General features: G+C 61.0%; 55 protein-coding genes and 2 pseudogenes (1 of these 57 cut by a window edge). 24 read left to right on the top strand and 33 right to left on the bottom strand.

From position 1 onward, the window contains the following. The first annotated feature begins 164 nt into the window (after window positions 1-164). From HX805_RS24755 to HX805_RS24775, 5 genes are all read left to right on the top strand, one after another. A complete protein-coding gene (locus HX805_RS24755) occupies window positions 165-401 on the top strand; it encodes a DUF6124 family protein (protein WP_087693164.1) in 237 nt (78 codons plus the stop codon). A gap of 199 nt (window positions 402-600) precedes the next feature. Next, on the top strand, window positions 601-1,233 hold the full coding sequence (locus tag HX805_RS24760; protein ID WP_177081075.1) for a glutathione S-transferase family protein: 633 nt from the start codon (window positions 601-603) through the stop codon (window positions 1,231-1,233). A 16-nt stretch (window positions 1,234-1,249) separates the two neighbouring features. Then, window positions 1,250-1,987: an NAD(P)-dependent oxidoreductase gene (locus tag HX805_RS24765; RefSeq protein WP_177054573.1), complete on the top strand. Its 738-nt coding sequence runs from the start codon at window positions 1,250-1,252 to the stop codon at window positions 1,985-1,987. 11 nt (window positions 1,988-1,998) lie between these two features. Further along, the gene (locus tag HX805_RS24770; RefSeq protein ID WP_177081076.1) at window positions 1,999-3,408 is read left to right on the top strand and encodes an MFS transporter; all 1,410 of its coding nucleotides are present in this window, start codon (window positions 1,999-2,001) and stop codon (window positions 3,406-3,408) included. A gap of 135 nt (window positions 3,409-3,543) precedes the next feature. Next, the gene (locus tag HX805_RS24775; RefSeq protein ID WP_008431614.1) at window positions 3,544-4,053 is read left to right on the top strand and encodes a hypothetical protein; all 510 of its coding nucleotides are present in this window, start codon (window positions 3,544-3,546) and stop codon (window positions 4,051-4,053) included. Between the two features lie 155 nt (window positions 4,054-4,208). On the opposite strand, the gene HX805_RS32680 is transcribed toward HX805_RS24775, so the two are convergent. The 3 genes and pseudogenes from HX805_RS32680 to HX805_RS24785 form a co-directional block, all read right to left on the bottom strand. Then, the gene (locus HX805_RS32680) at window positions 4,209-4,781 is read right to left on the bottom strand and encodes a methyl-accepting chemotaxis protein (protein WP_371132976.1); all 573 of its coding nucleotides are present in this window, start codon (window positions 4,779-4,781) and stop codon (window positions 4,209-4,211) included. A gap of 18 nt (window positions 4,782-4,799) precedes the next feature. After that, window positions 4,800-5,528 (bottom strand): annotated as a pseudogene (locus HX805_RS32685) (PAS domain-containing protein); the annotation flags it as partial. A gap of 167 nt (window positions 5,529-5,695) precedes the next feature. Beyond that, entirely contained in the window at window positions 5,696-6,565 is an 870-nt protein-coding gene (locus HX805_RS24785; RefSeq protein ID WP_008431612.1) for a LysR family transcriptional regulator, read from the bottom strand. A 98-nt stretch (window positions 6,566-6,663) separates the two neighbouring features. Between HX805_RS24785 and gstA the strand changes: the two genes are divergently transcribed. Further along, window positions 6,664-7,266: a glutathione transferase GstA gene (gene gstA / locus HX805_RS24790; protein WP_177067305.1), complete on the top strand. Its 603-nt coding sequence runs from the start codon at window positions 6,664-6,666 to the stop codon at window positions 7,264-7,266. A 106-nt stretch (window positions 7,267-7,372) separates the two neighbouring features. On the opposite strand, the gene HX805_RS24795 is transcribed toward gstA, so the two are convergent. The 9 genes from HX805_RS24795 to HX805_RS24835 all read right to left on the bottom strand — a co-directional run bounded on the left by HX805_RS24795 (window position 7,373) and on the right by HX805_RS24835 (window position 18,361). Further along, the gene (locus tag HX805_RS24795; protein WP_177117367.1) at window positions 7,373-8,767 is read right to left on the bottom strand and encodes an aromatic amino acid lyase; all 1,395 of its coding nucleotides are present in this window, start codon (window positions 8,765-8,767) and stop codon (window positions 7,373-7,375) included. Next, window positions 8,764-9,768 carry an ornithine cyclodeaminase family protein gene (locus HX805_RS24800; protein ID WP_177081078.1) on the bottom strand — a complete coding sequence of 335 codons (1,005 nt, stop codon included), beginning with the start codon at window positions 9,766-9,768 and terminating at the stop codon, window positions 8,764-8,766. The genes HX805_RS24795 and HX805_RS24800 overlap by 4 nt, the downstream gene beginning before the upstream one ends. Window positions 9,769-9,991: 223 nt before the next feature. After that, window positions 9,992-10,918 carry an aliphatic sulfonate ABC transporter substrate-binding protein gene (locus HX805_RS24805; protein WP_177081079.1) on the bottom strand — a complete coding sequence of 309 codons (927 nt, stop codon included), beginning with the start codon at window positions 10,916-10,918 and terminating at the stop codon, window positions 9,992-9,994. Then, window positions 10,918-11,931 (bottom strand): ABC transporter substrate-binding protein, encoded by a 1,014-nt coding sequence (locus HX805_RS24810; protein WP_177081080.1) that lies wholly within the window; start codon window positions 11,929-11,931, stop codon window positions 10,918-10,920. Before HX805_RS24810 ends, HX805_RS24805 begins: the two co-directional genes overlap by 1 nt. A gap of 146 nt (window positions 11,932-12,077) precedes the next feature. After that, complete coding sequence (locus tag HX805_RS24815; RefSeq protein ID WP_177081081.1) at window positions 12,078-14,717, bottom strand: TonB-dependent receptor; 2,640 nt, start codon at window positions 14,715-14,717, stop codon at window positions 12,078-12,080. A 253-nt stretch (window positions 14,718-14,970) separates the two neighbouring features. Further along, complete coding sequence (locus HX805_RS24820) at window positions 14,971-15,906, bottom strand: FecR domain-containing protein (protein WP_177081082.1); 936 nt, start codon at window positions 15,904-15,906, stop codon at window positions 14,971-14,973. Beyond that, the gene (locus tag HX805_RS24825) at window positions 15,903-16,412 is read right to left on the bottom strand and encodes a sigma-70 family RNA polymerase sigma factor (protein WP_003213062.1); all 510 of its coding nucleotides are present in this window, start codon (window positions 16,410-16,412) and stop codon (window positions 15,903-15,905) included. Before HX805_RS24825 ends, HX805_RS24820 begins: the two co-directional genes overlap by 4 nt. A 218-nt stretch (window positions 16,413-16,630) precedes the next feature. Continuing rightward, on the bottom strand, window positions 16,631-17,410 hold the full coding sequence (locus HX805_RS24830) for a phosphate/phosphite/phosphonate ABC transporter substrate-binding protein (RefSeq protein WP_177081083.1): 780 nt from the start codon (window positions 17,408-17,410) through the stop codon (window positions 16,631-16,633). A 9-nt stretch (window positions 17,411-17,419) separates the two neighbouring features. Continuing rightward, window positions 17,420-18,361: a fatty acid desaturase gene (locus HX805_RS24835; protein ID WP_008431594.1), complete on the bottom strand. Its 942-nt coding sequence runs from the start codon at window positions 18,359-18,361 to the stop codon at window positions 17,420-17,422. 334 nt (window positions 18,362-18,695) lie between these two features. Here HX805_RS24835 and HX805_RS24840 point away from each other — a divergent pair, with 334 nt between their 5' ends. Then, window positions 18,696-19,133: a GNAT family N-acetyltransferase gene (locus HX805_RS24840; protein ID WP_177081099.1), complete on the top strand. Its 438-nt coding sequence runs from the start codon at window positions 18,696-18,698 to the stop codon at window positions 19,131-19,133. Between the two features lie 60 nt (window positions 19,134-19,193). Further along, entirely contained in the window at window positions 19,194-20,012 is an 819-nt protein-coding gene (locus HX805_RS24845; protein ID WP_177117368.1) for a class I SAM-dependent methyltransferase, read from the top strand. A gap of 136 nt (window positions 20,013-20,148) precedes the next feature. Here HX805_RS24845 and def read toward each other — a convergent pair whose 3' ends face one another. The 3 genes from def to HX805_RS24860 form a co-directional block, all read right to left on the bottom strand. Next, window positions 20,149-20,688, bottom strand: coding sequence for a peptide deformylase (gene def / locus HX805_RS24850; RefSeq protein ID WP_003213049.1), 540 nt, complete (start codon window positions 20,686-20,688; stop codon window positions 20,149-20,151). 3 nt (window positions 20,689-20,691) lie between these two features. Next, a complete protein-coding gene (locus HX805_RS24855; RefSeq protein ID WP_177008473.1) occupies window positions 20,692-21,636 on the bottom strand; it encodes a YihY/virulence factor BrkB family protein in 945 nt (314 codons plus the stop codon). A gap of 181 nt (window positions 21,637-21,817) precedes the next feature. Next, window positions 21,818-22,003, bottom strand: a complete 186-nt coding sequence (locus tag HX805_RS24860) for a CsbD family protein (protein ID WP_003213044.1) — start codon at window positions 22,001-22,003, stop codon at window positions 21,818-21,820. Between the two features lie 199 nt (window positions 22,004-22,202). On the opposite strand from HX805_RS24860, the gene HX805_RS24865 reads away from it, so the two are divergent. Then, the gene (locus tag HX805_RS24865; RefSeq protein WP_003213043.1) at window positions 22,203-22,580 is read left to right on the top strand and encodes a hypothetical protein; all 378 of its coding nucleotides are present in this window, start codon (window positions 22,203-22,205) and stop codon (window positions 22,578-22,580) included. A gap of 184 nt (window positions 22,581-22,764) precedes the next feature. Here HX805_RS24865 and fadD1 read toward each other — a convergent pair whose 3' ends face one another. Both fadD1 and fadD2 read right to left on the bottom strand, forming a co-directional pair. Further along, window positions 22,765-24,456, bottom strand: a complete 1,692-nt coding sequence (gene fadD1 / locus HX805_RS24870; RefSeq protein ID WP_003213041.1) for a long-chain-fatty-acid--CoA ligase FadD1 — start codon at window positions 24,454-24,456, stop codon at window positions 22,765-22,767. 394 nt (window positions 24,457-24,850) lie between these two features. Beyond that, window positions 24,851-26,539, bottom strand: coding sequence for a long-chain-fatty-acid--CoA ligase FadD2 (gene fadD2, locus HX805_RS24875; protein ID WP_003213039.1), 1,689 nt, complete (start codon window positions 26,537-26,539; stop codon window positions 24,851-24,853). A 209-nt stretch (window positions 26,540-26,748) separates the two neighbouring features. Here fadD2 and HX805_RS24880 point away from each other — a divergent pair, with 209 nt between their 5' ends. Both HX805_RS24880 and HX805_RS24885 read left to right on the top strand, forming a co-directional pair. After that, the gene (locus HX805_RS24880; protein WP_003213037.1) at window positions 26,749-27,693 is read left to right on the top strand and encodes an alpha/beta hydrolase; all 945 of its coding nucleotides are present in this window, start codon (window positions 26,749-26,751) and stop codon (window positions 27,691-27,693) included. Window positions 27,694-27,751: 58 nt separating this feature from the next. Beyond that, a complete protein-coding gene (locus HX805_RS24885; RefSeq protein ID WP_003213034.1) occupies window positions 27,752-28,222 on the top strand; it encodes a MaoC family dehydratase in 471 nt (156 codons plus the stop codon). 55 nt (window positions 28,223-28,277) lie between these two features. Here the strand turns inward: HX805_RS24885 and HX805_RS24890 are convergent, their stop codons facing one another. Then, complete coding sequence (locus HX805_RS24890) at window positions 28,278-28,745, bottom strand: PA2169 family four-helix-bundle protein (RefSeq protein ID WP_003213033.1); 468 nt, start codon at window positions 28,743-28,745, stop codon at window positions 28,278-28,280. Window positions 28,746-28,951: 206 nt separating this feature from the next. Between HX805_RS24890 and HX805_RS24895 the strand changes: the two genes are divergently transcribed. The 3 genes and pseudogenes from HX805_RS24895 to HX805_RS32465 all read left to right on the top strand — a co-directional run. Further along, on the top strand, window positions 28,952-29,188 hold the full coding sequence (locus tag HX805_RS24895; RefSeq protein WP_003213031.1) for a DUF3820 family protein: 237 nt from the start codon (window positions 28,952-28,954) through the stop codon (window positions 29,186-29,188). Between the two features lie 12 nt (window positions 29,189-29,200). After that, window positions 29,201-30,382, top strand: coding sequence for an aminotransferase class V-fold PLP-dependent enzyme (locus HX805_RS24900; protein ID WP_177117369.1), 1,182 nt, complete (start codon window positions 29,201-29,203; stop codon window positions 30,380-30,382). After that, a pseudogene (locus HX805_RS32465) lies at window positions 30,373-30,480 on the top strand (outer membrane lipoprotein carrier protein LolA); the annotation flags it as partial. The gene HX805_RS24900 and the pseudogene HX805_RS32465, both read left to right, overlap by 10 nt. A gap of 99 nt (window positions 30,481-30,579) precedes the next feature. Here HX805_RS32465 and HX805_RS24905 read toward each other — a convergent pair. The 3 genes from HX805_RS24905 to zwf are packed head-to-tail and all read right to left on the bottom strand — an operon-like array spanning window position 30,580 to window position 33,429. After that, complete coding sequence (locus tag HX805_RS24905) at window positions 30,580-31,245, bottom strand: bifunctional 4-hydroxy-2-oxoglutarate aldolase/2-dehydro-3-deoxy-phosphogluconate aldolase (RefSeq protein WP_003213027.1); 666 nt, start codon at window positions 31,243-31,245, stop codon at window positions 30,580-30,582. Window positions 31,246-31,262: 17 nt separating this feature from the next. Beyond that, entirely contained in the window at window positions 31,263-31,976 is a 714-nt protein-coding gene (gene pgl, locus HX805_RS24910; RefSeq protein ID WP_177081086.1) for a 6-phosphogluconolactonase, read from the bottom strand. Then, the gene (zwf, locus tag HX805_RS24915; protein ID WP_003213023.1) at window positions 31,963-33,429 is read right to left on the bottom strand and encodes a glucose-6-phosphate dehydrogenase; all 1,467 of its coding nucleotides are present in this window, start codon (window positions 33,427-33,429) and stop codon (window positions 31,963-31,965) included. Before zwf ends, pgl begins: the two co-directional genes overlap by 14 nt. 218 nt (window positions 33,430-33,647) lie before the next feature. Between zwf and HX805_RS24920 the strand changes: the two genes are divergently transcribed. Further along, window positions 33,648-34,508: a MurR/RpiR family transcriptional regulator gene (locus HX805_RS24920; protein WP_173406104.1), complete on the top strand. Its 861-nt coding sequence runs from the start codon at window positions 33,648-33,650 to the stop codon at window positions 34,506-34,508. Window positions 34,509-34,650: 142 nt separating this feature from the next. On the opposite strand, the gene HX805_RS24925 is transcribed toward HX805_RS24920, so the two are convergent. The 10 genes from HX805_RS24925 to HX805_RS24970 all read right to left on the bottom strand — a co-directional run bounded on the left by HX805_RS24925 (window position 34,651) and on the right by HX805_RS24970 (window position 45,824). Further along, complete coding sequence (locus HX805_RS24925; RefSeq protein WP_003213018.1) at window positions 34,651-35,496, bottom strand: D-hexose-6-phosphate mutarotase; 846 nt, start codon at window positions 35,494-35,496, stop codon at window positions 34,651-34,653. A 178-nt stretch (window positions 35,497-35,674) separates the two neighbouring features. Continuing rightward, the gene (locus HX805_RS24930; protein WP_177027645.1) at window positions 35,675-37,021 is read right to left on the bottom strand and encodes a carbohydrate porin; all 1,347 of its coding nucleotides are present in this window, start codon (window positions 37,019-37,021) and stop codon (window positions 35,675-35,677) included. Between the two features lie 105 nt (window positions 37,022-37,126). Further along, complete coding sequence (locus tag HX805_RS24935) at window positions 37,127-38,287, bottom strand: ABC transporter ATP-binding protein (protein ID WP_003213014.1); 1,161 nt, start codon at window positions 38,285-38,287, stop codon at window positions 37,127-37,129. A 2-nt stretch (window positions 38,288-38,289) separates the two neighbouring features. Then, entirely contained in the window at window positions 38,290-39,135 is an 846-nt protein-coding gene (locus tag HX805_RS24940; RefSeq protein WP_003213012.1) for a carbohydrate ABC transporter permease, read from the bottom strand. Further along, window positions 39,128-40,036 (bottom strand): carbohydrate ABC transporter permease, encoded by a 909-nt coding sequence (locus HX805_RS24945; RefSeq protein ID WP_003213011.1) that lies wholly within the window; start codon window positions 40,034-40,036, stop codon window positions 39,128-39,130. Before HX805_RS24945 ends, HX805_RS24940 begins: the two co-directional genes overlap by 8 nt. An 88-nt stretch (window positions 40,037-40,124) precedes the next feature. Further along, window positions 40,125-41,411, bottom strand: coding sequence for an ABC transporter substrate-binding protein (locus HX805_RS24950; protein ID WP_177019392.1), 1,287 nt, complete (start codon window positions 41,409-41,411; stop codon window positions 40,125-40,127). A 106-nt stretch (window positions 41,412-41,517) separates the two neighbouring features. Continuing rightward, a complete protein-coding gene (locus tag HX805_RS24955; protein WP_177117370.1) occupies window positions 41,518-42,777 on the bottom strand; it encodes an AGE family epimerase/isomerase in 1,260 nt (419 codons plus the stop codon). A 156-nt stretch (window positions 42,778-42,933) separates the two neighbouring features. Continuing rightward, window positions 42,934-43,761: a hypothetical protein gene (locus HX805_RS24960; protein WP_003213005.1), complete on the bottom strand. Its 828-nt coding sequence runs from the start codon at window positions 43,759-43,761 to the stop codon at window positions 42,934-42,936. A gap of 118 nt (window positions 43,762-43,879) precedes the next feature. Further along, complete coding sequence (locus HX805_RS24965; RefSeq protein WP_003213003.1) at window positions 43,880-44,878, bottom strand: NAD(P)-dependent oxidoreductase; 999 nt, start codon at window positions 44,876-44,878, stop codon at window positions 43,880-43,882. Window positions 44,879-44,930: 52 nt separating this feature from the next. Continuing rightward, the gene (locus tag HX805_RS24970) at window positions 44,931-45,824 is read right to left on the bottom strand and encodes a LysR family transcriptional regulator ArgP (RefSeq protein ID WP_003213001.1); all 894 of its coding nucleotides are present in this window, start codon (window positions 45,822-45,824) and stop codon (window positions 44,931-44,933) included. A gap of 98 nt (window positions 45,825-45,922) precedes the next feature. Between HX805_RS24970 and HX805_RS24975 the strand changes: the two genes are divergently transcribed. The 7 genes from HX805_RS24975 (at window position 45,923) to HX805_RS25005 (ending at window position 53,601) form a co-directional block, all read left to right on the top strand. Then, window positions 45,923-46,324, top strand: a complete 402-nt coding sequence (locus HX805_RS24975) for an ACT domain-containing protein (protein WP_177117371.1) — start codon at window positions 45,923-45,925, stop codon at window positions 46,322-46,324. 5 nt (window positions 46,325-46,329) lie between these two features. Then, window positions 46,330-46,932 carry a LysE/ArgO family amino acid transporter gene (locus HX805_RS24980; protein ID WP_003212999.1) on the top strand — a complete coding sequence of 201 codons (603 nt, stop codon included), beginning with the start codon at window positions 46,330-46,332 and terminating at the stop codon, window positions 46,930-46,932. A gap of 175 nt (window positions 46,933-47,107) precedes the next feature. After that, complete coding sequence (locus HX805_RS24985; RefSeq protein ID WP_003212997.1) at window positions 47,108-47,704, top strand: superoxide dismutase; 597 nt, start codon at window positions 47,108-47,110, stop codon at window positions 47,702-47,704. A 158-nt stretch (window positions 47,705-47,862) separates the two neighbouring features. After that, complete coding sequence (locus HX805_RS24990; protein ID WP_003212995.1) at window positions 47,863-48,060, top strand: hypothetical protein; 198 nt, start codon at window positions 47,863-47,865, stop codon at window positions 48,058-48,060. A gap of 270 nt (window positions 48,061-48,330) precedes the next feature. Next, window positions 48,331-50,382 (top strand): bifunctional diguanylate cyclase/phosphodiesterase, encoded by a 2,052-nt coding sequence (locus HX805_RS24995; RefSeq protein ID WP_003212994.1) that lies wholly within the window; start codon window positions 48,331-48,333, stop codon window positions 50,380-50,382. Window positions 50,383-50,544: 162 nt separating this feature from the next. Further along, window positions 50,545-51,882 (top strand): imelysin family protein, encoded by a 1,338-nt coding sequence (locus tag HX805_RS25000; RefSeq protein WP_003212990.1) that lies wholly within the window; start codon window positions 50,545-50,547, stop codon window positions 51,880-51,882. Between the two features lie 264 nt (window positions 51,883-52,146). Continuing rightward, entirely contained in the window at window positions 52,147-53,601 is a 1,455-nt protein-coding gene (locus HX805_RS25005; protein WP_003212988.1) for a TrkH family potassium uptake protein, read from the top strand. Here the strand turns inward: HX805_RS25005 and HX805_RS25010 are convergent. Continuing rightward, window positions 53,558-54,613, bottom strand: a complete 1,056-nt coding sequence (locus HX805_RS25010; RefSeq protein ID WP_003212986.1) for an AraC family transcriptional regulator — start codon at window positions 54,611-54,613, stop codon at window positions 53,558-53,560. The genes HX805_RS25005 and HX805_RS25010 overlap by 44 nt on opposite strands. A 161-nt stretch (window positions 54,614-54,774) precedes the next feature. Between HX805_RS25010 and HX805_RS25015 the strand changes: the two genes are divergently transcribed. Beyond that, window positions 54,775-55,086, top strand: coding sequence for a DUF962 domain-containing protein (locus tag HX805_RS25015; protein ID WP_003212984.1), 312 nt, complete (start codon window positions 54,775-54,777; stop codon window positions 55,084-55,086). Window positions 55,087-55,119: 33 nt separating this feature from the next. Continuing rightward, window positions 55,120-55,704: an HD domain-containing protein gene (locus tag HX805_RS25020; protein ID WP_003212982.1), complete on the top strand. Its 585-nt coding sequence runs from the start codon at window positions 55,120-55,122 to the stop codon at window positions 55,702-55,704. On the opposite strand, the gene HX805_RS25025 is transcribed toward HX805_RS25020, so the two are convergent. Continuing rightward, window positions 55,701-56,296, bottom strand: the 3' end of a protein-coding gene (locus HX805_RS25025) for an MFS transporter (RefSeq protein ID WP_177117372.1). The gene runs 679 nt beyond the window's last position; only the last 596 of its 1,275 coding nucleotides appear in the window; its start codon lies off the right edge, out of view; the stop codon is at window positions 55,701-55,703. The genes HX805_RS25020 and HX805_RS25025 overlap by 4 nt on opposite strands.

Below are 56,296 nucleotides of genomic sequence, written 5' to 3' on the forward strand. Positions count from 1 at the left end.
TTCATCTATCGGACTTACCTGTCTGTGCTTGATGGTGGCTGTGCGCAGGGCGCCCTCGTGGCGCGCCGGGTTTTGTGAGGGTCTACCGGTCTACTAACCTGCGTGCAGCCGCCACCCTTTCGTTTAGTAGCGATCAGGTGGTGGCCCAGTTAGAGAACTCACCTATGTTCAAAGCAACTCCAAATCCTCCCGCCTTATTCACCGTCAGCCCCGACGCCAGCAGCGAAAGCCTGATCGCCAACAGCTACGAGACGTTTTCCTCGGTCAGCACGTTATTGCTCGACCTGTCTGATGAACTCACCGGCAAAGACCGCGACACCGCATTGGCGATTCACCAGTTGAGTGAGTTGGGCGTATTGCTGATGGGCAAGCTGATGGACCTGGAATCACCACTGATCTAACAGACCGCACGCGGTCAAACTGTGGGAGCGGGCTTGCTCGCGAATGCGGTGTGTCAGCCGAGCTTTCCATCACTGATACACCGCATTCGCGAGCAAGCCCGCTCCCACATTTTTGATCCTGCCCACTTAACAACCTCGCCGTGCCTTCTGGCCCCTGCTAAATTGCCCCCTGCCTTCTCACCCTCGTCAGGAAAGCACCATGGGCCATTTGCTGAAAATCCTCGGTCGCACTTCTTCCATCAACGTGCGAAAAGTCCTGTGGACCTGCCAGGAACTGGATATCCCCTACGACCGCGAAGACTGGGGCATCGGCTTCGCCTCCACCCAGTCCCCCGAATTCCTGGCCCTGAACCCCAACGCCCAAGTCCCGGTGATCATCGACGACAACGGCGTACTGTGGGAATCCAACACCATCTGCCGCTACCTCGTGGGCCTGCACCAACGCCACGACCTGTTGCCCACCGAGCCGGTCGCCCGTGCGAGGGTCGAGCAATGGATGGACTGGCAAGCCACCGAGCTCAACCCGTCGTGGGGCTACGCCTTCCACGCTCTGGTACGCAAGAACCCGGACTACCAGGACCCGCAGCGCGTCAAAGCCGGGGTAAAAAGCTGGAACGACAAGATGGGCCTGCTCGAAGAGCAACTGATCAAAACCGGCGCCTACGTCGCCGGTAACGACTTCACACTCGCCGACATCCTCATCGGCCTGTCGGTGCACCGCTGGTGGATGACGCCCATGGAGCATCCGTCCTACCCGGCGGTCAGCGCCTACTACGAAACCCTCAGCCAACGCCCCGGCTTCAAAACCTTCGCCCTCGACGGCCACAACTAAAAACAAGGACTACCCAATGAACGGACTCAACGTACTACTCACCGGCGCCTGTGGCCGCATCGGCAAGACGTTTTTCGAAGCGTCGAAAGACCGCTACCGCTTCACCCTCACCGACCGCATCGAGCCGGATTTCGCCCTCGGCGAGCACCGTTTCATCCACGCCGACCTGAGCGACAAAACCGCCCTCGCCGCCCTGCTCGACGGGATTGACGTGATCGTGCACCTGTCGGGCATCCCCCACGCCAGCGCGACCTTCGACGAGTTGTTGCCCAACAATATCCTGGCCACCACTTACCTGTTCGAAGCCGCCGTGGCCGCAGGTGTGAAGCGCCTGGTGTTCGCCAGCAGTGCCCAGACCATCGAAGGCTACCCGGTAGACCGGCAGATCACGCCGGGCATGCCGGTACTGCCCGCCAACCTGTACGGCGTGAGCAAATGCTACGGCGAAGCCCTGTGCGGTTTTTACGCGGCCAAAACCCCGCTCTCCACCATCGCCCTGCGCATCGGTGCGTTTGAATTCCCCGAAACCCACGACCTGAACAACGCCCGCGACCTCAGCGCCTGGCTCAGCCCCCGCGACGCCGTGCAACTGCTGCAACGCTCGGTGGAAACCATCGGGGTGAAACACCTGATCGCCCATGGCATTTCCAATAACCGTTTCAAACGCCTGGACCTCAGCGAAACAACCCGTGTGCTGGGTTACCAACCGGTGGATGATGCGTTCCAGGAATTCGAGATCCCGATCACTTATTGAGTCTTCTGCCCATGTCTTCACCCTCTCTTGCAGACGGTATCGACCCGATCCGCGCCGCGCACATCAGCGCGCGCATTGATCGGTTGCCCGCCGTCGCCACTGTCTGGCGCCTGGTGGCGCTGCTGTCGATTGGCGGCTTTTTCGAGCTGTATGACTTGTTCCAGACTGCCTATATCAGCCCCGGCCTGATCAGTGACGGAGTTTTCCACACCGGCAGCCAGGGCGTATTCGGCTTCTCCGACCAGGCGGCCTTTGCCTCGGCGACCTTTCTCGGCCTGTTCCTCGGCGCCAGCCTGCTCAGCCCGATTGCCGACCGCTACGGGCGCCGGGCGATCTTCACCTTTGCGTTGATCTGGTACACCGTCGCCACCGTGTTGATGGGTATCCAGACCTCCGCCCTGGGCATCATCTGCATGCGCTTCCTGGTGGGCATTGGTTTGGGCATCGAGCTGGTGACCATCGACGCCTACCTCTCGGAACTGGTGCCCAAGCGCATGCGCAGCTCGGCGTTTGCCTTTGCGTTTTTCATCCAGTTCCTGTCGGTGCCGGCGGTGGCGTTGATGTCGTGGTGGCTGGTACCCCAGGCACCGTTCGGGATTTCCGGCTGGCGCTGGGTAGTGGTGAGCAGTGCGGTATTTGCGCTGTTTATCTGGCAACTGCGCAAGCGCCTGCCGGAATCGCCGCGCTGGCTCGCACAAAAAGGCCGTTTCGACGAAGCCGGGCAGATCATGGACAACCTCGAAGCGCGCTGCCGGAAAGACCACGGCAAGCCACTCGATGAGCCGGAACCGCAAGCCGTCAGCGTGCAGGGCCAAGGGCGCTTCGCCGATATCTGGCAACCGCCGTACCGGCGCCGGGCGTTGATGCTGATTGTGTTTCATGTGTTCCAGGCCATCGGCTTTTTCGGCTTCGGCAACTGGCTGCCGGCGCTGCTCTCGGGCCAGGGCGTGAGCGTCACTCACAGCCTGGGCTATGCCTTCATCATCACCCTCGCCTACCCGTTGGGGCCGCTGCTGTTTGTGAAGGTGGCGAACCGGTTTGAGAACAAATGGCAGATTGTCGGCTCGGCGCTCGGCGCGGTGATCTTCGGCAGTTTGTTCGCGCTGCAAACCACCGCCGTGGGCCTGGTGATCTGCGGGGTGATGATCACCTTCTGCAACGCCTGGCTGAGTTTCAGTTATCACTCCTACCAGAGCGAACTGTTCCCCACCAACATCCGCGCCCGGGCGGTGGGTTTCTGCTATTCGTTCAGCCGGTTGTCGACGGTGTTCAGCAGCCTGTTGATCGGCGTGATCCTCGAACACCTCGGCACGCCCGGCGTGTTGGCGTTTATCGCCAGCAGCATGTTGATCGTGATGATCACCATCAGTTGGTTCGGCCCGCGCACCCGCAACCTGGCGCTGGAGAACATTGCCCACTAGCGGCAAACAATGGCCGGCGGCACGCCAACGCTTGCCGACGGTAGCGGCCAAAAGCCCCGTAAACACGGGGCCATACCACTGGGCACGCTAATTGCTCCACCTGTGGCACCGCCCACATCCACAGGTGTCCTGATCATGCTGATCAACAACAACCCCCAGGCTCAGTCGACGATCCAACGCATCAAGCGCGCAGACATGGACCCGGCCAACGCCGCGGCCAGCGCGCTGTACAGCGGTGCCGCGCAAAACGTGCAACAGGGCACTACCACTGTATCGACCACACAGGCAGCGGCCGACGCCACTGCCGACAACATCAATGCCGCCTTCGCCAAGACCCGTGTGCAGTTGCAAGCCACCACCGCAACCGCCTCGACCACCGATACGGCCAAGACTGACTCCACCACGTCGGCCCGCAGTGACTTCACCGACTACATGAAAAAAAGCCCGGCCGAGCGCATCCGCGAGCAACTGCTCAAGGAACAGGGTTTGACCGAGGATGATGTGAAGAACATGCCTCAGGACAAGCAGGATGCTATTTCCAAAGAAGTGGCAGAACGCCTGAAGGAGCAGCAGGCGCAGCAGGTAGCGGCGAAGACCGCTGACCCGCAGGCGCAGAACGTGAAAGAAACCCTGGCTGCGATCTAAGCGCTGACAATACAAACCCTGGTCAGGGAACTTGCTGGAGTGAGGGAGCTTGCTCCCGCTGGAGTGCGCAGCGCTCCCAGGATTTTGGGGCCGCTTCGCAGCCCAGCGGGAGCAAGCTCCCTCGCCACAGGTTATTTCTCGGCCATAACGGTGTGTTACTGCAGTTGCAGTGTGGAATTGAACTGACTGATCGCATCCACCACATGCCGTGACCCTTCCTGAATCTCCAGGATCACCTGCCCCGCCTCATTCGCCAGCTCCACCCCAAGCCCCGTGCGGCTCAAGCTCGACTGCATGCTCGACACCGCGCTGATCGACAGGTCGTGGTTCTTGCGCACCACATCCACAATCTCGATCGTCGCCTGGCTGGTTCGCGCCGCCAAACTGCGCACCTCATCCGCCACCACCGCAAACCCGCGCCCATGCTCGCCCGCCCGGGCCGCTTCGATCGCCGCATTCAGCGCCAGCAGGTTGGTCTGGTCGGCGATGCCGCGGATGGTCTGGACGATGGTGCCGATGATGTCCGACTGCTTGCTCACTGCGTCGATGCTCACGGCCGCTTCGTTAAGGTCACGGGAAATCTCTTCGATGATCTGCACGGTCTGCTGCACCACTTCCGAACCCTTGCGGGCGCAGGCGTCGTTTTGCACCGAGGTGGCGTGAGCCGAGTCGGCAGCCGTGCGCAAGGTGGTGACCTGGTCGGTGATGTCGCTGGCGAACTTCACCACTTTGTACAGGCGCCCGTTGGCATCGAAGATCGGGTTGTAGGAGGCTTCCAGGAACAGCGTTTGGCCGAATTTATCTTTGCGCTCAAAGCGGTGGGAGTGATATTCGCCGCGGTTGAGCGAGGCCCAGAATGCCTTGTAGGCCGGCGAATCGGTCTCACCGCGATGACAAAACAGACTGTGGTGCTGGCCGACGATTTCACTGAGGGAATACTTCACCGTCTTCAGGAAGTTGTCGTTGGCATTCAGAATCTGGCCTTGCGGGGTGAATTCAATGACCGCCATGGAGCGGCCGATGGCGTCGATCAGGCTCTGGTTTTCATGCTCGCGGTGAATCCGCGCCGAGATGTCCGAGGCCACCTTGATCACGCTTTGCACCTGGTTGTCGGCACCGATTACCGGCATGTAACTGGCCTCCAGCCACACTTCCTGACCATGCTTGTTCAACCGCATGAAGGTGCCACTGAGGGGCTCGCCCCGCGCCAGGTCGCGCCAGAGCTTGGCGTAGGCGTCGGTGTGGGTGTAGGCCTCTTCGCAGAAAATCCGGTGATGCTTGCCGCGAATTTCTTCGGCGCGGTAGCCCATGGTCTTGCAGAAATTTTCATTGGCATCCAGCACGATGCCGTCGCGATCAAACTCGATCATTGCCATGGAACGGCTGATGGCGGCCAATTTGGCTTTGGCTTCGGTAAGGGCGCAGGAGAAACGTTCGATTTCCAGCAGGTCGGATTTGTGTTGGCGGTTGAACATGTCAGATCACCCTTTATTTTCCCGACGCCCACGCGGGCGCATTCCATTCACGGTTTGAATCTTGATCGAAGACCTTTATGGGGAAACCTATCCGAAACGCTTTATATGCCGAGCGTCATCAACGGTTCTGGGTGAGCATAGACAGGCGTTGGCGCTATGCAAGGCCACTAGTCAGCCAGCATTTGCAACAAAGCATTAACCACTGCTGAAGGCGGTTGGTGGCGTGATGTCACCAACGCAAACTCGCGATGCACCGGCTCCGCCAGGGGCATGATGCGCAAGCCTTGGCGCTGGGCCGGCAGGGTCATCTCGGGCACCAGCGTCACTCCCACGCCTTCACGCACCAGGCTGAAAGCGCTGTTCCATTCGCGCACTTCCACCCGCACCTCGCGCAGCACCAGGCCGGCTTCCTGCGCCAGGCTGCGGGCGTTGACGGTGCAGCCGCCGGTGGCAAGCACGAACGGTTGCTCCACCAACTCTTCCAGCGTGACCGTTGCCTGCGCCGGGCGCCGGGAAAACCCGTGGGCCATCGGCAGCACCGCCACCCAGTTATCGCGCCCCAGCACGGCGGCATTGCGCTCGGACGGCGGGTTGAGCACCACGCCCAGGTCGATCAGATTCGCGTCGAGCAAAGTGTTCACTTCATCGTCGGTCACTTCCAGGGCCGTGACCTCGATGCCGGGGTAAAGCTGGTTGAACCGACGCAGCAGCGGCGGCAGGAACACCGCCAGCACCATGGGGAAACTCGCGATGCGAATCGTCCCACGCAGCATCGGCCGCGCTTCGTCCACGGTGGTGCGAATCGCCTGCAAGGCCCCGAGCATCACCCGCGCCTGCTCGATCACTTGCAGGCCCAGGGCGGTAGGCACGGTCTGACGCGCCTCACGCACAAACAACTGCGCACCGAGGTTGGCCTCCATGGCCGCCATCGCCTGGCTGGCGGCGGACTGAGTCATGCCCACTCGTTCGGAGGCGGCAGTGATGCTGCCGTTGTCCGCCACAGCCACCAGCAGGCGCCAGTGCATCAGGTTCATCATGGCAGTAGCTGTCCTTATGGCAGGATTCTGAAAGATTAATTTTACCCAAGGTGCCATGCCCACGAGACTGAAGGCAACTGTCCTGCGGAGTTGCCCCGATGAAGCTGTATTTTTCCCCGAATGCCTGTTCCCTCGCCTCCCATATCGCGCTGCGGGAATTGGCCCTGCCGTTTGAATTGATTCGCGTCGACAACCAGAAAAAGCTCACGGCTGACGGTGATGATTTCCTGCAGATCAATCCCAAGGGCTATGTGGCCGCACTGCAACTGGACAACGGCGAGGTACTGACCGAAGGCGCGGCCATCCTGCAATACCTGGCCGACCGGGTACCCGCAGCGGGCCTGGCGCCGGCCAATGGCAGCTGGGAGCGGGTGCGTTTGCAGGAGTGGCTGAACTTTGTCTCCAGCGAGATTCATGGCGGGCTGGGAGTGTTGTTCAAGGACGCGATTCCCGATGAGGTGAAGGCGCTGTTCAAGGCCACGCTGTTCAAGCGCTTTGCGATTCTGGTGCAGACCCTGGAGCGCCAGGATTACCTGCTGGGCGCGCACTACTCAGTGGCGGATGCGTACCTGTTTGTGGTGCTGCGCTGGGCGGGGTTGTTTGATATCGACTTGCAGCAGTGGCCGGCGTTGGCGAAGTTTCAGCAGCGGGTCGGTGAGCGGCCGGCGGTGATTGCCGCCCTGGCCGCTGAAAATCCATGACCTGAAATGCGATCAACCTGTAGGAGCTGGCTTGCCTGCGATAGCGATGGTGAATCCAACACCGCTATCGCAGGCAACCCAGCTCCCACAGTTGATCTTCATAGTTTTAGAGAATGGGTTTCAAGCCATCGTTTTCGATGAATGCACTTAACGCCAACACATCCACCGACCCCGAACGGTCCTGATCCAGGTGCGCCACCTGGCGGCGCACCGCCTGATGAATACGCCGGGTGCCCTGCCCCAGTTGAACCTTGCCGCGCAGGTCTACCGCCTGCGCCGCCACGATCAACTCAATGCTGCCCAGCCACACCACGCGCTGCACCAGTTGCCGGGTTTTCTCGACCACCGCCAGCGCCTGCCCCGCGTAATCTTCCACGCGATCCGCCACCGGCACGCTCACCGCCGGGATCGGATTGGCCAAGTGCCCGATCTCCGCCACCAACGCCGAACCGGTGCGCTGCAAGGCGGCCATGCCCACGTGCCCGGGCTGGTTGATCAGAAAGCGTGGCAGTTCACTGGAAGGCGGCGACAGCAACTTGGCAATCCGCTCGGCGCTGCACACCGCCACGCGGCTCAACGCCAGGCCCAAGCCTTCGGCCGCCAGCGCAAGATGGGTGCTGTCGAAATTGGCCGTGGCCAGCACCAACGCGTCTTCGCTGATCAACGCCGGATTGTCCGCACCGCTGGCCAGTTCCAGTTCGATCAACTCGCGTAACGCCTGCATTGCCTGTTGCGCCGCGCCTTGAACCACCGTGGCACAGCGAAAGCTCAGCGGGTCCTGTAGCCGACGCGGGTTATCGGCCAATTCGCCGCCCGCCAGCAATTCCAGCAACGCCGCTGATTGCCCGCTTTGCCCCGGCGCCGGGCGCAACCGCGAAGCCCACGGCTGAAACGGACTGAGGTTGGCCCGATAGCCTTCACACGACAACGCCAGCCCCGCCAACACGGCCTGCAATGCCTGTTCGGCCTCGGCCACCAGCAACGCGCCAAGGCCGATGCTCGCGGAGTTGGCCGACACCAGCGCCAGGCCATCCTTGCCCGTCAATGGCACGTTCAGCGCCAGGCTCAAATGCGCCAACGGCGCCAGGTCGCTCTCACCCAGCGATCCGAGCAACGGCACCGCGGGCTCCATGCCGCAGTTGAGTAACGCCAACAGCGCCTGCGCTGCACCCGGCGAAATACCCGAACGCCCCTGGGCCAACCCCGCCAAGCGGGCTGCGGTGATCGCGCGTAATTCCTCACGCGTGGCCAGGCGGCCAACGCCCACCGCACGCCCCAAAGGAATGTTTGCCTGTTCCGGCGCGACCTGCGTATCCACCGCCGCACCGAGGCCGGTGGTCACCCCGTAAATCGGCGTGCCTTCAGCCACCAGGCGCAGCAACAGTCGATGCCCTTCGTCGATACGTTGGCGCGCCGCATCGCTGAAGTCAGCCGGTGCGTCTTGGCGGGCAATCGACAGCAAATCCTCAATCGTCAAACCGGCGGGATCGAAGTGAATCATGCCCAGCGCAACCGCTGGCCGATCCCCAGGCGTCTGGATTTTTCCAGCAGTGCGTGGCCCAGGGCGATATCGCTGAGGCTCAAGCCACGGTGCCAGAACAGGATGGTTTCCTCGGGGGTTTCCCGGCCGGTCTTCAAGCCGGCGACGATCTGCCCCAACTCGGCATGCAAGGTCTCGGCGCTGAGTTTTCCGGCGTCGACATGGGCGCGCAATGCGCCGAACATCCCGCCCTTGCACTGGCCCCAGTCGTCCACCACCAGCTTGTGCATGATGTCGGTCAACGACAGTTCCACCGCGCTCATGGTGCCGTAGGGCACGACGAAGGCACCGGGCTTGATCCACTCGGTGTGCAGCAACGGTTGCGGCTGATCCAGGCGTGAAGCTTCCACTACGATGTCGGCGCCGCGCACCGTGGACTCCCAATCGTCGGTGACAATCACCGGCTTGCCGAGGTCGCGGCGCAGGCGTTCGGCGAAGGCTTCGCGGCTTTCACTGCGGCGCGAGTGCACGCGGATTTCGTCGAAGTCGAACAGGTGGTCCAGCAGCCGCACGTTCCAATACGCCGTGCCACGGGCACCGATGTGCGCGAGGATTTTGCTGTCGGGCCGGGCCAGGTATTTGGCACCGATGGCGGTGACGGCGCCGGTGCGCATGTCGGTAATCGCCGAGGCGTCGAGGATGGCCTTGGGGATGCCGGTGGCCGGGTCCAGCAGGTTGAGAATCGCCAGTTCCGAGGGCAGGCCCTTGCGGTAGTTATCGACAAAGTCGCCCACCACCTTGACCCCGGCGTAGCCGATTGCGCCGCCCAATACACCGCGCAGCACGTTGAAGTGGCCGTTGATTTCACCGCAGGGAATCAGGTGCATGCGCGGCTCGATCACCGCCTCGCTGCGGCCCTGGATCGCCAGGCTGGATTCGATGGCGTTGAGGATTTCGTCGTTGGTCAGGGCCAGTTCGTCGATGTCCAGGCCGTTGAGGAAGTCGATGTAGATCGGTTGCATGGTCTGCTCACTGATGGGTTGCGAAGGTCGATGCTGAAGATGCTTTTATGGGGTGAGGGAGATTGCTGTGGTGAGGAGCTTGCTGTGGCGAGGGAGCTTGCTCCCGCTGGAGTGCGCAGCGCTCCCGCTTTTTTTGGGGCCGCTACGCAGCCCAGCGGGAGCAAGCTCCCTCGCCACAGCAAGCTCCCTCCCTACAGCAAGCTCCCTCTCCACAGGGATCAAGTTATGGAGCCTTGAACACAACCTGCTGCACATCGACCTTTTTCGGGATCAGGCCGTTGGCAAAAAACGCGTCGGCCGTACGTTGCTGGTTGGCGATATCCACGGCTTCCAATGGCCGGCTCGGCGTCGGCGAGCGGTGCTGGAAGTAACTCTCCACCACCGCCGGCTGCAAGCCCAATGTCTTGGCCATCAGCGCGACGCTTTCATCATGCTGGTCCAGCGACAACCGCTGCGCCTGGGCAAACACCTTGAGAATCGCCGCAATCGCCTGCGGGTGCTGCTTGGCAAACGGCCCGCTGGCGATGAAGAAACTGCCCGCCGGGTTCAGCCCCTGGCCATCCCCCAGCACCTTCGCCGAACCGTCCACCACGGCCGCCGAGTAGTACGGGTCCCACACCACCCAGGCGTCGACCTTGCCTTGTTCAAACGCGGCACGGCCGTCGGAGGGCGACAGGTACACCACGTTCACGTCCTTCCACTGCAAGCCGGCACGCAGCAAACTTTTGAGGAACAGGTTGTGGGCGCTGGAACCCTTGAGCAACGCCACGCGCTTGCCCTTGAGTTCGGCCACGCTTTGCACGGTGCTGTCCTTGGGCAGCAGGATGGCTTCGGTGCGCCCGTCATTGGGCTCGACGCCGATGTAGCGAATGTCGATGCCGGCAGCCTGGGCGAAGATCGGCGGGATGTCGCCGATATTGCCGATGTCGATGCTGCCGCCATTCAAGGCTTCGATCAGCGGCGGGCCGCCGAGGAATTCGATCCACTCGACCTTGGTGCCCGGCAACCCTTGCTCGAACAGGTGATGCTCACGGGCGAGCACCATGCTCACCGAGCTTTTCTGGTAGCCGACGCGCAGGGAGGCCGGTTCTGCCGCCAGCAGCGGCCCGGCGCACAGTGCCAGCAGTGTGGCTGCGATGAGCTTGCGCATCAGAGACTCTCCTTGACCTTGGCCGCGACGTCCGCCGGCACCCACTGCTGCCAGACCTGCGGCTGTTCTTTCAGGAACGCTTCGGCCACCTGGCGCGGCGCGGTACGTTTCTCGGCCATTTGCGCGAGGATGCCGTTGAGCAGGTCAATCGGCAGGTCGACTTTTTCAAAGAACGTCATCAGTTGCGGGTACTGCGCCTTGAACGGCGCCGACACGCCAATCGCCAGGTGCGCTGGCATCGAACGAGTACCGATGGGGTGCGGGTTGTTGGCGTCGGCCAGGGTCTTCCAGGCTTCGGCGTTGAACGGTGGTTCTTCCAGTTTGATCAACTTGAAGCGCCCCAGCAGTGGCGTCGGCGACCAGTAGTAGAACAGCACCGGCTTGCCGCGACGGATCGAGGATGCAACCTCGGCATCCAGCGCCGCGCCGGAACCGGTGCGGAAGTTGACGTAGGTGTCGGTCAGGCCATAGGCCTTGAGCTTCTGGCTGTTGACGATCTCCGAGGTCCAGCCGGTGGGGCTGTTGAGGAAGCGCCCACGGGTCGGGTCTTCGGGGTCGCGGAACACGTCTTTGTAGCGGGCCAGGTCGGCGACGGATTTAAGCTCCGGGGCCAGGGGTTTGATGCCCCGTTCGGCGTCGCCCTTGATCACGTACTCCGGCACCCACCAGCCTTCGGTGGCGCCTTTGACGGTGTCGCCCAGGCCGAAAACCTTGCCTTCGCTTTCGGCCTTGACCCACGCCGGACTGCGCCCGGCCCACTCTTCGCCGATCACCTGGATATCGTCCTTGGCCAGGGCGGCCTCCAGGCTCACGGTGCTGCCGGGCAAGGTGTCGGTGGGCAGGCCATAGCCTTTCTCGACGATCAGGCGCAGCACTTCGGTGATCAGGCTGCCGCTTTCCCAGGTGATATCACCGAAGTGGATCGGTTTGGCAGGTTCGGCGGCCGTGGCTGATTGTGCCAGGACGGTGAGTGCCAATAGCGAGCCACCGAGCAGGTTCTTGATTGTTTTCATGTGTTACCTCGTGGTGATTCCATGAAGAGTGCTCTTGTGGCGAGGGAGCTTGCTCCCGCTGGACTGCGCAGCAGGCCCAAAGTGCTTGGGGCCGCTACGCGCCCCAGCGGGAGCAAGCTCCCTCGCCACAGGTTTTGCATCAGGGTTTAAAAGTCATAACTGAGCCGCGTGTAGTAAAACGCCCCTTCCGGCGCCGTCGGCGACAGGTAGCTGTATTGCTGGCCCGGGGTCTGGCGCAAACGGGTGTTGTAGTCGTCAGGCTTGCTGTCGAACAGGTTGTTGACGCCCACCGACACCCGCAGTTGTTTGGTGAAGGCGTAGTTCACGTCCAGGTCGGTGGTCCATTGCGCGCCGAAGGTCTGGTCGTACTGGGCGTTGGCTTCGCTGGACGCATATTTGCGGTACTTGCCGTAACGGGTTTCGTTGAGGGCGATGGTCCATTGGTTGAGCTTGTGGACCGCGCCAAACACCAGCTTGTCTTCCGGGTAACCGTGCTCCAGGAAGCCACGGGATTCACGGGTCAGCACTTCGAAGCCGTTGGGGTTTTCGTGGACCTTCTCGATGGTGGTGCGGGCCTTGGTGTAGCCCGCCGACAGGTTCAGGTTGCCGAACTGCTCAAGGTCCAGGTTGTACTTGCCCACGATGTCGACGCCACGGGTGCGGGTGTCGGCGGCGTTGGTCATGAACTGCGCCCAGGAGTACTGGCCGTAGCCGGCGTCCTTGAGGATCTGCTCGGCCAGCGGCCCGGAAATGCCACCGCTGAACAGCAGGCGGTCACGAATCGAAATCTGGTAGGCGTCGATGGTCAGCGAGGCCTGGTCGGTTGGGCGCAGCACCAGGCCCAGGGAGAAGTTGGTGGACTTCTCGGGCTTCAGCGGCTGCGCACCGAGGGCACGGGCGGCCGGGTTGTCGGCCGGCAGCATGCGGGTCAGCACCGGGTTGCCGTTGGCGTCGAGGTTGGTGGTGGTGGTCCAGGAGGTGCCGATCTGGCCCAGGCTGGGCGCGTGGTAGGCATTGTTGACCGTGGCCCGCAGGCCGACTTTCGGGGTGAAGTCATAGCGCGCCGAGAGTTTGCCGGTGGTGGCTGAACCGAAGTCCGAGTAGTGCTCGGTACGCCCGGCAATGCCCACCTGGAGCTTGTCGGTGACCTGGTTTTCCAGGCCGAAATACACGCCGCCCACATCACGCTTGAAGGTGCCGGCGTCATCCGGGGTCAGGCCCGAAGCCTGCACCGCGCCAACCTGCACGCCGTCGATGCCACCGTAGGAATAGGAATCGTAGTCGCCGGCCTCCAGCCGGTATTGCTCATGCCGGTAGGCGACGCCCGCTGAAACGGTGAGTGGATGGCTCGACCAGTCGACGTTCAGATCCTTGGCGTAATCCAGGGTGATGTTGGTCTGGTCGTTGACCAGGGTGGCGACGTTGAACTTGGTCGGGCTGTTGATCCCGTAGCTCGGGTTGACGGTGTTGAAAGCCAGTTCGTCGTGCTCGTCGCGGCCATAGGTGGCGCTCAAATCGAAGCGGCCGATGCTCTCGTCTTCATAGCGGGTGCCGACGGTGACGGCGCCGTCTTCATAGCGATAGCGGTATTTCGGGATGGTGCCGTTGGGGTAGATCCCGGCCACGTTGTTCGGGCTGCTGGCCAGCAGCGGCGGCGTGTTGTTTACCGAAGTGTCCTGGCCGAAGGTGGCGAAACTGTAGAGGCGCCATTGGTCGTTCAGGCCGATTTCGGCGTTGGCCGCCAGGTTGTATTTGTCGCGCCCGGCACCGCCCCAGCGCGGGTCTTGTACCTGGCCGTCGGCGACGTATTTGTCGCCGATGTCATCGGGTTTGTTGTTCAGGGTGTTGAAGCTCAGGGTCAGGAAACCATCCCCCGGCAAGCCGATGCCGTACCAGCCATCGGTGGTTTTGCTGAAGCCGTCGCCCTGGGCGTATTTGCCCAGTTGGGTGTTGATGCCGCCACCGCTGTCGCGCTCCTTGAGCACGATGTTGACCACCCCCGCCACCGCGTCCGAACCGTATTGCGCCGAGGCACCGTCGCGCAGCACTTCGACGTGGTCGATGGCGCTGATGGGGATCATGTCGAGGTCCACCGGCTGCGCGCCAATGAACGGCACGCCACCGGAAATGTTCACCACCGCCGAGGTGTGCCGGCGCTTGCCGTTGATCAGCACCAGGGTCTGGTCCGGGGACAAGCCGCGCAGGGAGGCGCCTTTCGGATCCTGGCCGCGGGTGGCGCTGTTGTTCTGCGGAAAGTTGAACGAGGGCAGCAGTTGGAACAGCGCCTGGTTGAGGCTGGTGGCGCCGGTTTGCTTGAGTTCTTCGGCGTTGATCACATCCACCGGGGCGCTGCTGGTGAGGGCCGTGGCGTCGCTGCGACGGGTACCGATGGCGACCACACGGTCGAGGGTCGGCGCCTGGGCTTCGGCGGTTTGCGCCTTGATGCTGTTGCTGGCAGGCGCGACTTTGGCGCCTTCCTTGATGATGAATGCACCGTCCGGGCTGACCTGGACTTGCAGGCCGGTGCCCTTGAGCGCGGCGTCTACCGCCTGTTGCGCCGACAGCGAACCGTCGACCCGCGCCGAGGAATAATTGCCCAGCTGCGGCGTGAAGGAAATCACCTGGCCGCTCTGGCGGCTGATGTTCAGCAGCACTTCGTCCAGCGGGCCGGGCGCGATGTGGTAGACCTGGCGCGCCTCTTCGGCGCTGGCAGCGAAAGACAGGAACAGACTGGCCAACGGCACCAGGGCAAAGGCTCGAAGCGGTGTACGGTTGAATGGGCTCACGTTGGCTCCCCCCAAGGAAACTCCTGAGCGCTGCTCCCCGCAGCGCTTACGGGAGTGATGTGGGATGGCCGGGGGAAAACTTGCAGATCGTTTGGTTATGTCGTTAGAACCGACATTCGGAAACGACGCGGTCAACTGTCGGAGCTGTCGAGCTTTAGCGAGGCTGCGATGGTATCGCTGCGGTACATCTGCGAGGCCGAGGTGCTCGCATCGCAGGCAAGCCAGCTCCCACATTGACCGAGGTGAACCGTTTTCAGGCGGCACTGACGGTCACCCACAACCCGGTCCGGCGGGTGATGTGGATCGGCAGGGTGCGTGCCAGGGTGTCGAGGATCTGGTCGGGATTGTCGAGGCGGTACAGGCCGCTGACCCGCAACTCTGCCACCGCCGGATCGAGGCGCAGCACACCGTTGTGATACGGGCGCAGTGCGTCGATCACTTCCACCAGCGGGCGGTCGCGCACTTGCAGGAAACCGTCGATCCACGCCGTCGCCCCCGAGGAACTGGCCAGCACCGGGCCGAAGCCGAAGCGGTCATAAGTCACCTCGTGCCCGGCCTCCAGTTGCAGGCGTTCACCGTTCTGGCCGTCGATCTCCAGGGCACCGTTGAGCGCCACCACATGGCCCTGCCCTTCGCGCTCGCGCAGCAACAGGCGATTGCCCAAGGCATGCAGTCGAGCTTGATCGGTCTGGATGAAAAACGGTCGGTTGCTGTCCCTGGCAATCTTCACCAGCAACTCGCCATCGCGCAGGCGCACCACGCGGTGTTGTGGGTCGAACTGGATGTCGGCGGCACTGCGGGCGTTGAGCAGTAACTCGCTGCCATCCGCCAGCGCTACAGTGCGCCGTTCGCCGGTGCCGGTGCGGATATCGGCGGTCAAATCCTCCACCACCGGCCGGGCCAGCCAACCGGCGCCCAGCATCAGGCCAGCGCCCATCAGGGCGCCGCGCAACACCGTGCGGCGGCTGGATGGCGCGTCCAGTGCCTGCTGCAATACCTTGCCGCTGACGCCTTGGGCCTGCGGAATTTGAAACACACCGAGGCGGGTTTCCAGTTGTTGGCACAAGGCTTCGTGACGCGGGTCTGCGGCACGCCACTGATGGTAACGCTGCCAGTCGGCGGCACTCGCCTCGCCGGAGCGCAGCAACACCACCCAGCGAGTGGCGCTGTCGATCAGGTCGTCGCTCATTCCAGGCACAGCCGCAGGCAGCGGTTGACGGCACGGGTCATGTAGTCGCTGACCGAGCGTTGGGAAATGCCCAGCTCGGCCGCGATTTCCGGGTAGGTCAGGCCATTGAGTTGCGACAGCAGAAAGGTCGCCTTGACCTTGGCCGGCAAGCCGTCGAGCAACTGGTCGATGGCCTGCAGGGCTTCGAGCATCTGCGCCAAATCCTCAGGGGATGGCGCGGGCGAGGTTTCGTCCTGGTCGAGGGCGTCGAGGTAGGCGCGCTCCAGGTCACGGCGACGCCACAGCTGGTACATCAGGCGTTGGGCAATGGTGGTGAGCAAGGCGCGTGGCTGGCGGATCGGCGCCACGCCCGGGGAACTCAGGAGCTGGACGAAGGTGTCGGCGGCGATGTCTTCGGCGTGGGCACGGGAATCGAGATGGCGGTGCAAACGGCCGCACAGCCAGTCGTAATGACTGCGGAATAATCCGCCCACGTAATCGCTGTGAGAAGTGTCGGCGCCGGACATAGTGGCTCCATCTGAGTAGGTTGCGCGTTATGTCCGGTGTTCCGGTGGAGCGATCCTAGCAAGGCTGCTTATTCTTTAATAATATTTAAAAGGTATTTTTATATAACCAATCGCTCACACGCTCTGCGTGTGAATGCCGCCTTGGACGCTCTGCGTCTGCTTTGAAATCGTGACGCAGAGCTTCACAGGATGCATTCCCACGCGGAGCGTGGGAACGATCATTGGAGGCGTGGATAACCCAAGGCTTCAGCCTGCTGCCGGTAATCCAGCAGCACCTGGTAATCCGCTTCGGTGGCGGGCAGCACTTCGTGTACGCCGAGGGTTTGCACCACTTCGGGCAGATCCTGCAAGGCCAGGTTCATGACCTCCCGCAGGTGTTCACTTGAGGCCGGCGCGCTGATGTAAGGCAGCGTCGGGCTGGGCGCGCTGCGGGTGACGATCCTCAGCCCGGCCACTTCCTCTGGGGCAAAACGGGCGAGGTAGTCGTAGGTCACGCTGTCGATGGCGGCAAGGTCTGCGCGGTTTTCCCGCAGCCAGCGCAGGCTTTCGCGATGGGCGCCGCTGATGCCGACTTCGGCAAAGAACCGACCGCCCTGCTGCAGCGGCGCCAGGCGTTCGCGCAGCAGGTTCATGCCGCTGTTGGAGTCATGGCCGTTGATCACACCGCGGCTGTCTTGGAAGTCGGCCAAGGCAACGCGGGGATTGTCGTCGCGGGTCAGCAGCAGGCTGCAATGCTGGCCGCCGCTGCTGTGGGGCAGTTCGTAGCGCGGGCGGCCAATCACCTGGACTTGCCCGCGCAGCTCGGTCATCAGCGGGTAGCCGCAGGTTTGCGTCAGCAGCAATTGCGGGGCACGCCACAGGCTGCGCAGCTCGAGATGATCAGCCTTGCGGCGGGTCGCGCCCAGGCGCTCAAGGATGCGCGAAAGCCAGCGCTCATTGGCCTGTTGCACCTGCTGCGGCGCCACGTACATCAGCAGTTCGGCGTAGCGGTCACTCATGGTCGTCTCTCAAGCAAAGGGGTGCCGTGGGCTGTCGATGGCCTTGAGCCCGTGACGGCCGATCAACTGGCCGTAACCCTGCACCAGGAACCCGCCGCTGCGCGCCACCCATTGTTCCCGGCGCGCGCGGTACACGGTGGGCAGCAAATACCACGGCAGCTTCGGCAAGTCGTGATGCACCAGGTGCAGGTTGTTGTTGAGGAACAGCCAGGTCCACGGCCAGGCGGCTTCGTTAAGCACCGTGCGCTGTTCCGGTTGTGGGTGCGGGCGATGCTCATAGTAGGAACGGATCGCCGCCACCGACAAGGCCGGCACGCTGACCAGCGCCACGTAGTGCCACACCGGCAGCACGCTGTAGTGGGCGATGAAGGTCAGCATCAGCACGGTCACGGTGCCATGGCTCAGCCACATCAGCCACGCCTGGCGCTGGCCTTTGCGCAGGCGCCTGACCTCGTTGCGCGCCAGCTTCCACAGCGCCAGCGGCGAACCCAACAGGAAGCGCCCCAGGACGGTCTTGGTCAGCCAATGCAAGGTGCGCTCGAACAGCGAACTGTCATCCCACTGCCGCTGATTCAGGTAGCGGCTTTCCGGGTCGACACCGGGCACCGTCAGGTCTTCGTCGTTGTGGTGCACCAGGTGGCAGTTGCGGTACAGGGTGTAGGGGTACCAGACGGCAAACGGTGCGTAGCCGAGGAGTTTGTTCAAAGCAGTGAAGCGCGTGGGATGGCCGTGCAGCAGTTCATGTTGCAGGGACATCCACAGCGTCACGAGCGGGATCAACAGTGCGGTACTCAGCCACAGGCCAAGCCAGTGGCTGGCGAGGATCACGGCAAACCAGCCGGCATAGACGCCGATCAACAGCAGCCAGGTCGGCCACTCGGTGCGGGCGGTAAAGGTCTGGGCCAGGGCTTCGATTTCCCGGCGCTGGGTTTCATCAAGGTAGTTGGACATCGGCAGCTCAGGGCAGGCGTGGCCGACGAAAAAGTCGGCTTCATCCTGCTCTGTGCAATGGGGCGGGAAAATCTTGCAGATCGTTTGGTACTTAGCTTAGAACTTAATGACCGAACAGGTTGCTGTCGGTTTTCTTGGCCTTTTTCTCGGCGCGTTTTTCATCGGCGGTCTTTGCCGGTTTCTTCTTGTCAGCTTTCTTGGAATTCAGACCTTTGGCCATGATGCGTGCTCCACTTACAGGGGATGTAACACTGGGTATAACACCGATTGCCCAACAGAAGGCGCTTTGCCCGACTTATAATCTGCACCCCCTGGATTCGCGTGTTTGAAAACCATGCCCGAGTTGCACATCGACCGACTGGCAGAGCCGTTGTGGCCGCTGCTGAACAAGTTCTACCGCAGCCATAACTCACCGATGAAGGCCCTCAAGGGTGGCCAGTTGTGGGTGGCCAGGGGCAGCGAGGTTGTCGCGGGCCTGTGCCTGACGCCGGTGGTGGGTGGGCAGTGGTTGACCGGGCTGTTTGTCGACCCGGCGCTGCGTGGCCAGGGGCTGGCGGCGCAATTGATTCGCGCCTCGGTCGCAAGCGTTGAAGGCACGGTGTGGCTGCTGTGCCATCCGGACCTGGAAGGCTTTTATCAACGCCTGGGTTTTACCCAGGACACGTTGCTGCCGCAGTCCTTGTCGGAGCGCCTGGTGCGCTACAAACGCAACAAGCCGATGATCGCCATGGGCTTAGAACCGTTGGTGAGGTCGTCCTTCAATAAAGTGTGATCAGCCGTTGTGGGCCCCATGCTAGCCTCGGCGGCACCAGCGGCCCATTACAGGATGATCATGAAAGCGACCCTTGCAGTCTTATCCCTTGCAGCTCTCCTCGCCCCGGCCTTGAGCCAGGCAGCCGAAGCGCCGGTTTCCGCCGAGCAGTATGCAACCGTGCTCGCCGGCAGTTGGCGCGTGCCGGCCAACAGCGCGCGTGATGGGTATCGTCACCCGCAGCAGACCCTGGAGTTCTTTGGCCTGCGGGCCGACCAGACCCTGATCGAAATCACCCCCGGTGGCGGCTGGTACAGCGAGCTGCTGGCGCCGCTGCTCAAGGATAACGGCCACTACATCGCCGCCGTGCAGGCGCCGAACAGCAGTGCCTACGCGCGTACATCAGAAGAAAACCTGAAAAAGAAATTCGCCGCAGACCCGCTGCATTATTCCAAGGCCGGCTTCGCCGAGTTCGACCCCAAGGCTCCGGTGCTGGGCAAGCCTGGCTCGGCCGACACCGTGCTGACCTTTCGCAACGTGCATAACTGGGTGATGGCGGATACGGCGCCGGCGATGTTCGAGGCGTTCTTCAAGGTGTTGAAACCGGGCGGCGTGCTGGGGGTGGTGGATCACCGGGCCAAGGACGGGGCGTCGCTGGAAGACATCAAGCACAGCGGTTACCTGACCACCGCGTATGTGGTGAAACTGGCGACGGATGCGGGGTTCAAGCTTGAGGGGCAGAGCGAGGTGAATGCCAACCCGAAAGATACCAAGGACTACCCGGATGGGGTCTGGACCTTGCCGCCGGCGTTGACGTTGGGGGAAAAGGACAAGGCGAAGTATGTGGCGATTGGTGAGTCGGACCGGATGACGTTGCGGTTTGTGAAGCCCGCAAAATAAGCTGAATGCACGCAGAACAAATGTGGGAGCGGGCTTGCTCGCGAATGCGGTGGATCAGTCTATATCTTCGGTGACTGGCACTCCGCTTTCGCGAGCAAGCCCGCTCCCACAGTTTGAGGTGTGTTTTGCCTGAGGGTTATTCGTCTGCGGTGGGATCCATATCCGGGAACATCACTTCGATAAACCCGAACTTGCTGAAATCGGTAATCCGCGATGGGTACAGCCGGCCGATCAGATGATCGCACTCGTGCTGTACCACCCGCGCGTGAAAGCCTTCGGCAATCCGCACAATCGGCTCGCCCTTGGGGTCAAACCCTTCGTAGCGAATCTGCTGGTAACGGTCCACGGCCCCGCGCAAGCCCGGCACCGACAGGCACCCTTCATAGCCTTCTTCCAGCACCGGGCTGAGCGGCGTGATCAGCGGGTTGATCAGGATGGTCTGGGGCACCGCGGGCGCGTCCGGGTAGCGTTCGCTGCTCTCGAAACCGAAGATCACCAGTTGCAGGTCCACTCCAATCTGCGGCGCGGCCAGGCCGACGCCACCGACGTGTTCCATGGTCTGGAACATGTCATCAATCAACTGCCACAGCTCCGGGCTGTCGAACATTTCCGGCGGAACCGGCGGGGCAATGCGCAGCAGGCGCTCATCGCCCATTTTCAGGATTTCACGGATCATCGATCAGACTTCATCGGTAGTGGGCTTGAGTGAGTGGTCCCGGCCAAGGCCTGAGACATGTTGTTTGTCGTCGTGCTCGCCAAAGTCCTTTTCACCAGGATCCTTGCCTTCGGCCGACATGTGTTCGATCACCGCGTTCATCTCCGCCCCCAGCAGCAGCACGGCAGCCGAGATGTAGAAGTACAACAGCAGCACAATGATCGCGCCGATACTGCCATACATGGCGTTGTAGTCGGCAAAGGTTTTGACGTAGTAGCCAAAACCCAGGGAAGCGACGATCCAGACCACCACCGCCAGGACCGATCCCGGGGTGATAAAGCGAAACTTCTGCTTCACGTCAGGCATCACGTAGTACATCAACGCCACGGAGAACATCAACAGGATGACGATCAGCGGCCAACGCAGGATGGTCCACAGCGTGACCACGAATTCCTGCATGCCGATCTGCCCCGCCAGCCATTCCATCACCTGGGGCCCGAGCACCATCAAGGCGGCGGCGGCCAACAGCATGCCGGCGAAGCCTACGGTGTAGAAAATCGACAGCGGGAAGCGCTTCCAGATCGGTCGGCCTTCCACCACGTCATAGGCGGCATTCATCGCACTCATCATCAGGCGCACACCCGCCGAGGCGGTGTACAGCGCGATCACGATACCCACCGACAACAGGCCACCCTTGGATTGCTGCAACTGGTCGATCACCGGGTTGACCTGCTCCAGGGCCTGGGGCGGCAATACCAGTTCCGATTGCATGCGCAGCCAGGTGAAGAAGTCCGGCAGGTGCAGGAAACCGATCAGGGCAATCAGGAACAGCAGGAAGGGAAACAGCGAGAACAGCATCTGGTAGGCCAGCGCCGAGGCGTACGTAGGCATCTCGTCATCGAGGAACTCTGTGACAGTGCGCACCAGCACTTTGTGCAGGGGCAAGCCTTGTAATACCGGAAAAATCATAGCGTCTCCTTTCGCCGCAAAAAGTTGAGTTCGTGGGCGACTCAGGGGCCGTTTTCTACATCAAGGTAGCTTATTTGGCGACCTTGAAACAATTTCCAAACTTTAATCACTGCAGGTGACACAAAAACGGCCATCCGTGGATGGCCGTCGGGCTGCTGGAGTGCAGGCAGCCAGGTCGGGACTATTTGACCGCTTTCTTTACTGCGTCCTTGGTGTCGCCGACTGCTTTTTGCACTTCACCTTTCTTTTCCTGAACCACGCCTTCAGCCCGCAACTTGTCGTTGCCGGTGACTTTGCCAACACCTTGCTTGATGTTGCCTACGGCTTCGTTCGCCAAACCTTTTGCCTTATCCGATGTGCTACTCATGGTATTTCTCCTGGGAACAATCAAGGATTTTGGTCACTACGTAATCGTTGACCCTTGGCCTTTCCAGAGAGTTTCAATTATTTTTTCAGCGGCATTTCATCGCGCCGTACAGGTTTGGCTTTATGTTTTGCGGCCAACCCACGAGAATGCCGGGCACATCCAGGCGCAAGCGCTGGGTAACAGATCCCGTAGGAAGGTTATGAAACTCAATAAAGCACAGGCCATTGCCCGCAGAAACCAGGAACTGGGCGGTGCCGTACTCGGTGTCAACAACTGCCACTTCACCGACCTGGACCGCAAACGCAACATCTGGTGGTTCGACCTGCCGGTGGGCCGGATTGCCGTGGGCCAGTACGAGTGGATCCACTTGTTGATGCACAACGCCGAGAGCGACCAGTTGCTGCACCTGAAGGTGCCAACGGTGTTTCTGCGCGAGAAGCTGGAAGGCCTGGTGGTGCGCAATGCCGGCAAGCGCAAGCCGGAGATTACCCTGGAGCTGAGTGCCGACAAGGACTCGTTCCTCAAGGACGTACGCCCGGCCGGTGCCGGTGTGAGCTTCGCGCAGTTCGCACTGTAGGAATACGGTCTAAACCTGTGGGAGCGGGCTTGCTCGCGAATGCGGTGTGTCAGTAACCGGTATATCACTGGCACACCGCTTTCGCGAGCAAGCCCGCTCCCACATTTGGATTGCATTTCAATGCGGGAAAATCAGCGTTCAATAAAAAGCCCCGCATCTGCGGGGCTTTTTGTTGGGGGCCGATTTACTTCTTCAAACCCAGCTTTTTCAGTTCTTCATCCCGCAGTTCGCGGCGCAGGATCTTGCCCACGTTGGTAGTCGGCAGCGCATCGCGGAATTCCACGGCCTTGGGCACCTTGTAGCCGGTGACGTTGGCGCGCATGTGCTCCATCACCTGATCTTTGGTCAGGCTGGCACCCGGCTTGACCACGATGAAGATCTTGATGTGCTCCCCGGACTTCTCGTCCGGCACACCAATGGCCGCGCATTGCAGCACGCCCGGCAGGGTCGCCAGCACATCTTCCAGCTCGTTGGGGTAGACGTTGAAACCGGAGACCAGAATCATGTCCTTCTTGCGGTCGACAATGCGCATGTAGCCATCCGGCTGGATGATCGCGATGTCACCGGTCTTCAGCCAGCCTTCGCTGTCGAGGATCTCGGCGGTGGCGTCTTCGCGCTGCCAGTAGCCCTTCATCACTTGCGGGCCCTTGACGCACAACTCGCCCACTTCACCCAGCGCCAGCTCGACGCCGTCATCGGTGATGACCTTGCACAGGGTCGACGGCACCGGAATGCCGATGGTGCCGATCTGGATGTTCTGGATCGGGTTCACGGTGGCCACCGGGCTGGTTTCGGTCATGCCGTAACCTTCGCAGATGGAGCAGCCGGTGACCGCTTTCCAGCGCTCGGCCGCCGCCAGTTGCAGGGCCATGCCGCCGGACAGGGTGACTTTCAGCGCCGAGAAATCCAGCTTGCGGAAGGCATCGTTGTTGCACAGCGCAACGAACAGCGTGTTCAGGCCGACAAAGCCGCTGAACTTCCACTTCGACAGTTCCTTGACCATCGCCGACAGGTCGCGCGGGTTGCTGATCAGGATGTTGTGGTTGCCGATCAGCATCATCGCCATGCAATGAAAGGTGAAGGCATAGATGTGGTACAGCGGCAGCGGGGTAATCAGGATCTCGCAACCTTCATTGAGGTTGGAGCCCATCAGCGCCTTGCACTGCAGCATATTGGCGACGAGGTTGCGGTGGGTCAGCATCGCGCCCTTGGCCACGCCCGTGGTGCCGCCGGTGTATTGCAGCACGGCGACTTCGTCGCTGGCGGGGCTGACTTCGTTCACCGGCTGGCCGTGGCCCTTGGCCAATACGTCGTTGAACTTGATCGCCTTGGGCAAGTGATAGGCCGGGACCATCTTCTTCACGTACTTGATGACGCTGTTGATCAGCAGGCGCTTGAGCGGCGGCAACAGGTCGGCGACTTCGGTGACGATCACGTGCCGGACGGAAGTCTTGGGCACGACTTTTTCAGCCAGGTGCGCCATGTTGGCCAGGCAGACCAGGGCCTTGGCACCGGAGTCGTTGAATTGGTGTTCCATTTCCCGCGCGGTGTACAGCGGGTTGGTGTTGACCACGATCAAGCCGGCACGGATGGCGCCGAACACGGCGACCGGGTATTGCAGGACGTTGGGCAGTTGCACGGCGATTCGATCACCGGGCTGCAAGTCGGTATGCTGTTGCAGGTAAGCGGCGAAGGCGCCGGACAGTTCGTACAGTTCACCGTAGGTGATTGTCTTGCCCAGGTTGCTGAAAGCCGGTTTGTTGGCGAAGCGTTGGCAGGACTGCTTCAGTACCGCCTGAATATTCGGATACTCGTCTGGATTGATTTCTGCAGCAATCCCGGCGGGGTACTTATCCTTCCAAAAGTCTTCGATCATGGAAGCCCACTCCTCAGCGACGCGAATTCATTCATCGCATTTGATGCGATTATTATTTGTTTGTTTTTGGGTGAGTCTGGCGGTTAAAAGCAGGCCAAGAGGTCACAAAGCGCGCCGAGAGTAGCAGCTTTGCCAAGGGCCGCCTAGAGCCAAAAGAGGCCCCTACGGTCATAAACATGACTCAAGAATATCTAATGGTCATTTTTAGAGCAAAGATTCTATAAGCCAAGAAAGGGCTCTGGAATGGGCTTCTACGCATTTAAACTGAATGAATAAAAACCAAATGTGGGAGCGGGCTTGCTCGCGAAAGCGCAGTGTCAGTCACAGGATATGTCGACTGGTACACCGCTTTCGCGAGCAAGCCCGCTCCCACATTTTTTGACCTTATTTCAAATCAGGCTATGTCGCGCAATTCGCGCCGCAGGATCTTGCCCACCGGCGTCATCGGCAACGACTCACGCAGCACAATATGCTTGGGCACCTTGTAGCCGGTGAAGTTGGCCTTGCAGTAGGTCTTCAGCTCTTCAAGGCTCACGCCCTGGGCACGGGCCACCACAAACAGCTTCACCGCCTCGCCGGTACGCTCGTCCGGTACGCCGATCACCGCGCAACTGGCCACCGCCGGGTGCGCCATCACCACGTCTTCGATCTCGTTGGGGTACACGTTGAACCCCGAGACGATGATCAGATCCTTCTTGCGATCAACGATGCGCACAAAGCCGTCCGGGTCGATCACCGCGATATCGCCGGTCTTGAGCCAGCCTTCGGCGTCCAGGGTCTCGGCGGTCGCCACCGGCTGCTGCCAGTAGCCCTTCATCACTTGCGGGCCCTTGATGCACAGCTCGCCCCGCTCGCCCAGCGGCAGCTCCGCGCCGTTGTCGTCGATGATCTTCATCGCCGTGCCCGGCACCGGAATGCCCACGGTGCCCAGCTTCGATTTGCCGCCGTAGGGGTTGGTGCTGGCCACCGGTGAGGTTTCGGTCAAGCCGTAGCCTTCACCAATCGCGCAGCCGGTCAGTTGCTGCCAGCGCTCGGCCGTGGCCTTGACCAGTGCGGTGCCGCCGGAGTTGGTGAGCTTGAGGTGGGAGAAATCCAGGCTCTTGAAGTCCGGGTGGTCCATCAAGGCCACGAACAGGGTGTTGAGCCCCAGCAGCCCGGTGAAGCGCCACTTTTTCAGCTCCTTGATAAAGCCGCCGATGTCCCGGGGATTGGTGATCAGTACGTTGTGGTTGCCCGATACCATCATGCACATGCAATTCGCGGTGAAGGCATAGATGTGGTACAGCGGCAGCGGCGCCACCATCACCTCCTGGCCTTCCTTGATCAGCGGATGGCCGTCGTCCCCCAGTTGCGACATGCACGCCCGCACTTGCTGCATGTTGGCCACCAGGTTGCCGTGGGTAAGCATTGCGCCCTTGGCCAGGCCGGTGGTGCCGCCGGTGTATTGCAGCACCGCGATGTCGTCGAGGGTCACCGGATGGCGGTTGAGTGCCTGGCCGGCGCCCATGCGCAGGGCGCGCTTGAAGGAGATGGCTTGCGGCAGGTTATAGGCCGGGACCATCTTCTTCACCTTGTCGACCACGGTGTTGATCAGCCAGCCCTTGGCGGCGGGCATGAAGTCGCCCATCTTCGCTTCGATCAGGTATTCGATCTCGGTGTCCTTGCTGACTTCTTCAACACGCGAGCCAAACAGGTTCAGGTACACCAGCGCACGAATGCCGGCATCCTTGAATTGGTGACGCATTTCCCGCGGGGTGTACAACGGGTTGGTGTTGACCACGATCAGCCCGGCGCGCAGGGCGCCGAAAACGGCAATCGGATAATGCAGGACGTTGGGCATCTGCACGGCAATGCGGTCACCCGGCTTGAGGTCGGTGTGCCACTGCAGGTAACCGGCGAACGCGGCGCTGCGCCGATCCAGCTCGGCGTAGGTCAGGGTGATCCCCATGTTGCTGAACGCCGGACGATCGGCAAAGGTCTTGCAGGAACGCTCGAAGACTTCGATCACCGATTTATAGGCTGTGAGGTCGATCTCGTTGGGAACCCCGGCTGCGCGTTTGTCATTCCAGAAATCAGGTTGCATTATTCTTGTCCTCTTACCTGAGTGGTCCGGCCGCTTTTGATGTTGCGATGAAAGCGGAGCTTTGGGGACGTTAGCAGCTATGGTCAATCAGGCAAATACAACAAGATGCGTCATTGATTGTGTGAATCTCCCCGCCAAGGCCAGCGCTGATCCAGCGGCCTGCGGTGAATGAGCTATACACTGCAACGACCCTGAGCAAAGGAAGCGCCATGAACCACACCACTTTCTGGCTGACCGCGAATGACCGCAGTCGGGTGTACGTCAACCAGTGGCTGCCGGACGGGCCGCCCAAGGCGCTGATCATGCTGGCCCACGGCATGGCCGAGCACAGTGGCCGCTATGCCCGCCTGGCCCAGGCGTTGTGCGATGCCGGCTACGGCCTGTACGCCCCCGACCAGCGCGGTCACGGGCGTACCGCCGACGAGGGCACCCTGGGGCTGTTCGCCGAGAAAGACGGCTGGAACAAGGTGGTGGGCGACCTGGCGAGCCTCAACCAGCATATCGGCCAGCAAGCGCCGGGGGTGCCGATCATCCTGCTGGGCCACAGCATGGGCAGCTACATTGCCCAGGCGTACCTGCTGCACCACAGCGCGAGCCTTAACGGGGCGATTCTCAGCGGCTCGAATTTCCAGCCGGTGGCGCTGTACGGCGCGGCCAAGGTGATTGCCCATGTCGAACGCCTGCGCCAGGGGTTGCGCGGGCGCAGTGCGCTGATTGATTTCCTGTCATTTGGATCGTTCAACAAGGCGTTCAAACCCAATCGCACCGCTTTCGACTGGCTCAGCCGTGACCCGGCCGAGGTCGACAAGTACGTCAGCGACCCGCTTTGCGGCTTCCGTTGCACCAACCAGCTGTGGATCGACCTGCTGGGCGGCTTGCAGCAAATCAGCAAAGCGTCCAATCTCGCTCAGATAGACCCGGGGCTGCCCATCCTGATAATGGGCGGTGAATGTGATCCGGTCAGTGAAGGCAAGCGTCTCAAAAGTCTGGCCAATGCGTTGCGTGAAGCCGGCTGCCAGCACCTGGAGCTGAGCATTTACCCACAGGCGCGCCACGAATTATTCAACGAAACCAACCGTGATGCGGTCACAGCCGACGTGCTGACGTGGCTGGCCCAGGCAGCAGTGCTGCGCCGCCCTACTCGCTGCGAATGATTTTTCGTTTAAAATCAATATATTAAGATTTCTGATTAGCCACAGGATGCACCAACTGATGACCCAGGTTACCAACACGCCTTACGAAGCCCTCGAAGTCGGCCAGACCGCCAGCTACAGCAAGACCGTCGAAGAGCGCGATATCCAGTTGTTCGCGGCAATGTCCGGCGACCACAACCCGGTGCATCTGGACGCCGAATTCGCCAAGGCGACCATGTTCAAGGAGCGCATTGCCCACGGCATGTTCAGCGGCGCCCTGATCAGCGCGGCGGTTGCGTGCGAGTTGCCTGGGCCCGGCACGATATACATCGGCCAGCAAATGACCTTCCAGAAGCCGGTCAAAATCGGCGACACCCTGACCGTGCGTCTGGAAATCCTCGAGAAGCTGCCGAAATTCCGCGTGCGTATCGCCACCCGCGTATTCAACCAGCGCGATGAACTGGTGGTGGATGGCGAAGCCGAGATCCTCGCGCCACGCAAGCAGCAGACCGTGACCCTGACCGAACTGCCGGCCATCAGCATTGGTTGAACGAACGCCCATGAAAAAGCCCCGCATCTGCGGGGCTTTTTTATTCAGGCGGGGCTCAAGACTGAGCGCGAGCCTGGTTACGCAGGGCTTTCACCTGGTCGTGGTTGCGTTGCGCGCCATGGAACTGACGCTCTACCAGGTCACGAATGCCCAGCAGGTTGTGCTTGTTGATCTTCTCGATCGCTTCTTTGTAAGCCTTCAGTGCGTGGTCTTCACCGCGCTCGGCTTCGTTCAGCACGGCTTCTTCGTCTTTACCGGTCACCATCGACTTCACGTCGACCCAACCACGGTGCAAGGCACCGGCGACGCTGCCGGAGTCTTCCGGATCGCCACCCAGCGCTCTTACTGCGGTCTGCAGTTCGGCAGCGGCGGTACCGCAATCAACGGAACGTTTGGCAAACAGGGCTTTGAGTTCTGGGTGCTTGATGTCTTCTGCGCAGGTCTTGAAGCCTTCCTGGCCGTCTTTGCTGGTCTCGATCAGGTCGTTGAGTACGGAGATCGATTCTTTGTTGATATCAGTCATTTTTCAATTCCTTCGCGGGTTAAGAAACGTGTATTAGTAATTGCAGCGCCCGTGCCAGCTTTTGAAAAACAATTTATTACTTAAATTTCAATAAGTTAGCCAATACACAAAAATCTGTATCCGCTTTATTTGCATGATCTGTCATTTGGCCTCCATGCAGAATGCCTGTATTTTCCAAGGCATCGACTCAAACACCTGAAGCCGCAATGAACCCTGAAAAACTTGAACTGCTGATCACCCGCGAAATGCCCTTCGGCAAGTACAAGGGCCGGATCATTGCCGACTTGCCCGGCCCCTACCTGAACTGGTTCGCCCGTGAAGGTTTCCCCCACGGCGAACTGGGCGGGTTGCTGGCCCTGATGCAGGAAATCGACCACAACGGTTTATCCGAACTGCTGGAACCCCTACGCGCCAAACACGGCAAGCCTGCCCCTCGTCATTAATAGAGCACGCACATGGACAGTACCCACGACGAACAACACTGGCACGCCATTGCCCAGCGCTACGACCTGGAGCCCGGCCCGATTAACCTCGAAAACGGTTACTTCGGGCGCATGAGCCGCGCGGTACTTGAGCAGTATCAGGACAACGTCGCCTTCATCAACCGCAGCAACTCGATCCATGTGCGCCAGCGTTTCGAGCAGGGCGAAAACGTCGAGATCCGTAACCAGTTGGCGCAATTGATGGACGCCGATCCTGAAGCCATCGCCCTCACCCGCTGCGCCTCGGATGCGTTGCAGTCGCTGATCCGCAACTACAACCGCTTGCAGCCCGGCGACCAGGTGCTGATCAGCGACCTGGAGTACGACACCGTCAAGGGCGCCATGCGCTGGCTGGCGCAGAATCGGGGCGTAGAAGTGATCGAAATTGCCCACGAACACCCGGCCAGTTTCGACAGCCTGGTGCAAACGTATCGCGATGCGTTCCTGCGCTATCCCCGCCTGAAACTGCTGGCACTGACCTACTTGACTCACCGCACCGGGCTGGTGATGCCGGTGGAGGCGATTGCCGGCGCTGCCAGGGAACATGGAATTGATGTGATCCTCGATGGCGCCCATGCGCTGGGGCAGATCGAGTTCAACCTGGCGCAGTTGGGTATCGCGTTTGCCGGTTTCAACCTGCACAAGTGGATCGGTGCGCCGTTGACCCTGGGCTTTATTTATATCGACCCGCAACGGTTGGCGGACATTGATCCGGACATGGGTGAGTTTCATTACCCGGCCACCGATGTACGTGCCCGCACGCCATACAGCACGCCGAATTTCCCGGCGTTGATGACCTTGCCGTTGGTGTTCGAAGAGCATCGTTTGCTGGGTGGATCCAGAGCCAAGGGCGCCCGCCTTAATTACCTGCGGGATTTGTGGGTGAGTGAGGTGCGGCAGTTGCCGGGAATTGAAGTGCTGACGCCGGACGACCCACGGCTGTATTGCGCGATTACGTCGTTCAAGTTCACTGACAAGCCGGATCAGCAGGTGATGGCGGACCGACTGCTCAAGGAATACAACCTCTTCACCACAACCCGCAGCGGGGCGTCGTTCGGCAGTTGTATTCGGGTGACACCAGGCTTTTTGACGTCAGCGGCAGACATTCATGCGCTGATCAAAGCCATCACCGAACTGAGCGCGATATCACTGTAGGAGCGAGCTTGCTCGCGAAGGTCGTTAACGATGACACGGGAAACCTGACACCCAGCGGTGCTCTCGGTTTTTTCGCGAGCAAGCTCGCTCCTACAGTGGGAGTGGGCCATTTTCCGCAGGTAAAAAAAAGCGGCACACCGACCAAGTGCACCGCAAAAATGCCGTAGAACACAGCAACAACGATTCGGTAAATCCAATCAGTCCAGCAGGGCCAGCGCCTCGGCGGTGGTTTCCTGGATGCGTGCCCAGTCGCCGTTCTTGACCCATTCCGGATCAAGCATCCAGCTACCGCCCACGCACATCACATTTTTCAACGCCATGTAGCTCTTGATGTTGGCCGGCCCAACACCGCCAGTCGGGCAGAATTTCACTTCGCCAAACGGGCCGCCCAGGGCCTTGATCGCCGCCACGCCACCGCTGACTTCAGCCGGGAACAGCTTGAAACGGCGATAACCCAGGCCATAACCTTCCATGATCCCGGAGGCATTGCTGATGCCCGGCAACAGCGGAATCGAGCTGTGTACCGAGGCTTCCAGCAGGTCACGGGTAATCCCGGGAGTGACGATAAATTGCGAACCGGCCACTTCGGCCGCTTCCAGCATATGACGATCCAGCACGGTACCGGCACCGGTGCACAGCTCCGGACGCTGCTCGCGCAGTACCTGGATGGCCTTGAGGCCGAACTGCGAACGCAGGGTCACTTCCAGTGCGGTCAAACCACCGGCTGCCAGGGCATCGGCCAGCGGCAGGATGTCCTGTTCGCGGGCAATGGTGATCACCGGCAGGATCCGCGCCTTGGCGCAGAGGCTGTCGATCAAGGCAACTTTGTCCGCCATGGAAACGGTAGGTTGAGGGCTGTTCATCGCGGCTGATCCTTGGCTCATGGGCACCAGTAAATCTCTAGAGTAGGTTGCAAAAACGCGCGTATCGGCATGGCAGCAACGTCGTCACTGGCCAGCGCGGCGCTCAAGGTGGTCAATTTCGAGCTGCCGGAAATCGACAGCATGGTGTAGTGGGCGGTGGCCAGCAGCGCGCGACTCATGGTCAGGCGCTGGTGCGGCACAGTCGGCGCCAGCATCGGCCAGCAACGACGGCTGCCGTCCGGCTTCAACGCTTCAGCCAGGTTCGGGCTATTGGGGAACAGCGACGCGGTGTGGCCGTCGTCGCCCATGCCCAGTACCAGCACATCAATCGTCGGCAACTCGGCCAGCAGGCGATCAGCCTGCTCGGCAGCGTCGTCAAGGGTGGCGGCGACGCTGTACAGGCTCAGGAACTTGGCCTTAGCCGCCGGGCCTTGCAGCAAATACTTCTTCAACAGGCCGGCATTGCTGTCGGCATGTTCCACCGGCACCCAGCGCTCGTCGGCCAGGGTGATGGTCACCTTGGACCAGTCCAGGCCTTGCTTGGCGAGGTTCTGGAAGAACGCCACCGGGCTGCGGCCGCCGGACACCACCAGGGTCGCTTCGCCACGGGCACTGATGGCCGCGCGCAGTTGTTCGGCCACGTCATTGGCCAAGCCATCCGCCAGCAGAACCGGATTGCGGTACTCATGGGCAGTCACGCCCTGAGGCAGTTTCAAATCAGATATCGCCATACCAAGACCTCCCGTCCCGCGTGATCAGTGCAATCGAGCTCATTGGCCCCCAGGACCCCGCCGCGTACGGCTTGGGCGCATCACCGGATTTTTTCCACCCGGCGATCAACTGGTCACACCACTTCCACGCAGCTTCGATTTCATCTTTGCGCACAAACAGATTCTGGTTGCCACGCATGACTTCAAGTAACAGCCGCTCGTAGGCATCGGGAATCCGTGCGCTGCGATAGGTGTCGGAAAAATTCAGTTGCAGCGGGCCGCTGCGCAGTTGCATGCCCTTATCCAGGCCCTGCTCCTTGGTCATCACGCGCAAGGAAATCCCTTCGTCCGGTTGCAGGCGGATGATCAGTTTGTTGCTGATCTGCAAGCGCTGCTCGGGGGCGAAGATGTAGTGGGACGGTTCCTTGAAGTGGATGACGATCTGCGACAGTTTTTGCGGCATGCGCTTGCCGGTACGCAGGTAGAACGGCACCCCGGCCCAACGCCAGTTACGGATATCGGCACGCAGGGCGACGAAGGTCTCGGTGTCGCTCTGGGTGTTGGAGTTCTCTTCTTCCAGGTAACCCGGTACCGGCTTGCCGGCGCTGTAGCCGGCGATGTATTGGCCACGCACCACCTGGGTGGTCAGGCCGTCCGGGCTGATGGGCGCCAGGGCCTTGAGCACCTTGACCTTCTCGTCCCGAATACTGTCGGCAGACAGGTCGGCCGGCGGGTCCATGGCGATCAGGCACAGCAGCTGCAGCAGGTGGTTCTGGATCATGTCCCGCAGTTGCCCGGCCTTGTCGAAATAGCCCCAGCGACCTTCGATGCCTACTTGCTCGGCCACGGTGATTTCCACGTGGGAGATGTAGTTCTGGTTCCACTGGGTTTCAAACAGGCTGTTGGCAAAACGCAGGGCGATCAGGTTCTGGACGGTCTCTTTGCCCAGGTAGTGGTCGATGCGGTAGGTGCGGTTTTCCGGGAAGAACTGCGCCACGGCGTCGTTGACCTTGCGCGAGGAATCCAGGTCCGAACCGATGGGTTTTTCCAGGACCACGCGGGTGTTTTCCGCCAGGCCGACCTTGGACAGGTTCTCGCAGATCGCGCCATACACCGCCGCCGGGGTGGCGAAGTAGGCAATCAGGCGTTGTTCAGTGCCGGCGTTCTCTGCCAGGGCGACGTAGTCATCGGCCTTCAGGAAGTCGACATGCAGGTACGTCAGGCGGGCCAGGAAACGCTGGGCGACGGTTTCGTCCAGTTCCTTGCCAACGTAACCACGCAATTCTTTTTCGATGTGGGCCAGGTGCTGTTGCTCGGAACCGGCCTCACGGGCCAGGGCCAGGATGCGCGTGTCTTCGTGCAGCAGGCCCGCACCATCGAGTTGATAGAGGGCAGGAAATAACTTGCGCAGCGCCAGATCACCCAAGGCGCCAAACAGGGCAAAGGTGCAGGGTTCTACGGTTATCGAAGGCATGATGTTTGTTCTTTTATCAAGTTAAGCTACAAATACCTTTTTTTAAGGCATCACTCAAGGAAAAATGTAGTAATAACCACAACATTTTCCTGAAAAACGTATTCCGAGTGGTGGTGTTCAACTACCCTCAGTAGGATAGGCCACCGCAAAGGGCCGCTCGTCGATTGGTTGACGACCCTTATTTGCATCGTCGCCCTAAGGAAACATGAATGGACCGCGTGCGAAATCTACTGGAACAGATCCAGAAACGCCTCGAAGAACTGAACAAGGCTGAACGTAAAGTCGCCGAGGTCATCCTGCTCAACCCGCAGCAGGCGACCCGCTTCTCTATCGCCGCCCTCGCCCAGGCCGCTTCGGTCAGCGAACCTACAGTGAACCGCTTCTGCCGCTCGTTCGGCGTGAGTGGTTACCCTGAACTTAAATTGCAGCTGGCGCAAAGCCTGGCCAGTGGCGCGGCGTATGTCAGCCGCGCGGTGGAGGCCGATGATAACCCGGAGGCCTACACCCAGAAGATCTTCGGCAGTGCCATCGCGTCCCTCGACAGCGCCTGCCAGGCCCTGGACCCGAACCTGATCAGCAAGGCCGTCGACCTGCTGATCCAGGCTCGGCAGATCCACTTCTTCGGCCTGGGTGCTTCGGCGCCGGTGGCCATGGACGCGCTGCACAAGTTTTTCCGTTTCAACCTGTCGGTCACGGCCCACGCCGATGTGCTGATGCAGCGGATGATCGCCTCGGTGGCCCACACCGGGGAGTTGTTCGTGATCATTTCCTACACCGGGCGTACCCGTGAACTGGTGGAAGTAGCACGTATTGCGCGGGAAAACGGCGCCTCGGTGCTGGGCGTGACCGCCGAAAACTCGCCGCTGGCCAAGGCCAGTACGGTGAGCCTGAATATTCCGTTGCCGGAAGACACCGACATCTACATGCCGATGACCTCGCGGATCATTCAGTTGACGGTGCTGGATGTACTGGCGACGGGCATGACCTTGCGTCGCGGGGTGGATTTCCAGCCGCACTTGCGCAAGATCAAAGAGAGCTTGAACGACAGCCGGTATCCGGTTGGGGATGAATTCAACTAGGCCCGAATCTACTGTGAATGTGCCGGCCTCTTCGCGAGCAAGCCCGCTCCCACATTCGACTGCATTCCAAAAGTGGAACTCGGTCTAATGTGGGAGCGGGCTTGCTCGCGAAAGCGGCATCAGCAACACCGGAACATCCGGATCAAGCCCCCGCCCTCGCCTGCAAACTCAAATGCGCCCGCTCCCCCGGCGCCAGGCTCGCAGCAGCCATCGCCGACTCCACACACACAAACCCCGCAGCCTCGTTGAAGCTCACCCCCAGCAACGGTCGACTCCCCGGGTGCCACACCACCGTGTCGGCACTCTCGCCGGTGTCGATGCACAATTCGCGCTGCCAGGCATGGTCCTTGAGGTGCAGTTCGCCGTCGTGCTGGAACACCCGCTGACACCCACCATCGACACGCAACTCACCTTCCTGCTGGCACGCCTGACGATTCAGCTGGTCGTAGCCCTGCGCGCCATCGAGCCCAGACAGCGCTATCTCACCAACGTTGCCAATCCGCCAATAGGCGTGCAAAGCATGGCTCAATTGGCACGGCAGCTCGTCCTGGTGCTCGGTGGCCAGGCGCAGCTCCAGGGTTTCCCCCAGGTGTGCATGCAGGTCCACCTGCCAGTCGCATAGCTGCAATTGCCAGTGCAAACGCACGCCGTCGTCGTCGGTGCTGCTGTCCAGCAATTTCCAGTCGATCAGCCGTGCCCAGCCATGGGACGGCCAGGCGTTTTCGCTGGGATGGCGGCCATACCACGGCCAACACACCGGCACGCCGCCACGGATGGCGCCGACCTGCGGCCACTTGGCCGCGCACCACAGCCAGGGCTTCTGGCCCGTGGGCTGAAAGTGCAGCAATTGCGCGCCCTGGCGACTGAACACCGCCTGGCAGAGCGGGTGATCGATCACCAGCACATCGCGCATCTGAAAGCGCTCCCAGGCGAATACCGGCCGCTCGCGCAGGGATTTGAAAAAGCGTTGCAGCGGATGCTCATGCATGTGCCACGGTCCTGAATATCTTTGCAGGCGCTGGCTTGCCTGCGATGGCATCGCCTCGGTGTGGCAGATACACCGCGGGGCGCGCATCGCAGGCAAGCCAGCTCCCACACAAAAAAAAGCGGATAGCCATGGCTACCCGCAAAATGCGCACAGAGAGAAGGAGCTTATCGCAACAACGTTAGAACGTAGACTGAATTTTCAGGCCCGCTACCACCGCGTTGTCGACTTGCTTAACACCACCTGGGTTGGCGATGTATTGCAGGTTGGGACGCACGGTCAGCCAGTTGGTGACGTGGATGCCGTAGTTCAGTTCGACGTTGTATTCGGTGTTGCGCAGCGGTGCGTAACCCGATTGGTCGTAATCCGTGAAACCGCCGGCCGCGTTGAGCAACTCAGCATTTTTCTTCACGTCACTGTTGGCATGGATACGGGATACACCGATACCCACGTCATCTTTTGTACGGGCGTCGAATGGACCTTTATACACAAGCATCAGCGACTGGTAGTTGTCGACCAGGTTGGTGTCTTTGTCGTGGAAGGTGACGTTGGCCGCAATGTTCAAGCCGCGGGAAGCATCGCCATTGTGGGTGGTGAGTTGCTGTTGCAGAACGCCCCAGTAACCGCTTTTGCTGCTGCGAACGCGGAAGGCTGCGCCCGTGGTGCCAGCATCGTTACCGTTGACGTCTTCACGTACGTCGGTAGCGTCGGCGGTGCTCTTGTAGTAACCCACACGGTATTCGCCTGGCAGGCCATTGACCTTCGGCGACCAGACCAATTCAACCGGCAATACGGTGCCCTTGGTGCCGCTGCCGCTGAGCTTGAAGCCGTTGCCGTGCTCCAGTTGCGACGGGTTCTGGTTGTACGCACCGATTTGCGCATACAGCTCAGGCGTGATGTTGTACTTCACGCGGATAGCCGCCTGGCTGACGGGCCAGTTGTACCAGGTGTTTACATAGTTACCGACCTGCGAGCCACAGAACGACAGGTTCTGGAAGTCGCACGGGAAGGTGTTGAAGTCTTCGCCTTCACCGAAGTAACCGAGTTTCACGTCCAGCTTGTTGTCGAACATCTGGTGCTGAATCCAGAACTGGGTCAGACGCACCATGTGGCCTCGGCCGTCGACTTCCTGAGACGAGCTCAAGGTGCCGGCACGCGGGTCACCAATACGGTCGTTGGAAATGTTTGCGCCATTACGATTGGTCAACTGGATCTTGGCCTGGGTGTTGTCCCAGCCCCACAGTTTTTGCAGGTCCAGTGCCACGCCCAGACCGAACTGGTCAGCGTAACGGGCAGTCTTGTCGTTGTTGTAGCCACCGCTGAGGTTGCCACCGACTTCACCGACGTAATCCGCCTTGATGTCGATACCTTGCTCGATCAGCTTGGTACGTTCGCCGCCCCAATCACCGGTCATCCACTTGGAGTCGGCGCTGAACGCGTCGTCCGCCATCGCATTGGCGGACAGTACCAGGGCTGCTGCTGCTGACAGTTGGCAGAACAACCGGGTGTTGTTGTGGTGCTTTTTCATCCCTACATCCTCGTCTTTATTGTTATTAACTGTTTTTATCTAACGCGGTTTACTTCTTTGTGAGAGCAGGACTCTCACAAAAGCCCCTACACATCATTTGAAACTTCAGCGTCCCTTGAATTGAGCAACGTTGTCCGCACGATCCTGTGCCGGCAACGAGGTGGCAGTGCCCAGGCGCTCGCCGGTCTTGGCGTCGAACAGCAACACTTTGGCCGGGTCGAACTGCAAGGTCAGGGTCTCGCCCACTTGCGGCGCCACATCGGGCGCCAGGCGGCAGCAGACCTTGGTGTCATTGATTTGCACGAACACCAGGGTGTCCGGACCGGTCGGCTCGGTGACTTGCACCTCGGCGCGAATGGTCGGCGCGCCGGTGGCTTCGGCGGCGGCCAGCACGATCTGCTCCGGGCGCAGGCCCAGGATCACTTCGCGGTCTTCAAGACCGGCATCGTTCATGTTCAACGGCAATTCACAGCGGGCCTGGCCGCTGTCCAGCAGCGCCACCAGGCGGCCGTCCTTGCGTTGCAGGCGCAGTGGAATGAAGTTCATCGGCGGCGAACCGATGAAGCTCGCCACGAACAGATTGGCCGGGTCGTTGTAGATCTCTTTCGGCGTGCCGAACTGCTGGATGATGCCGTCCTTCATGACCGCCACTTTGTCGCCCAGGGTCATCGCTTCGATCTGATCGTGGGTGACGTAGACGGTGGTGGTTTTCAGACGCTGGTGCATCAGTTTCATTTCGGTACGCATCTCGACCCGCAGCTTGGCGTCGAGGTTGGACAGCGGTTCGTCGAACAGGTAGATCTTCGGGCGACGCGCCAGTGCACGGCCCATGGCCACGCGTTGTTGCTGGCCACCGGAGAGCTGGCCCGGCTTGCGATTGAGCAGGTGCTCGATCTGCAGCAGCTTGGCCACTCGCGCCACTTCTTCATCGATCGCTGCCTGGGGCATCTTGCGAATCTTCAGTCCGAATTCGATGTTCTCGCGCACGCTCATGGTCGGGTACAGCGCGTAGGACTGGAACACCATGGCGATGTCACGATCCTTGGGGCTCATGCCGCTGACGTCCTGGTCGCCGATCATGATCGCGCCACCGGTGATGTTTTCCAGGCCGGCAATGCAATTCATCAAGGTCGATTTGCCGCAACCCGAAGGGCCGACCAGGATCAGGAACTCACCTTCCTTGATCGACAGTTCGATGTTCTTCAGGGTGTCCGGCAGACCGGTACCGTAGGTCTTGTTTACGTTACGAAGTTCGAGCGTTGCCATGATTACCCCTTGACCGCGCCGGCCGTCAGGCCGCGCACGAAATACTTGCCTGCGACCACATAGACCAGCAGGGTCGGCAGCCCGGCGATCATCGCCGCCGCCATATCAACGTTATATTCCTTGACCCCGGTACTGGTGTTGACCAGGTTGTTCAGCGCCACCGTGATGGGCTGCGAATCACCGCTGGAGAACACCACGCCGAACAGGAAGTCGTTCCAGATCTGCGTGAACTGCCAGATCAGGCACACCATGATGATGGGTGTCGACATCGGCAGGATGATCAGGCGGAAGATCGTGAAGAACCCCGCGCCATCCAGGCGAGCCGCCTTCACCAGTGCATCGGGAATGCTGACGTAGTAGTTACGGAAGAACAGTGTAGTAAACGCCAGTCCGTAGACGATGTGCACGAACACCAGGCCCGTGGTGGTACTGGCCAGGCCCATCTTGCCGAGGGTGAACGAGGCTGGCAGCAGCACGGTCTGGAACGGCAGGAAGCAGCCGAACAGCAACAGGCCGAAGAACAACTGCGAACCACGGAAGCGCCACATCGACAGCACGTAGCCGTTCAACGCACCGATGGCGGTGGAGATCAGTACCGCCGGAACGGTGATCTTGATCGAGTTCCAGAAGTAGCCGTCAACCGTGGCCCAGGCTTTCACCCAGCCGATGCCGGTGATCACGGTGGGCCAGCTCAGCAGGTTGCCGGTGCTGATGTCTTCCGGGGTCTTGAAGCTGGTGAGCAACATGACCACCAACGGCACCAGGTACAGCAGGACAGCGAGAATCAGCACCGCGTAGATCGCGACGCGGCTCAGGCTGATGGCAGGTTTGCCAGCAAGACTAGTCATTGCGCTTGGTCCTCAGCTCGGAGTACAGGTAAGGCACGATGATCGCGAGAATCGCACCGAGCATCAGAATCGCACTGGCCGAACCCATGCCCATCTGGCCGCGGCTGAAGGTGAAGGAGTACATGAACATCGCCGGCAGGTCGGAGGAGTAACCCGGACCACCCGCCGTCATGGCCGCCACCAGGTCGAAGCTCTTGATCGCGATGTGCGCCAGGATCATTACCGCACTGAAGAACACCGGGCGCAGGCTTGGCAGCACCACTTTCCAGTAGATGCGCGGCATGCTCGCGCCGTCGATCTGCGCCGCACGGATGATCGATTGATCAACACCGCGCAGGCCGGCAAGGAACATCGCCATGATGAAGCCCGAGGCTTGCCACACAGCAGCGATCACCAGGCAATACACCACACGGTCCGGGTCGATCAGCCAGTCCAGGCGAAAGCCTTCCCAGCCCCAGTCACGCAGCAGTTTGTCCAGGCCCATGCCTGGGTTGAGCAGCCATTTCCAGGCGGTACCGGTGACGATCATCGAAAGCGCCATCGGGTACAGGTAAATGGTGCGGATAAAACCTTCGCGACGGATTTTCTGGTCGAGGAAAATCGCCAGGGTCACGCCGATCACCAGGGTGATGCCGATGAACATGCCCCCGAACACCGCGAGGTTCTTGCTCGCGACCCACCAGCGGTCGTTGTCGAACAAGCGCACGTATTGCGCCAGGCCTACGAACTTGTAGGTCGGCAGGAAAGTCGAGTTAGTGAACGACAGCACGAACGTCCACAGGATGTAGCCATAGAAGCCCACCAGAACGATGAACATGCTCGGCGCCAGCACCAGTTTGGGTAGCCAGCGCTGCAGTGCATCGAACGGCGAGGCTTTGCTGAACACAGCAACAGAACTCATGGGAAAATCCAGTACAGGGAAAAAGGACTACAGGAACATGCCTTGTGGGGGTTAGGGGTCCCCCCACAAGGCCATTCAGTGCTAACCGTTACTTGGCAGACTTGATCGCGGCAGCGAGTTTCTTCGCGGTATCCGCAGGGTCAGCTTTCGGGTCGTTGATGTAGTTGGTCACGACATCAAAGAACGCGCCTTGTACCGCCAGCGTGGTTGCCATGTTGTGGGCCATGCTTGGTTGCAGGCCGCCAGTCTTGGCATCCGCCAGGAAGTCCTTGGCAGCAGTCTGGGCGCAGGAGTCGAAGCCGTATTTGCCCATGTCTTGCAACATGTCGATACGAACCGGGATCGAGCCTTTGTTGATGCTGAAGACTTTCTGGAAGTTTTCGCTCAGCACGACCTTGGCGATGTCCTGCTGACCGGCAGCAGTGCCTTTGTCTTTCTGCTTGAAGGCTGCGAGGGAGTCGATGTTGTAGGTGAAGGCCTTGTCGGTGCCCGGGAAGGCTACGCACTCGTAGTCTTTGCCGGCGACTTTCTTGGCGGCGGTCCATTCACTCTTGGCCCAGTCACCCATGATCTGCATGCCGGCCTTGCCGTTGATGACCTTGGCGGCTTCCAGGTTCCAGTCCTGGCCCTTGCCGTCGGCGTCCATGTAGGTCGCGACTTTCTTCAGCTCGGTCAGGGACTTGATCATTTCAGGGCCGGTCAGGGCTTTTTCGTCGAGGTCGACCAGGGCTTTCTTGTAACCGTCAGCCCCCATGACCGAGAGCACGACCGCTTCGAAGACGGTGCTGTCCTGCCAAGGCTGGCCACCGTGGGCGAGCGCAATGAAGCCGGCTTTTTTCAGCTTGTCGCCAGCGGCGTAGAATTCTTCGAGGGTGGTAGGCGGTTTTTCGATACCGGCTTTCTTGAACACTTCCGGGTTGATCCACAGCCAGTTCACGCGGTGAATGTTCACCGGCACGGCCACGTAATCACCTTCGTACTTCACGGTATCGGAGACTTTCTTGTCCAGCAGCGAATCCCACTTCTCTTCTTTGGCGGGAACCTTCAGGACGTCGGTGTCGAGCAGCCCGGTGGACGCCCATTCCTGGATGTCGGGGCCTTTGATCTGGGCCATGCCTGGCGGGTTGCCAGCAACGGCGCGGCTTTTCAGTACGGTCATGGCAGTGGAACCGCCACCGCCGGCGACGGCACCGTCTTTCCAGGTGAAACCGTCTTTTTCAACTTGGGCCTTCAGGACATCTACTGCCGCTTTCTCGCCACCCGAGGTCCACCAATGCACAACTTCAACCGTCCCTTTCGAGTCGGCGGCAAAAGCACTGAGGGGAAACAACGAGGCAACGGAAATAGCTACGGCGAGGCGACTGATCGCTTTCATCTGAGTACCTTTTTTCTTGTTGTTATGCATGCAAGTCGGTGCTTGCGCTGCAAACGAGTTTAAACAGGGATTTTTCAGGTGCAGGTAACAAAGGGACGCCAAAATGTCACCACTTGGTGACATAGCGCCCGGTGGCCACGGCACTGGCCATGCTCGGTGACAAGGGTAGCCCCGGCAGCAAGACAGACTGCCAGGCGTGGTAGAGGTCCGGTTTGCCACCCCAGATTTTCGCGCTGGGCTGGTTTTTCGGGCTCAGTTCGTGGTGCCAGCTGCCGTGGGTGCGGTCAATGAAACGGGTTTCACAGAACTCCCAGAAGCGCCGGTACCAGGTTTCGTAATGCAGCTCCCCCGTGCGTTTGAGCAGCGCCTGGGCAGCGGCACTGGCTTCGCAATGGGTCCAGTGCAGGCGCTCGCGCACCACGGGGCGCTGGCTCCAGTCGAGGGTGTAGACAATGCCGGGAGCGCCGTCGACGGCCCAGGCGTATTCACAGGCGCTGGCGAACAGGCCCTTGGCGTCGGTCACTAGCCACTCAGGGGTGACGAGCCCGGCATCCAGGCGCGCAGCCTCAAGGTGCAACACCAGTCGCGCCCATTCGAAGCCGTGGCCGGGGGTGATGCCGTAGGGACGAAAACCATCGGCCGGGTTGTCTTCGTTGTAACCACGCAGGGGTTGCCAATGGCTGTCGAAATGCTCGATCACCATGTCCCTGTTTTGCGCCGCATGGGTATGAATAATCCGCTCGACGATGCGCAGTGCCCGGTCCAACCAGCGGGTTTCACCGGTGACATCGGCCAGGGCCAGGAAGGCTTCAGTGGCGTGCATGTTGCTGTTGGCGCCGCGATAGGCTTCTACCCCGCTCCAGTCCTGGGCGAAGGACTCGAACATCGCGCCCTCCTCTTCGTTCCAGAAGTACTGGTCGATGATGTGCATCGCGTCGTTGAGCAAGGTTTGCGCGCCGGGAGCGCCGGCCACTACTGCGGAGCTGGCGGCCAGGGCGACAAAAGCGTGCAGGTAGGCGGCCTTGCCGGTGTTGCCGTCGCGGGCGTCGGGCGTGGCGAACCAACCGCCGTGCCGGGCATCGTGCAGCGGGCCGCTGAGGGCCACGACGCCGTGTTCCACCAGGTCGGCATAACCTGGCAGGCCCAGGCCATGAGCCATGGCAAAGCTGTGGGTCATACGGGCGGTGTTCATGGTTTCGGCGACGGCATCGGGCGGCAGGACGCCTTGATCGTCGAGGTTGCCGAAGCCGTCAGGCAGCCTGGAAGCCTTGGCGAATGACAGCAGGCGCTGGCCTTCAGTGGCAAGCCAGGCGTGATGGGCAGGTGCGTTCAGCCAACTACTGGCAGGCAGTGGTTGCGTGGTCATGATTAGCCCTTTTTATTATGTGCGGGATGACGGGAGTCTAAACAAGGGCGGCGCGAGGGCAAGTAACGAAGGGGACGGGAAATGTCACCGATTGGTGACATTGATTGTGCCAGGGCCTGCAGGCGTCATGTGTAGTGACGCCTGCAGCACCTCACATCACTGCTGCCCGAGAGGGGTGATCCGGGCCGGCTGGTTGATCTGCTGCTGCAGGTTCTGCACCTGGCTTTGCAAGGCAGTGACGTTACGCGTGGTCTGGATGCGGAACACGTCGAACTCCTTGGTGGACGGACCGTCGGAAGCCGCGGCGCGGTTGTCCAGTTCGCTCTTGAGGACCACAAGGTCCTGCTCCAGGCGGGCGATGGCGGCCGTGGGGTTGCCCTGTTTTTTCAGGGCTGCGACGTCGGCGGAGAGGTCCTTGAACTCGGCGTCCCGGGACTTGAGGGTAGCCACCGCCTCCGTCAGCGCCTGAACCTGGCCCTGCAATTGCGCGTTGGCACTGGACAGCTGGGTCGTGCTGGCGGTCATCTGCTCCAGGCGCTTGTCCAGGTCAGTTGCCTGGCCGGCCACGCCCATCTGCTGCTTGCCCTGCTCCAGCAACTGGGTCTCCAGCTGCTTGATCTGCAGTTTCAGGGCCTCGCTGCCATTATTCACATTGGCTTCGCTGGCCACCACCTTGCCGGAAATATCCTGCAGGCGCCCCGCCGCTTCCTCGCTGATGCGCGCGAAGCTTTCCTGGGTCGCCACCAGTTGCTGGCCCATCAGGGAAATCTGCTGGAAGCTCCACCAGGCAAGGCCGGCGAAGGCGAACAGCAGCGCACCGACCAATGCCCACAGCGGCCCGGTACTGGCGCTCTTGACCTTGACAACCGGCGCAGGCCGGGAGCGCACGGAGGTAGCCGGCGTGGGCTCGAAATCATCGTCGTCCGAGGTGTCGGCCCGCAGGCTGGGAACGTTGTCGAAGTCGTCGTTAGCATCGTTACGCATGAATCAACCTTAAATCCTTTGAGGTGGCATATGGATAGCCAAGCGTCGGAGTATAAACCCCCGACCTGCCGCACTGATCGACCCGGGTTCGCAAATTCGGTTCCCGGTGTGTTGCCGGTTATTTAAGTCCCACGTCCTGGGCCTTCCACCAGCTACAGAACTCGTCGAGGGCCGCCCACAGGCTGACCTTGGGCTGGTAGTCGAGATAATGCCGTGCGCGGGTGATGTCGAGGGTGAAATCTTTGTTCATCACCTGCATGCCCAGCCGTGACAAAGACGGTTCCGGGCGCCCTGGCCACATGGCACAGAAAGCTTCATTGAGCGCCGCAACGCTGTAAGACAAGCCGTAGGACCGATAACGGGTGACCTGAGGCATGTCCATCTGTCGCATCACGTAGTTCACCACATCCCACACCGGCACCGGGGCACCGTTGCTGATGTTGTAGACCTTGCCCAACGCCGAGCCCGTCGCCAGCAAACTGCTGAGCAGGGCTTCATTGAGGTTGTGCACGCTGGTGAAATCGACCTTGTTCAGGCCATCGCCGACAATCGCCAGGCGGTTCTTGCGCTGCATCTTCAACAGGCGCGGGAAGATGCTCATGTCGCCGGCCCCCGTGACAAAGCGCGGGCGCAGGGCCAGCACTTCGAGGCCAAATTCCTGGGCGCCAAACACCTTTTGCTCCGCCAGGTATTTGGTGGCTGCATACGGATGCTTGAAACGCTTGGGCACTTGTTCTTCGGTCAAGCCCAGGTGGTCACGGCCGTCGAAGTAGATCGACGGCGAAGACAGGTGTACGAGGCGCCCGACCCGCTGCTTGAGGCAGGCCTCCACCACGTTTTCGGTAACCAGCACATTGCCCTGGTGGAAGTCCTGATAACGCCCCCACAGCCCCACGGCCCCGGCGCAATGCACCACGGCCTCGACGTCGCGGCACAGCTCGCGCACCAGGTCCGGATCATTCAAATCACCCTGGATAAACTCGGCGCCGCGCCGTACCAGGTGCTCCACACCTTCGGCCCGCCGCCCGTTGACCCGCACGTCCAGGCCCTGCTCCAGGGCGAAACGCGCAAAGCGCCCGCCAATGAAGCCGCTTGCGCCGGTGACCAGAATTTTCATGACTTACTCCGCATTCTTTCGTTTTTCATCGCTGTTGCCTTGACGCTGGCCATCACGCCAACGGCACCAACCATTGCCCCGTTGTGTGTGCCAGATGATCCGTCAGCAGGCCCAGCAATTGTCCACCACTGCGCCAATGATGCCAGTACAGCGGCACATCGATCGGCTTATCTGGCAATAACTCCACCAACACGCCCTTTTCCAGTTGGTCGCGCACCTGCAATTCGGGCACCAGGCCCCAGCCCAATCCGGCTTCCGTCAGGCGAATAAAACCTTCGGACGAGGGGCATAGATGGTGTTCGAAACCACCGTCGACGCCCAGGGACGCCAGGTAGCGATGCTGCAGGAAATCATCCGGGCCGAACACCAGCGCCGGCGTGCGGGCCAGTTGATCGGCCCGCACGCCCTCGGGAAAGTGCCGGGCGACAAACGCCGGGCTGGCCAGCGCCCGATACCGCATCGCGCCGAGCAACAGGCTGCGGGCACCGGCCACCGGGCGTTCGCTGGCGCAAATACAGGCTGCCACTTCGCCGGCGCGCATGCGCTTGAGGCCGACGGTCTGGTCTTCTACCACCAGGTCCAACAGCAAATGCTGCTCGGCGCAGAAGTCGCTCACCGCCTCGGCCCACCACGTGGCCAGGCTGTCGGCATTCAAGGCGATGCGCAGGCGCTCGGGCATGCCCTCTTCATCCAGCGCGGGCACCTGGCTTTGCAGGTCGCGCTCCAGCAATCGTACCTGTTGCACGTGGTTGAGCAGGCGGCGGCCGATCTCGGTGGGCGTCGGCGGCGTGGCACGTACCAGCACCGGCTGGCCGATTCGCGCCTCCAACAGCTTGATGCGCTGGGAAATCGCCGATTGGGAAATTCCCAGTACCTGCGCGCCCCGCTCGAAGCCGGCCTGTTCCACCACCGCCGCCAGGGCGGAAAGCAATTTATAGTCGAACATCAGTTTTCCTAATGAGCGATCAGCAATATTGGTTTTTCTTATACAGCCTTGGACGGGAGAATAGCCAGCATCGCTTCTTCTTATTCAAGGACCTCCACATGGCTGGCGAAACCGCCCTGGCAACCCTGCTGCGCAGCATGAGCCCACAGCTCAATGACGGCGACTACGTGTTCTGCACCCTGGCCGACAGCCGAATCCCCGAAGGTTGCGAGGTGATCGGCAGCTTCCGCGAGCAGGAAGGCCTGACGTTGATCGTCGAGCGCCAGCAGGCCGAGCGCGCCGGACTGGCCTTCGACTATGTGGCTGCGTGGATCACCCTCAAAGTGCATTCGGCCCTGGAAGCGGTCGGCCTGACCGCCGCGTTCGCCACGGCCCTGGGCAAGGCCGGGATCAGTTGCAACGTGATTGCCGGCTACTACCACGATCACCTGTTTGTCGGGCGCGCCGATGCCGAGCGCGCCATGACGGTGTTGCGGCAATTGGCGGCGGGCGCGGAGTAAATCCTATGTGGCAAAGCTATATGAACGGCCTATTGGTGGCCTTTGGTTTGATCATGGCGATCGGCACCCAGAACGCGTTTGTGCTGGCGCAGAGCCTGCGGCGCGAACATCACCTGCCGGTGGCGGCACTGTGCGTGGTGTGCGACGCGATCCTGGTGGCCGCCGGCGTATTCGGCCTGGCCACCGTGCTGGCGCATAACCCGGTATTGCTGGCGATTGCCCGCTGGGGTGGTGCGGCGTTCCTGCTCTGGTACGGTACCCTCGCCCTGCGCCGGGCCTGCTCGAAGCAGAGCCTGGGCGAGGGCGAGAACCTCAAGGTACGCTCGTTGAAGGCGGTGATGCTCAGCGCCCTGGCAGTGACGTTGCTCAACCCCCACGTGTACCTGGACACCGTCTTGTTGATCGGCTCCCTCGGCGCCCAGCAAACCGAACCGGGCGCCTACGTGGCCGGGGCCGCCAGCGCTTCATTCCTGTGGTTCATGACCCTGGCCCTGGGCGCCGCATGGCTGGCACCGTGGCTGGCGCGCCCCGCCACCTGGCGGATTCTGGACCTGCTGGTAGCCGCCATGATGTTCAGCGTGGCCTATCAATTAATCAGCGCAGCGTAGATATTCCAAAACGCTCTGGAACCTCTATCCCACACAGTTGTTGCGTGGTTTTGCCGCCCCCCCGGTGCTATGATCCAGCCCCTGCGCCGCAAAGAGTACAAACTCCCCGGCGCTTGTTTGGCCGCCCGTGATCGGCCTTGCGCTCACCGCAACTGACCTGATTAGGAGAATCATCATGGCTTTCGAATTGCCGCCGCTGCCCTACGCACACGATGCCCTGCAGCCGCACATTTCCAAGGAAACCTTGGAATACCACCACGACAAGCACCACAACACCTATGTCGTGAACCTGAACAACCTGGTGCCTGGCACCGAGTTCGAAGGCAAGACCCTGGAAGAAATCGTCAAGTCTTCTTCGGGCGGCATCTTCAACAACGCCGCTCAGGTCTGGAACCACACTTTCTACTGGAACTGCCTGGCGCCAAACGCTGGCGGCCAACCTACCGGCGCACTGGCTGAGGCGATCAACGCTGCCTTCGGTTCGTTCGACAAGTTCAAGGAAGAGTTCACCAAGACTTCCGTCGGCACCTTCGGTTCCGGTTGGGGCTGGCTGGTGAAAAAGGCTGACGGCTCCCTGGCCCTGGCCAGCACCATCGGCGCCGGCAACCCGCTGACCAGCGGCGACACCCCGCTGCTGACCTGCGACGTCTGGGAACACGCTTACTACATCGACTACCGCAACGTGCGTCCAAAGTATGTGGAAGCGTTCTGGAACCTGGTCAACTGGAAGTTCGTGGCTGAGCAGTTCGAAGGCAAGACCTTCACCGCTTAAGTACCGCTTGCAGTAGAAAGAGCCCGGCGATTGCCGGGCTTTTTTGTGGGCGATTACAAATGGAAAAATGCCAGGAAAACGCTGGAACTCATCAAAAGAATTTCGCCACGCAGCATGTAAGAGGAATGTCCCTCTGATTGACTGCAGGAGAACTTGATATGGATCTAGCATCTTTGATCGGCATGGCCCCTCAAGCACTTAACGTGTTCGATAACGTGACAGATAAGGGCCTGGACGTCCTGGACAAAAGCTTGGGCATCCTTGATAAGACCGTGGACATAGCTCGACAGGCCTTGGGGCAAATCGATCCTCAAGCGCAAGACCAGCCACAACCGCCGAAAATTTCGTTTACCTGATGGGCGCTGACGCTCGACGGTTTGTTTCGCTGGCCTGAAAAACCCGCGCTCGTCCTGAAAAGACAGTATAAGAAGTCGGCACGTACGATCCGCCGACTTCACTCCATGCCAGGCCTGCCTTTCCATTCCCCCTCCCAACGTCTTACCCCCGGACGCGCTCATCTAAACTGCAAAACCTGCCCTGGCCGCAATGTCCCTTTGACTGCCCTCACGGGATTGCCAATACTCATGGCATATTGAGGCTACCCGCATGGAACAAGGAATAACCCTTTGAAGCTGGAACTCAAAAACAGCTTGTCGGTGAAGTTGCTACGGGTGGTACTGCTTTCGGCATTGGCCGTGGGCGTGGTACTGAGCGCGGCGCAGATCGTCTTTGATGCGTACAAGACGCGCCAGGCCGTGGCCGGTGATGCCCAGCGCATCCTCGACATGTTTCGCGACCCGTCCACCCAGGCCGTCTACAGCCTGGACCGGGAGATGGGCATGCAGGTCATCGAAGGCCTGTTCCAGGATGATGCCGTGCGCATGGCCTCCATCGGCCACCCCAACGAAACCATGCTCGCGGAAAAAACCCGCGACCTGCAACAATCCCCGAGCCGCTGGCTGACCGACCTGATTCTGGGCCAGGAACGCACCTTCACCACGCCGCTGGTGGGGCGCGGGCCTTACAGCGAGTACTACGGTGACCTGAGCATCACCCTCGACACCGCCACCTATGGCAAAGGGTTTCTTGTCAGTTCGGTGATCATTTTCATCTCCGGGGTGCTGCGGGCGCTGGCCATGGGGCTGGTGTTGTACCTGGTCTATCACTGGCTGCTGACCAAGCCGCTGTCGCGCATCATCGAGCACCTGAGTTCGATCAACCCCGACCGTCCCAGCGAGCACAAGATCCCGCAGCTCAAGGGCCACGAGAAAAACGAGCTGGGGCTCTGGATCAACACCGCCAACCAGTTGCTCGAATCCATCGAGCGCAATACGCACTTGCGCCATGAGGCGGAAAACAGCCTGCTGCGCATGGCCCAGTACGACTTCCTGACCGGCCTGCCGAACCGCCAGAAGTTGCAGGAGCAACTGGACAAGATCCTGATCGACGCCGGCCGCCGGCAACGTCGGGTCGCGGTGTTGTGCGTGGGGCTGGATGACTTCAAAAGCGTCAACGAGCAGTTCACCTACCAGGCCGGCGACCAGTTGCTGCTGGCCCTGGCCGACCGCCTGCGCGCCCACAGCGGCCGCCTCGGCGCCCTCGCCCGCCTCGGCGGCGACCAGTTCGCCCTGGTGCAGGCCGATATCGAGCAGCCCTACGAAGCCGCCGAATTGGCACAAAGCATCCTCGACGACCTGGAAGCCGAATTCGCCCTCGATCACGAACAGATCCGCCTGCGTGCCACCATCGGCATTACCCTGTTCCCGGAAGACGGCGACAGCACCGAGAAGCTGCTGCAAAAAGCCGAACAGACCATGACCCTGGCCAAGAGCCGCTCGCGCAACCGCTACCAGTTCTATATCGCCAGCGTCGACAGCGAAATGCGCCGCCGCCGCGAGCTGGAAAAGGATCTGCGCGACGCCTTGAGCCGCGAGCAGTTTCACCTGGTGTACCAGCCGCAGATCAGCTATCTCGACCACCGTGTGGTGGGTGTCGAAGCGTTGATCCGCTGGCAGCACCCGGAGCACGGCCTGGTGCCGCCCGACCTGTTTATCCCCCTGGCCGAACAGAACGGCACCATCATTGCCATCGGCGAATGGGTACTGGACCAGGCCTGCCGGCAACTGCGGGAATGGCATGACCTGGGCTTCACCGAGCTGCGCATGGCGGTCAACCTGTCGACCGTACAGTTGCACCACGCCGAGCTGCCACGGGTGGTCAACAACCTGCTGCAAATCTACCGCTTGCCGCCGCGCAGCCTGGAGCTGGAAGTCACCGAGACCGGCCTGATGGAAGACATCAGCACCGCCGCCCAGCACCTGCTGAGCCTGCGCCGCTCCGGGGCACTGATTGCGATTGATGACTTCGGCACCGGCTATTCGTCCCTGAGCTATCTGAAAAGCCTGCCGCTGGACAAGATCAAGATCGACAAGAGCTTCGTCCAGGACCTGCTGGATGACGACGACGATGCGACCATCGTGCGGGCGATCATCCAGCTCGGCAAAAGCCTTGGCATGCAGGTGATCGCCGAGGGTGTGGAGACCGCCGAACAGGAGGCCTACATCATCTCCGAGGGTTGCCACGAGGGTCAGGGCTACCACTACAGCAAACCCTTGCCGGCACGGGAGTTGGTGGCCTACTTGAAACAGGCCCAGCGCAATAACGCCGCCATCCTCTGAAGCGATGCCGGCCATCGGGGCCACGCGCACCGATGGCCGGCAAATCGATACTAAATATTTCCTGCTTATAACGCTTTACACAAAATGCAAATCTTTCGCATTATGTCGCAGTTTTGCGCGCCCCCCGCGTGCCCCATCAACAACCGAAGCAGGATGTTCGCCATGATTCGTATGCCCCTGGCCACCGCCAGCCTTCTCGCCATTGCCATTTCGCTCGCCGGTTGCGGTGAAGGCAAAGACAAGGCCGCCGCGCCTCAAGCCCCGGCCGCCGCCAGCACCACCGCCCCGGCGGCTGCCCCGGCAGGCCAGGTAGACGAGGCCGCCGCCAAGGCTGTGGTCGCGCATTACGCTGACATGGTGTTCGCGGTGTACAGCGATGCCGAGTCCACCGCGAAAACCCTGCAAACCGCGATCGACACTTTCCTTGCCAACCCGAACGACGACACCCTGAAAGCGGCCCGTACCGCCTGGATCGCCTCGCGCGTGCCGTACCTGCAGAGTGAAGTGTTCCGCTTCGGCAACACCATCATTGACGACTGGGAAGGCCAGGTGAACGCCTGGCCCCTGGACGAAGGCCTGATCGACTACGTCGACAAGACCTACGAACACGCCCTGGGCAACCCTGGCGCCACCGCCAACATCATCGCCAACAACGAGATCCAGGTCGGCGAAGACAAGGTCGATGTCAAAGACATCACCCCGGAAAAACTCGCCAGCCTGAATGAGCTGGGCGGTTCCGAAGCCAACGTAGCCACCGGCTACCACGCAATTGAATTCCTGCTCTGGGGCCAGGACCTGAACGGCACCGGCCCGGGCGCCGGCAACCGTCCAGCGTCGGACTACATGACCGGTGATGGCGCCACTGGCGGCCACAACGAGCGCCGCCGCACCTACCTGCGCGCCGTGACTCAACTGCTGGTCAGCGACCTGGAAGAAATGGTCGGCAACTGGAAGCCCAACGTCGAAGACAACTACCGCGCCACGCTGGAAGCAGAACCTGCGACCGATGGCCTGCGCAAGATGCTGTTCGGCATGGGTAGCCTGTCCCTGGGCGAGCTGGCCGGTGAGCGCATGAAGGTTTCCCTGGAAGCCAACTCGCCGGAAGACGAACAGGACTGCTTCAGCGACAACACCCACAACTCGCACTTCTACGACGCGAAGGGTATTCGTAACGTTTACCTGGGTGAGTACACCCGCACCGACGGTACCAAGATGACCGGCGCCAGCCTGTCCTCCCTGGTGGCCAAGGCCGACCCGGCGGCCGATGAAGCGTTGAAGGCTGACCTGGCCTCCACCGAAGCGAAGATCCAGGTGATGGTGGACCACGCCAACAACGGCGAACACTACGACCAGTTGATTGCTGCCGGTAACGACAAAGGCAACCAGATCGTACGTGACGCCATCGCCGCATTGGTGAAGCAGACCGGTTCGATCGAACAGGCTGCTGGCAAGCTGGGCATCAGTGACTTGAACCCGGATAACGCTGATCACGAGTTCTGATCAGTACCGCGTTGAATGAGGCGACCTTAGGGTCGCCTTTTTTGTGCCTGCCCTCCAAGCTCCATCAACCAGCACAAATCTCCTGTGGGAGCGGGCTTGCTCGCGAAAGCGGTGGGTCAGCCAATGCATCCGTTGACTGATACACCGCTTTCGCGAGCAAGCCCGCTCCCACACTTGATCTGCCACGTCTCCAACGCCCCCCCGGTTTACTTGCCCTGCACCGCAGGTAGAATGGCGCCTTTCCTGTCACCCCGAGCGGACCTCATGGCGTTGCCGACCTTACGGATAATCGGTTTCATTATCGGCATCTTCCTGATCACCCTGGCGATCGCCATGGTCATCCCCATGGCGACCCTGGTGTTTTTTGAACGCACCAGCGACCTGCCGTCGTTCCTCTGGGCCAGCCTGATTACCTTTATCGCGGGCCTGGCACTGGTCATCCCCGGCCGCCCGGAACACGTGCACCTGCGCCCGCGGGACATGTACCTGCTGACCGTCTCCAGCTGGCTGGTGGTGTGCATCTTCGCCGCACTGCCGTTCCTGTTGACCCAGCACATCAGCTACACCGACTCGTTCTTCGAAAGCATGTCGGGCATCACGGCCACCGGTTCCACGGTGCTCAGCGGCCTGGACACCATGTCCCCGGGCATCCTCATCTGGCGCTCGCTGCTGCACTGGCTCGGCGGTATCGGCTTTATCGGCATGGCGGTGGCGATCCTGCCGCTGCTGCGCATCGGTGGCATGCGCCTGTTCCAGACCGAATCCTCCGACCGCTCGGAAAAGGTCATGCCCCGCTCACACATGGTGGCGCGCCTGATCGTGGCGGCGTACGTGGGCATCACCATCCTCGGCAGCCTGGCGTTCTGGTGGGCAGGCATGGGCCTGTTTGACGCAATCAACCATGCGATGTCGGCGATTTCCACCGGCGGGTTTTCCACTTCCGACGAATCCCTGGCCCACTGGAAACAGCCGGCGGTGCACTGGGTGGCCGTGGTGGTGATGATCATGGGCAGCCTGCCGTTCACCCTGTATGTGGCCACGATGCGTGGCAACCGCCGGGCGCTGATCAAGGATCAGCAGGTGCAAGGCTTGCTCGGGTTGCTGGTGGTGACCTGGCTGGTGCTCGGCACCTGGTATTGGTGGACCACCGACCTGCCTTGGCTGGACGCGCTGCGCCACGTGGCGGTGAACGTCACCTCTGTGGTGACCACCACCGGTTTCGCACTCGGGGACTACAGCATCTGGGGCAATTTCTCGCTGATGCTGTTCTTCTACCTGGGCTTTGTGGGCGGTTGCTCCGGCTCCACGGCTGGCGGGATCAAGATCTTCCGTTTCCAGGTCGCCTACATCCTGCTCAAGGCCAACTTGAACCAGTTGATTCACCCGCGAGCGGTGATCAAGCAGAAGTACAACGGCCATCGCCTCGATGAAGAAATCGTGCGGTCGATCCTGACCTTCTCGTTTTTCTTCGCCATCACCATCTGCGCCATCGCCCTGGCCCTGTCATTGCTGGGCCTGGACTGGATGACCGCGCTGACCGGCGCCGCCAGTACCGTGTCCGGCGTGGGCCCGGGCCTGGGTGAAACCATCGGCCCGGCCGGTAACTTCTCCACCCTGCCGGACGCTGCCAAGTGGATCCTGTCATTCGGCATGCTGCTGGGCCGACTGGAGATCATTACGGTGTTTGTGCTGTGCATTCCGGCGTTTTGGCGTCACTGACAGGCAGCTCATGCAACCGCGCCCGGTACTCGCCGGGCGTGGCATCGAACCAGCGGCGGAACGCACGAAAGAAGTTGCTCGGGTCGGCAAACCCCAACAGGTAGGCAATTTCCAGCAGGGTCATGCTCGGCTGCGCCAGGTATTGCTCGGCCAGTTCGCGGCGGGTGTCGTCGAGCAAGGTCTGGAAACTCGTGCCCTCCTCCTGCAAGCGGCGCTGCAAGGTGCGCTGGGACAGGTGCAACGTCTGCGCAACCACTTCACGCTTGGGCTCGCCCTGGGGCAGCAATCGGCATAGCACCTGCCGCGCCTTGTGGGTCACCCGGCTCTCGGAAAACCGCGCCAGGTACTCCCCGGCAAAACGATCGTGCAACAACGCCATCGCCTCGTTCGCCGTGGGCAACGGCGCCTCCATATCGGCCCGTTCGAAGATCAGCGCGTCATAGGGCGCGTTGAACACCAGCGGTGCATGGAAGGCTTGTTTGTAGGGCGCCAGGTCCGCTGGCTGATCGCCCTGCACCAGCACCTTGCGCGGTTGCAACGTGCGCCCGGTCAGCCAGCCGCATAACGCCAGGGCACTGGCCAGGGACGCTTCGGCACTTTGCCGGGTAGGCGGCAGGTGGTCGCCGTGCACCGTCAGAATCAGCGCATAACCTTCGGGCAACAGGCGGAAACTCAGGTCGGCACTTTCAGCAATGATTCGCTGGTAACGCACCAGCCGCATAAAACCTTCGGCCAGGGTATTGCTGGACATCAAGGCGTAGCCGGCCACATGAAACGACGCCGGGCGCACCACCTTGCCCATGTTCAAGCCAATCGCCGGGTTGCCCGACAGCTCGACCGCACGCTGCCAGAGCCGGGTCATGGAGTCCTGGGGGAAGCGTGCATCCGGGTCATTCAGCGCGGCGTAATCCAGGCCAAGCTGCTTGAACAAGGCACGGCAATCCAGGCCGTCCATTTCCAGCGCCTTGACTATCCCCATCGCCCAGCTTGCAGAAGTCGTTCGTTCGCTCATGGCGTTTTCTTAACAAGGAAGGCTGAAACGACAGCCAGGAATCCGAAGGATACTAAAGTGGCATCTATTGTCACTGGCTGTTACCACTGATGACTCTAGACTCAAATAAGCTCCCCGCCGAACATCTGTCGGGCAGAACAATAACCAGAGGGCCGACCACTGTGGAAAATGCCAGGCAATTCAACAGCTTCGCCGATTTCTACCCGTATTACCTGAGCGAACACGGCAACAGTACGTGCCGTCGCCTGCACTTTATCGGCACCAGCCTCGTTATCTTCATACTCGCGTTGGCGATCGGCAAAGGTGCGTGGTGGCTGCTGCTGGCGCTGCCGGTAGCCGGCTACAGCTTTGCCTGGATTGGCCATTTCTTCTTTGAAAAGAATCGCCCGGCGACCTTCCAGCATCCGCTGTACAGCCTGTTGGGGGATTTCGTGATGTACCGCGACATGATTCTGGGCAAGGTGCCGTTCTAGCCCCACGCTTGAAGAACAATAAGAGAGGCTTTGATGAACCAGCAGGCCCGTTTCACCCATATGCAGGATGGTACCCAGGAAGACTGGGCGATCATCGCCAAGGATTTCAGTGCTTACGCCCGGCAATTGCCAAGCCGGATCCTGGCGCATCTACGGCTGCTGGAGGGCGACTTCGGCGGCTTCCCGGTGGACCGCCTGACCCACTCGCTGCAAACCGCCAGCCGCGCCTGGCACGATGGCCGGGATGAAGAGTACGTGGTGTGCGCCCTGCTCCACGACATCGGCGACACCCTCGGTTCCTACAACCACCCGGACATCGCCGCCGCGATTCTCAAGCCGTTCGTAAGCGCCGAGAATCTGTGGATGGTGGAGAAGCACGGGATCTTCCAGGGCTACTACTTCTTCCACCACCTGGGGATGGACCGCCACCTGCGCGAGCAATTTGGCGACCACCCGCAGTACCGGCAAACCATCGAGTTCTGCGCGCAGTACGACGCGGCGGCGTTCGACCCGGCCTACGACACCCTGCCGCTGAGCTTCTTCGAGCCGATGCTGGCGCGGGTGTTTGCCCAGCCGAAGAACTCGCTCTACAAGGCGGCGATGGAACGCCAGGGTTAAACCGGCAGCAATGTGCCGCCGTGGCCGGTTTGGGTGGCTGGCTCCGGATCTTTGACGATCTCCCGGGCCACCATCAGGATCACGATGGCCGCAATGATGTCGAAAATCGCCAGCACCACAAACAGCGGGCTGTAGCCGACCTTGGTCACCAGCACGCCGAACACCGCAGTAAATGCCGCAGCCCCGATAAACCCGCACATCTGCCCGCCACCGGTGGCGGTGGCCACGTCATTCTTGCCGAATGAGTCCGAGGCGATGGAAAACAGTGCACCCGACAAGGTCTGGTGGGCGAAACCGCCGACACACAGCAGGGCAATCGCGGTGTAGGCACTGTCCACCAGGCCGATGCACGCCGGGCCGATCATGCACAGGCAACCGAACAGCATCACCAGCTTGCGCGAGGTGAACAGCGAGACCTTGAAGTAGCGGTGGAACAACGGGCTCAGGTAGCCACCCAGCACACAGCCAATGTCGGCGGCCAGGAACGGCAGCCAGGCGAACAGCGCCATTTCCTTGATGTTCATGTGCCGCTCGGTCATCAGGTACAACGGAATCCAGGCATTGAACGTCTGCCAGGCCGGCTCCGAGAGCA

Source organism: Pseudomonas sp. G5001, from assembly GCF_013385475.1.
Classification (GTDB): domain Bacteria; phylum Pseudomonadota; class Gammaproteobacteria; order Pseudomonadales; family Pseudomonadaceae; genus Aquipseudomonas.

Coding starts and splice junctions, on each gene's coding strand:
- HX805_RS24755 (WP_087693164.1), top strand. CDS start 165: ATGTTCAAAGCAACTCCAAATCCTCCCGCCTTATTCACCGTCAGCCCC.
- HX805_RS24760 (WP_177081075.1), top strand. CDS start 601: ATGGGCCATTTGCTGAAAATCCTCGGTCGCACTTCTTCCATCAACGTG.
- HX805_RS24765 (WP_177054573.1), top strand. CDS start 1,250: ATGAACGGACTCAACGTACTACTCACCGGCGCCTGTGGCCGCATCGGC.
- HX805_RS24770 (WP_177081076.1), top strand. CDS start 1,999: ATGTCTTCACCCTCTCTTGCAGACGGTATCGACCCGATCCGCGCCGCG.
- HX805_RS24775 (WP_008431614.1), top strand. CDS start 3,544: ATGCTGATCAACAACAACCCCCAGGCTCAGTCGACGATCCAACGCATC.
- HX805_RS24785 (WP_008431612.1), bottom strand. CDS start 6,565: ATGATGAACCTGATGCACTGGCGCCTGCTGGTGGCTGTGGCGGACAAC.
- gstA (WP_177067305.1), top strand. CDS start 6,664: ATGAAGCTGTATTTTTCCCCGAATGCCTGTTCCCTCGCCTCCCATATC.
- HX805_RS24795 (WP_177117367.1), bottom strand. CDS start 8,767: ATGATTCACTTCGATCCCGCCGGTTTGACGATTGAGGATTTGCTGTCG.
- HX805_RS24800 (WP_177081078.1), bottom strand. CDS start 9,768: ATGCAACCGATCTACATCGACTTCCTCAACGGCCTGGACATCGACGAA.
- HX805_RS24805 (WP_177081079.1), bottom strand. CDS start 10,918: ATGCGCAAGCTCATCGCAGCCACACTGCTGGCACTGTGCGCCGGGCCG.
- HX805_RS24810 (WP_177081080.1), bottom strand. CDS start 11,931: ATGAAAACAATCAAGAACCTGCTCGGTGGCTCGCTATTGGCACTCACC.
- HX805_RS24820 (WP_177081082.1), bottom strand. CDS start 15,906: ATGAGCGACGACCTGATCGACAGCGCCACTCGCTGGGTGGTGTTGCTG.
- HX805_RS24825 (WP_003213062.1), bottom strand. CDS start 16,412: ATGTCCGGCGCCGACACTTCTCACAGCGATTACGTGGGCGGATTATTC.
- HX805_RS24830 (WP_177081083.1), bottom strand. CDS start 17,410: ATGAGTGACCGCTACGCCGAACTGCTGATGTACGTGGCGCCGCAGCAG.
- HX805_RS24835 (WP_008431594.1), bottom strand. CDS start 18,361: ATGTCCAACTACCTTGATGAAACCCAGCGCCGGGAAATCGAAGCCCTG.
- HX805_RS24840 (WP_177081099.1), top strand. CDS start 18,696: ATGCCCGAGTTGCACATCGACCGACTGGCAGAGCCGTTGTGGCCGCTG.
- HX805_RS24845 (WP_177117368.1), top strand. CDS start 19,194: ATGAAAGCGACCCTTGCAGTCTTATCCCTTGCAGCTCTCCTCGCCCCG.
- def (WP_003213049.1), bottom strand. CDS start 20,688: ATGATCCGTGAAATCCTGAAAATGGGCGATGAGCGCCTGCTGCGCATT.
- HX805_RS24855 (WP_177008473.1), bottom strand. CDS start 21,636: ATGATTTTTCCGGTATTACAAGGCTTGCCCCTGCACAAAGTGCTGGTG.
- HX805_RS24860 (WP_003213044.1), bottom strand. CDS start 22,003: ATGAGTAGCACATCGGATAAGGCAAAAGGTTTGGCGAACGAAGCCGTA.
- HX805_RS24865 (WP_003213043.1), top strand. CDS start 22,203: ATGAAACTCAATAAAGCACAGGCCATTGCCCGCAGAAACCAGGAACTG.
- fadD1 (WP_003213041.1), bottom strand. CDS start 24,456: ATGATCGAAGACTTTTGGAAGGATAAGTACCCCGCCGGGATTGCTGCA.
- fadD2 (WP_003213039.1), bottom strand. CDS start 26,539: ATGCAACCTGATTTCTGGAATGACAAACGCGCAGCCGGGGTTCCCAAC.
- HX805_RS24880 (WP_003213037.1), top strand. CDS start 26,749: ATGAACCACACCACTTTCTGGCTGACCGCGAATGACCGCAGTCGGGTG.
- HX805_RS24885 (WP_003213034.1), top strand. CDS start 27,752: ATGACCCAGGTTACCAACACGCCTTACGAAGCCCTCGAAGTCGGCCAG.
- HX805_RS24890 (WP_003213033.1), bottom strand. CDS start 28,745: ATGACTGATATCAACAAAGAATCGATCTCCGTACTCAACGACCTGATC.
- HX805_RS24895 (WP_003213031.1), top strand. CDS start 28,952: ATGAACCCTGAAAAACTTGAACTGCTGATCACCCGCGAAATGCCCTTC.
- HX805_RS24900 (WP_177117369.1), top strand. CDS start 29,201: ATGGACAGTACCCACGACGAACAACACTGGCACGCCATTGCCCAGCGC.
- HX805_RS24905 (WP_003213027.1), bottom strand. CDS start 31,245: ATGAACAGCCCTCAACCTACCGTTTCCATGGCGGACAAAGTTGCCTTG.
- pgl (WP_177081086.1), bottom strand. CDS start 31,976: ATGGCGATATCTGATTTGAAACTGCCTCAGGGCGTGACTGCCCATGAG.
- zwf (WP_003213023.1), bottom strand. CDS start 33,429: ATGCCTTCGATAACCGTAGAACCCTGCACCTTTGCCCTGTTTGGCGCC.
- HX805_RS24925 (WP_003213018.1), bottom strand. CDS start 35,496: ATGCATGAGCATCCGCTGCAACGCTTTTTCAAATCCCTGCGCGAGCGG.
- HX805_RS24930 (WP_177027645.1), bottom strand. CDS start 37,021: ATGAAAAAGCACCACAACAACACCCGGTTGTTCTGCCAACTGTCAGCA.
- HX805_RS24935 (WP_003213014.1), bottom strand. CDS start 38,287: ATGGCAACGCTCGAACTTCGTAACGTAAACAAGACCTACGGTACCGGT.
- HX805_RS24940 (WP_003213012.1), bottom strand. CDS start 39,135: ATGACTAGTCTTGCTGGCAAACCTGCCATCAGCCTGAGCCGCGTCGCG.
- HX805_RS24945 (WP_003213011.1), bottom strand. CDS start 40,036: ATGAGTTCTGTTGCTGTGTTCAGCAAAGCCTCGCCGTTCGATGCACTG.
- HX805_RS24950 (WP_177019392.1), bottom strand. CDS start 41,411: ATGAAAGCGATCAGTCGCCTCGCCGTAGCTATTTCCGTTGCCTCGTTG.
- HX805_RS24955 (WP_177117370.1), bottom strand. CDS start 42,777: ATGACCACGCAACCACTGCCTGCCAGTAGTTGGCTGAACGCACCTGCC.
- HX805_RS24960 (WP_003213005.1), bottom strand. CDS start 43,761: ATGCGTAACGATGCTAACGACGACTTCGACAACGTTCCCAGCCTGCGG.
- HX805_RS24965 (WP_003213003.1), bottom strand. CDS start 44,878: ATGAAAATTCTGGTCACCGGCGCAAGCGGCTTCATTGGCGGGCGCTTT.
- HX805_RS24970 (WP_003213001.1), bottom strand. CDS start 45,824: ATGTTCGACTATAAATTGCTTTCCGCCCTGGCGGCGGTGGTGGAACAG.
- HX805_RS24975 (WP_177117371.1), top strand. CDS start 45,923: ATGGCTGGCGAAACCGCCCTGGCAACCCTGCTGCGCAGCATGAGCCCA.
- HX805_RS24980 (WP_003212999.1), top strand. CDS start 46,330: ATGTGGCAAAGCTATATGAACGGCCTATTGGTGGCCTTTGGTTTGATC.
- HX805_RS24985 (WP_003212997.1), top strand. CDS start 47,108: ATGGCTTTCGAATTGCCGCCGCTGCCCTACGCACACGATGCCCTGCAG.
- HX805_RS24990 (WP_003212995.1), top strand. CDS start 47,863: ATGGATCTAGCATCTTTGATCGGCATGGCCCCTCAAGCACTTAACGTG.
- HX805_RS25000 (WP_003212990.1), top strand. CDS start 50,545: ATGATTCGTATGCCCCTGGCCACCGCCAGCCTTCTCGCCATTGCCATT.
- HX805_RS25005 (WP_003212988.1), top strand. CDS start 52,147: ATGGCGTTGCCGACCTTACGGATAATCGGTTTCATTATCGGCATCTTC.
- HX805_RS25010 (WP_003212986.1), bottom strand. CDS start 54,613: ATGAGCGAACGAACGACTTCTGCAAGCTGGGCGATGGGGATAGTCAAG.
- HX805_RS25020 (WP_003212982.1), top strand. CDS start 55,120: ATGAACCAGCAGGCCCGTTTCACCCATATGCAGGATGGTACCCAGGAA.